We start from the raw sequence: 47,507 nt of genomic DNA, 5'->3' as shown, positions 1-47,507 counted from the left end.
CATGACGGGTTCTGCGGGTTATGATTCAGGAAATCACGCCACAGGACTTCGGCAATGTCAGCCATACCCATCGGGGCACCCGGGTGACCGGATTTGGCTTTCTGTACTGCGTCCATGCTCAGCGCACGAATAGCGTTAGCAAGCTCTTTACGTGAGGACATTTTGACTCCAGATCGGATAATGAAGGCCATGCCCGCAACGACTTGACGACAGCGCGTTTTGGGCTACGCCGGAAAAAAGTGTGAACAATGTAACCTAAGCGGCAAAGCATGTACATGGAGCATCCTTTTGCCGTTTAAGAAATCTCTGGAACACGTTGTGCTACGGCGTAATCCTCTCGCCCGCATTCTCATATAGTATTTATAATTTGCACAGGATACGGCAGGCAGCCATCGCCGTTTTTTCGGATAAATAACCATAAGATTGTGGAAGATAAAAAATGAAAATTCGCTCAGCTCTTCTTGCCCTTGGGATCGCAGCCACGCTTACCGGATGCCAGAACATGGATTCCAACGGCCTGCTTAGCTCCGGCGCGGAGGCTTTCCAGGCTTATTCACTCAGCGACGAGCAGGTGAAAGCCTTAAGCGACAAAGCCTGTCAGGAGATGGATGCGAAAGCGACTATCGCGCCTGCCAGCAGTGAATACAGCAAACGCCTGAGTAAAATCGCCGCCGCGCTGGGGGACAACATCAACGGCCAGCCGGTGAACTACAAGGTGTATCAAACTAAAGACGTTAACGCCTTCGCCATGGCTAACGGCTGCATCCGCGTTTACAGCGGACTGATGGATTTGATGAATGATAATGAAGTCGAAGCGGTTATCGGCCACGAAATGGGTCACGTCGCGCTGGGCCACGTGAAGAAAGGGATGCAGGTAGCGCTGGGCACCAACGCGGTACGCGCGGCGGCGGCCTCCGCGGGCGGCATCGTCGGCAGCCTGTCGCAGTCGCAGCTGGGCGATCTGGGCGAGAAGCTGGTGAACTCGCAGTTCTCCCAGCGTCAGGAATCGGAAGCGGACGACTACTCGTACGATCTGCTGCGCAAGCGCGGCATTAATCCGGCAGGACTTGCCACCAGCTTCGAGAAACTGGCGCAGCTGGAAGCCGGACGCCAAAGCTCCATGTTTGATGACCACCCGGCATCGGAAGCCCGCGCTCAGCATATCCGCGATCGCATGAAGGCCGACGGGATTAAGTAAGCCCCGGCTCCCCAAGTGGCATAACAAACAGAATTGGGGGAGCTTATCGGTATGCCGGGTAGCGGCTCACACCTTACCCGGCAACACAACCTGCACTTATTCTTAGGCCGGTGCAAGCACTGCGCCTCCAGGTCGTTCGAGGAAAACGCACGCTGTGAGCGACCTGATTATTCGCCTTTTTTCGCCGCCTGAATGTAGAGCATTTCCAGCGCCAGCGTCGCCGCCGCCAGGGCGGTGATTTCGGACTGGTCGTAGGCCGGAGCGACTTCCACCACGTCCATGCCGACGATGTTCAGATCCTTCAGGCCGCGCACCAGCTTGATCGCACGATCGGAAGTCAGGCCGCCGATCACCGGCGTACCGGTACCCGGGGCAAACGCCGGATCCAGGCAGTCGATATCAAAGGTCAGGTACACCGGCATATCGCCGACGATCTGTTTCACCTGCGCAATCACATCGTCAACGCTGCGATCGTTAACCTGGCCCGCATCCAGCACCGTGAAGCCGTTGTCTTTATCAAACTCGGTACGGATACCGATCTGCACCGAATGATTCGGATCGATCAGGCCTTCGTTGGGCGCGGTGTAGAACATGGTGCCGTGGTCAAATTCGCAGCCATTGGCGTAGGTATCGGTATGGGCGTCGAAATGCACCAGCGCCATTTTGCCAAAGTGCTTCGCGTGAGCGCGCAGCAGCGGCAGCGTCACAAAGTGGTCGCCGCCAAAAGAGAGCATGCGTTTTCCTGCCGCCAGCAGTTTTTCCGCGTGGGCCTGCAGCTTTTCACTCATTTCACGCGCGTCGCCGAAGGCGTAAACCAGATCGCCGCAGTCCACGACGTTCAGGCGCTCGCGCATGTCAAAATTCCACGGGAAGCGGTTGTGCTCCCACGCAAGGTTCGTCGACACCTGGCGGATCGCCGCCGGGCCATGACGGCCGCCCGCGCGTCCGGAGGTCGCCATATCAAACGGTACGCCGGTGATGACCCAGTCCGCATCGCTGTCGTACGGCATGAAATTCATCGGTAGACGCAGAAAACCAAATGCGTTGGATACCAAGGAGTTATCGTATTGATGACCTAAGGTGCTCATGGGTATGACCTCTTTTACAGTCGTTGTATTGAAATACAAATATAAAAAAACCCTTCCGCGTCGTTAGGCCCGACGAGGAAGGGTTTGAATGAGTTTACTGCTTAGTTGGGCGAATTATCGCCGTAAATGTCTACGCGTTCAAGTGAGTCTGGCAAGTGGTGAACCAGGCCTCTCTCTCCCTCTTCCCTCTCCGCTACGGAGAGGGCATAGATCACTCGTCTTCCAGATAAGTGTAGCCGTATAAACCGGCCTCGAACTCTTCAAGGAACTGCTGCTGCAGGTCAGCGTCGAGATCGGTCTTTTTCACCTGATCGCGGAACTGGGTCAACAGCGTGTTCGGATCGAGCTGCACGTACTGCAGCATATCCGCGACGGTATCCCCTTCATCAGACAGCTCCACTTCGACGCTGCCGTCAGGGAAGACAAACACGTCGACGGCTTCCGTATCGCCGAACAGGTTGTGCATATTGCCGAGGATCTCCTGATAGGCGCCTACCATAAAGAAGCCCAGCATCGGCGGGTTATCCGGATCGTATTCCGGCATCGGCATGGTGGTCGCAATACCGTCGCCATCCACATAGTGGTCAATCGCGCCGTCGGAGTCGCAGGTGATATCCAGCAGCACCGCGCGGCGTTCCGGCACCATATTCAGCCCTTCCAGCGGCATCACCGGGAATAGCTGATCGATACCCCAGGCGTCCGGCATCGACTGGAACAGGGAGAAGTTGACGTAGATCTTATCCGCCATACGCTCCTGCAGTTCGTCGATAATCGGGCGATGCGCGCGGTTGCTGGGATCGAGCTGTTTCTGCACTTCATGGCACATATTGAGATACAGCTGCTCGGCCCAGGCGCGCTCCTGAAGATTAAAGGTGCCGGAGGAGTAGCCGATATGAATATCGTGCAGATCCATCTGGCTGTCGTGCAGCCATTCGCGCAGCGAGCGGCGATTGCCGGTTTCCTGCATCTCCTGCCAGGTTTCCCACATGCTTTGCAGCGGACGCGCGGCGTCTTCCGCGGGCGGGGTCGCCTCGGTATATTCGTTACGCTCAACGCCGATAATATTCGATACCAGCACGGTGTGGTGCGCCGTGACCGCGCGGCCGGATTCGGTGATCACCGTCGGGTGCGGCAGGCCGTTCTCTTCACAGGCATCGCCAATCGCCCAGATGATGTTGTTGGCGTATTCGTTCAGGCCATAGTTCACCGAGCAGTCGGACTGCGAACGGGTCCCTTCATAGTCGACGCCGAGACCGCCGCCAACGTCGAAGCACTGAATATTCACGCCCAGCTTGTGCAGCTCAACGTAGAAACGCGACGATTCACGCACGCCGGTGGCGATATCGCGAATATTGGCCATCTGCGAGCCAAGGTGGAAGTGCAGCAGCTGCAGGCTGTCCAGATGCCCGGCTGAGCGCAGAATTTCAACCAGCTGCAGAACCTGGGTCGCCGCGAGGCCAAATTTGGACTTTTCGCCGCCGGAGGACTGCCACTTACCGGAGCCCTGCGAAGCCAGACGCGCGCGCACGCCGAGACGCGGCACCACGTTCAGCCGCTCGGCCTCTTCCAGCACGATGGCGATTTCGGACATTTTCTCGATGACCAGATAGACCTTGTGGCCCATCTTTTCGCCCACCAGCGCCAGGCGGATATATTCACGGTCTTTATAACCGTTACAGACAATCACGCTGCGGGTCATACCGGCGTGCGCCAGTACCGCCATCAGCTCGGCCTTGGAGCCGGCTTCCAGGCCCAGCGGCTCGCCGGAGTGGATCAGCGATTCAATCACGCGACGATGCTGGTTAACCTTGATCGGATAAACCAGGAAGTAGTCACCGTTATAGCCATAAGATTCGCGCGCGCGTTTAAAGGCGGCGTTAATCGAACGCAGGCGGTGCTGCAAAATCTGCGGGAAGCAGAACAGCGCAGGCAGGCGCTGCCCCTGAGCTTCACGCGCTTTCACCAGCTCGGCAAGGTCAACGCGCGCTTCCGGGACGTCAGGATCCGGGCAGACGCTAATATGGCCCAGTTCGTTAACGTCGTAGTAGTTATTACCCCACCAGGCAATATTGTAAGTACGTAGCATCTTGCTGGCTTCCTGGGAGCTCATCGCAACCTCCTGCATGGAACGTAGTACACCGTGATCGCCTGCTGACGAAGGCGAAGATAAGGACATGTCGTCAGACATAGCGAACCTCAAATTTAGTAACAAGTGTAAAACAGTTGACTACTATCGCAATCCGAAGAAGCGATAACAACCCATAAACAGTCCGAAATCCCAGTAGATAGTGCTGGTCTTGCGGCTGAGCGACCGGTTTCTTATTCATATCATCGTAAAACACGTACCCGAACGGAGTATGACAGTCCGGAGAAACCACGAGAAAACCCTTGCTATCGCAAGAGCGCCCTTGTTCAGTTTTCCAGCAGCCTGCCGGCCCGGGAATCCTGAGAAGCGCCGAGATGGGTAGAACATCGGCTGGTTTGCATGAGAGAGATGCGGATTGAGGAGTAGTGACGCGCGACGGAACGACGCGACGAATCAGGCGAAAAACGTGGGTTCATTATCTGGTATCACCTCCACACTGCCCCGAGTCGGGCCAGCGACAAGCCAAAGCTATAGGTTCCGGACAGCCAGCGAAAACGCCGCTGCGGGACTCTGTCAATAGAGACTGCTTAACCCGGCTGGAAGTGGCGTCACGAGGTGAGTGCTCGTACGCTGTTTTAATGAGCCGCGCGCGGCGTTTTATACCGAGAAGCGGGGTAAAAAGCAAAATAAAAATATGCGCGTTGCCGGGTATTGTCAGGAAAAATTGCCACCGCCCTTTTTCTATAAATGCGACGAATATCAAAAAAGGCTGGAAATGGGGTCAAGAACTGCCCTAAAATAGCCGTCCAGAAGTTAATCCATCTATACTGATTAACACTCAGACTGCTCGTGTCACTACCTGCAAGCTTTGGTAGAGTCATCCGTCAAAGCCATTCTACACAACAGTATGAGCTACCCGAATCGTCCACAGGTGAAATAAAACATGGCAAAACACCTCTTTACGTCAGAGTCCGTATCAGAAGGGCATCCCGACAAAATTGCTGACCAAATCTCCGACGCCGTGCTGGATGCGATCCTCGAACAGGATCCGAAAGCGCGCGTAGCATGTGAAACCTACGTCAAAACCGGTATGGTTCTGGTCGGTGGTGAAATCACCACCAGCGCATGGGTTGATATCGAAGAGATCACCCGCAACACGGTCCGTGAAATTGGCTACGTGCATTCCGATATGGGCTTTGACGCCAACTCCTGCGCGGTGCTGAGCGCCATCGGTAAACAGTCTCCGGACATCAACCAGGGCGTTGACCGCGCCGATCCGCTGGAACAGGGCGCGGGCGACCAGGGCCTGATGTTTGGCTACGCCACTAACGAAACCGACGTGCTGATGCCTGCGCCGATCACCTATGCGCACCGTCTGGTGCAGCGTCAGGCTGAAGTGCGTAAAAACGGCACCCTGCCGTGGCTGCGCCCGGATGCGAAAAGCCAGGTCACCTTCCAGTACGACGACGGCAAAGTTGTTGGTATTGATGCGGTCGTTCTCTCCACACAGCACGCCGAAAGCATCGATCAGAAATCGCTGCAGGAAGCGGTGATGGAAGAGATCATCAAACCGGTTCTGCCGACCGAGTGGCTGAACAGCGCGACCAAATTCTTTATCAACCCAACCGGCCGTTTTGTTATCGGCGGCCCCATGGGCGACTGCGGCCTGACCGGGCGTAAAATCATCGTTGATACCTACGGCGGCATGGCTCGTCACGGCGGCGGCGCGTTTTCCGGTAAAGATCCGTCTAAAGTGGACCGTTCTGCGGCCTACGCGGCGCGCTATGTGGCGAAAAACATCGTTGCCGCCGGCCTGGCCGATCGTTGCGAAATCCAGGTTTCCTACGCCATCGGCGTGGCGGAGCCAACTTCAATCATGGTTGAAACCTTCGGTACCGAAAAAGTGCCTTCTGAGCAGCTGACCCTGCTGGTGCGCGAGTTCTTTGATCTGCGTCCGTATGGCCTGATTCAGATGCTGGATCTGCTGCACCCGATCTACAAAGAGACGGCGGCATACGGCCACTTTGGCCGCGAGCATTTCCCGTGGGAAAAAACCGACAAAGCGGCCCAGCTGCGCGAAGCGTCCGGTCTGAAATAAGACGCCGCTCTCCTCACTTTCAAGGCCAGCCCCGCGCTGGCCTTTTTATTTTACGCCCCTCAGCCGCCCGGCATACCGCCTGCAACATCCCTATTATGGAAGCGATTACATCATATGCAGAGCAAACCTTTTCCGTTATTGCATGCAAAATGTAATAAGACTTCACTTTGTTACACAATATTTCAGTAAAGTCCGATTAGCGCTTTTAATTTCTTGAGCTAAACTTAATTAATATACTGATTTAAATGCGTTTATAGTCATTACGTTTCTTTACTCTAGTGTAACCGATTACACAGCCGTGATTACTATCACATTTTTTTACGACGTATTTACCTACCCTACGCATCGACAAGATCAATAACTCAACCGGAGGGCGTTATGCCTGACAACAAAAAACAAGGGCGTTCCAACAAGACGATGACGTTCTTTGTCTGTTTCCTCGCCGCACTGGCTGGCCTGCTGTTCGGCCTTGATATCGGTGTTATTGCGGGTGCCTTACCCTTTATTGCCAACGAGTTCCAGATAAGCGCCCACACTCAGGAGTGGGTGGTCAGCTCCATGATGTTCGGCGCCGCCGTCGGCGCGGTGGGCAGCGGCTGGCTCTCCTTCAAACTCGGGCGTAAAAAAAGCCTGATGATTGGCGCCATCCTGTTCGTTGCCGGCTCGCTGTTCTCCGCCGCCGCACCGAACGTGGAAGTGCTGCTGCTCTCCCGCGTGCTGCTCGGCCTGGCCGTAGGCGTCGCCTCCTACACCGCCCCGCTGTATCTGTCTGAAATCGCCCCGGAAAAAATCCGCGGCAGCATGATTTCGATGTATCAGCTGATGATTACCATTGGTATTCTCGGCGCCTATCTTTCCGATACGGCATTCAGCTACAGCGGCGCCTGGCGCTGGATGCTCGGGGTGATTATTATCCCAGCGGTGCTGTTGCTGATTGGCGTGGTTTTCCTGCCTGACAGCCCGCGCTGGTTTGCCGCTAAGCGCCGCTTTGTCGACGCCGAACGCGTCCTGCTGCGCCTGCGCGACACCAGCGCTGAAGCGAAACGCGAGCTGGATGAGATCCGCGAAAGCCTGAAGGTAAAACAGTCCGGCTGGTCGCTGTTTAAAGAAAACAGCAACTTCCGCCGTGCGGTATTCCTCGGCGTCCTGCTGCAGGTGATGCAACAGTTCACCGGTATGAACGTCATCATGTACTACGCGCCGAAGATTTTTGAACTGGCGGGCTATACCAACACCACCGAACAGATGTGGGGAACCGTCATCGTGGGTCTGACCAACGTTCTGGCGACCTTTATCGCCATCGGACTGGTTGACCGCTGGGGCCGTAAGCCGACGCTGATCCTCGGCTTTATCGTTATGGCGCTCGGCATGGGCGTGCTGGGCAGCATGATGCATATCGGCATCCACTCCGCCACGGCGCAGTACTTTGCCGTCCTGATGCTGCTGATGTTTATCGTTGGCTTTGCGATGAGCGCCGGCCCGCTGATTTGGGTGCTGTGCTCCGAAATCCAGCCGCTGAAAGGGCGTGATTTCGGTATCACCTGCTCAACGGCCACCAACTGGATTGCCAACATGATCGTCGGCGCGACCTTCCTGACCATGCTGAACTCGCTGGGCAGCGCCAACACCTTCTGGGTCTATGGCGGCCTGAACATCCTGTTCATCTTCCTGACCCTGTGGCTAATCCCGGAAACCAAAAACGTTTCGCTGGAACATATCGAACGTAACCTGATGAAAGGCCGTAAGCTGCGCGAAATCGGCGCGCGCGACTAGACTAACCCGCTTCCTCCCTCCCGGGAGGAAGCTTCTTCTTGCTCTCCTCATCCCGCCGCACTATTCTCTGGCGCTATGAAAACACCCCGAATTCCCATTGCCCTTCAACAGGCCGTTATGCGCAGCCTGCGGGAAAATCTTGCCAAAGCGAACCTCAAGCTGGGACGAAGCTACCCTGAACCGGTGCTGGTTTATCAGCAGCGGGGAACCTCCGCCGGTACCGCCTGGCTGGAGAAAAACGAAATCCGCCTTAACCCGGTGCTGCTGCTGGAAAACCAGCAGGCGTTTATTGATGAAGTCGTGCCGCACGAGCTGGCCCACCTGCTGGTATGGAAGCACTTTGGCCGCGTGGCGCCGCACGGCAAAGAGTGGAAATGGATGATGGAAAGCGTGCTGGGCGTTCCGGCTCTGCGCACCCATCGTTTCGAACTCGATTCAGTGCGTAAAAATACCTTCCCCTACCGCTGCCAGTGCCAGCAGCACCAGCTTACCGTCCGCCGCCATAATCGCGTGATGCGCGGGGAGGCCACCTATCGCTGCGTGCGCTGCGGAGATGTTCTGGTGGCGGAAAAGTAATCTCCGGAAATAACTGGAAATTTTCTGATCTGACTGATTGCGTCTGGCAATCACATTCGATACGTTGCGGGCTCGTTTTGACACGGAGTTAACGATGTCCCGTATTCATATTTTTGCTGCCGCGTTTCTCAGCGCGGCGGTATGCGCCCCGCTTGCAGCGGAAGGAATCAACAGTTTTTCTCAGGCCAAGACCGCTGGGGTCAAGGTCAATGCCGACGCCCCCGGCGATTTCTACTGCGGCTGTAAAATCAACTGGCAGGGAAAAAAGGGGGTTATCGACCTGGAATCTTGTGGCTATAAAGTGCGTAAAAATGAAAATCGCGCCAGCCGGGTCGAGTGGGAGCATGTGGTTCCCGCGTGGCAGTTTGGCCATCAGCGTCAGTGCTGGCAGGACGGCGGGCGCAAAAACTGCGCTAAAGATCCGGAATACCGCAAGATGGAAAGCGACATGCATAACCTGCAGCCAGCGGTCGGCGAGGTCAACGGCGACCGCGCCAACTTTATGTACAGCCAGTGGAACGGCGGCGAAGGCCAGTACGGCCAGTGCGCGATGAAGGTTGATTTTAAAGATAAAGTTGCCGAGCCGCCGGCTCGCGCCCGGGGCGCTATCGCCAGAACCTACTTCTATATGCGCGACCGCTACCAGCTCAATCTTTCCCGCCAGCAAACCCAGCTGTTTACCGCCTGGGATAAGCTGTATCCGGTAACAACCTGGGAGTGCGAACGCGACGCGCGTATTGCCAAAGTTCAGGGCAACCATAATCCTTACGTCCTGCAGGCTTGCCAGGCGCAAAAGAGCTAACCTACACTAGCGGCAATTGTTAATTTGCAGCTTCACTCCTTCCCTTGCCATGGGGGAGGAGAATATCTGCGCAAAGAACGGAATATCAAGCATGCGCATTCCTCGCATCCATCACCCGGAACCGATTACCACGGGTAGCCAGATAGCCCTTTCCGACGACGCGGCCAACCACGTCGGTCGCGTTTTACGCATGGGTAAAGGCCAGACAATTGAGCTTTTTGACGGCAGCAATCAGGTCTTCGAGGCGGTCATTGTCGAGGCAGGTAAGAAAAACGTTCTGGTTGACGTTCAGAGCAGCAAAATGGATAACCGTGAATCCCCGCTGCATATCCATTTAGGCCAGGTGATGTCCCGCGGCGAAAAAATGGAATTCACCATCCAGAAATCGATCGAACTTGGCGTAAGCCTCATAACGCCACTGTTTTCCGAGCGCTGTGGCGTTAAACTGGACGCCGAACGTTTGCAGAAGAAGATCCAGCAGTGGCAAAAAATCGCCATTGCCGCCTGCGAGCAAAGCGGCCGCAACGTGGTGCCGGAGATCCGCCCCGCCATGCAGCTTGAAGCCTGGTGCGCGGAGCAGGACGAGGGTCTGAAGCTTAATTTGCACCCTCGCGCCAACGCCAGCATTAATACGCTGCCGCTGCCGGTCGAACGTATCCGGCTGCTGATTGGCCCGGAAGGCGGGCTTTCGGCAGAAGAGATAGCGATGACCGCTCGCTACCGGTTTACTGATATCCTGTTGGGACCGCGCGTTCTGCGTACAGAGACAACTGCGCTCACTGCCATTACCGCCCTGCAGGTGCGTTTTGGCGACTTAGGTTGAAGCGTTAACGGAGAAGAACAATGATTAAGCTCGGCATCGTGATGGACCCCATCGCAACCATCAACATCAAGAAAGACACCAGCTTCGCCATGTTGCTGGAGGCGCAGCGTCGCGGCTATGAACTCCATTATATGGAGATGAACGATCTGTACTTAATCAACGGCGAAGCCCGCGCCCGTACGCGTAAGCTGAGCGTCGAGCAGAACTACGATAAATGGTACGCGTTCAACGGCGAACAGGATCTGCCTCTGGCGGACCTTGACGTCATTCTGATGCGTAAAGATCCGCCGTTCGATACCGAGTTTATCTACGCGACCTACATCCTCGAACGCGCCGAAGAGCAAGGCACGCTGATCGTCAATAAGCCGCAGAGCCTGCGCGACTGTAACGAAAAGCTGTTTACCGCCTGGTTCTCCGAGCTGACCCCGGAAACGCTGGTCACCCGTAATAAAGCCCAGCTGAAAGCCTTCTGGGAAAAACATGGCGATGTCATTCTCAAACCGCTGGACGGTATGGGCGGCACCTCCATTTTCCGCGTTAAAGAGGGTGACCCCAACCTCGGCGTGATTACCGAAACGCTAACCGAGCTGGGCAGCCGCTACTGCATGGCGCAGAACTATCTGCCGGCCATTAAAGATGGCGATAAGCGAGTGCTGGTGGTTGACGGCGAGCCGGTTCCTTACTGCCTGGCCCGTATCCCGCAGGGCGGCGAAACCCGCGGTAACCTTGCGGCCGGTGGTCGTGGCGAAGCGCGCCCGCTGACCGAAAGCGACTGGGCCATCGCCCGCCGCGTGGGCCCGACGCTGAAGGCCAAAGGCTTAATCTTCGTCGGTCTGGATATCATCGGCGATCGCCTGACGGAGATTAACGTCACCAGCCCCACCTGCGTACGTGAAATCGAAGCCGCCTTCCCGATTTCCATTACCGGGATGCTGATGGATGCCATCGAGAAGCGCCTCAATAAATAAAGCGCTTATTCAGGCTGCAGGCCAGCGCCTGTAGCCTGGAGCCTGCTCAGGAGATTCACGCTCAGGTTCATACCGGCAACGCGCCTTGAGCCTGCAAGATAAAGTGAATCGACACTCCCTTGCTTTACCCGCATACTGGGTGCTGCTTTTTTGAACCAGGAACAGAACCTCTGACAATGAATTTACAGCATCACTTTCTAATTGCCATGCCTGCTCTCCAGGACCCGATGTTCCGTCGCTCCGTAGTCTATATCTGCGAGTATAACGATGACGGTGCCATGGGCATCATCATCAATAAGCCGATGGAAAATCTGCAGGTTGAAGGGATCCTGGAGAAGTTAAAAATCACGCCTGAACCGCGCAATCCCGAGATTCGCCTGGATAAACCGGTGATGGTTGGCGGCCCGCTGGCCGAGGATCGGGGTTTTATACTTCATTCGCCGCCTTCCGACTTTTCTTCCAGCATTCGTATTTCCGATAACACGGTGATCACCACCTCCCGCGACGTGCTCGAAACGCTGGGTACGGATAAACAGCCGGACAACGTGCTGGTTGCGCTGGGCTATGCCTCCTGGGAGAAAGGCCAGCTGGAGCAAGAGATTCTGGATAACGCCTGGCTCACCGCGCCGGCCGATCGGAATATTTTGTTCAGCACGCCGATAGCTGACCGCTGGCGCGATGCTGCGAAGCTCATTGGCATCGATATCGTGACGATGCCAGCCGAAGCGGGGCATGCGTAATGAGCGGCACTTTTTTAGGCTTTGATTTTGGCACCAAAAGCATTGGCGTCGCCGTAGGGCAGCGCATCACAGGCACTGCCCGCCCCCTTCCCGCGTTGAAAGCGCAGGACGGTAAGCCCGACTGGAATATTATCGAAAAGCTGCTGAAAGAGTGGCAGCCCGAAGCCGTGATTGTCGGCCTGCCGCTGAATATGGACGGCACGGAACAGCCCCTCACCGCGCGCGCGCGCAACTTCGCGAATAAAATACACGGCCGATTCGGCGTGCAAATAACCCTGCATGATGAACGTCTGAGCACGGTTGAAGCCAGAGCCGGGCTATTCGAACACGGTGGATTCCGGGCGCTCAATAAAGGCAGCGTGGATTCCGCTTCTGCAGTCATTATTCTGGAAAGCTACTTCGAGCAAAGTTTCTGAACATCAACGATGGCGCCCTACCGCAGCGGCAGGCGCCATCATCCTGATTTCATTTTTAGTGGCGCAAATGCTCATTCGCCCAGCTGACCGCCTGAGTCCGGTTCTTCACGCTTAGCTTACGGAACACGTTGTACAGATGGGTACGCACCGTGTTTTCACTGATAAACAGCGCGCGGGCAATATCCAGATTGGTCGCCCCGCAGCGAAGTTCATTCAGGATTTCACATTCACGCTCGGTCAGCGGTGAATTTTCCGCAGGCGCCGATACATGATCCGCAGCATACATCGCCGGGTGCATCACGCTCAATTCAGCCGTCTGTTCGCCGTTCAGCACAGCCTTAACGCCCTCAATTAAGCGCGATTCATCATCGTCATGACGGAAAACGCCGTACAGCGCTGGCCACTGCGCCATTTCGTAGAGCTCATACTTTTGCGCGCTATTGATAATCAATAAACGGGGGTTATCCGCCTGTAAACGAATAATGTCACGCCATACGCTATTCAACTTTTTATTTGAAACTGCAATATCAAATAATATTACAGAATCTTTCAAAAGACGCTGCGCGAGGGGTTTGTTAATATTTTGCAGAACGACTGACGCAGATAACTTCTCAGCCAGCCAGGTTGCGAATGCTTTGCTTTGAATAGAGGGGTGAGTAATAAAAGTAACCTGGTGAGAAAAAGCCGAATTCTCAGATAAATTAATCACTTAAAACTCTCCTTAGTTGATTCCCGCCTTCATAGCGGTTAAATGAATTAACAAGAATACGATCGCTGGTGTATTTATAAAATCAAACCAAACTTACACCTTGAAACATTATTCCATGGGAATTTTCCTATCCCTGTAAACAGCATAAATCGAATGCCTTAAGAGAGTCAAAAGATTATCAAACTTTTTTCCTGGTTATGGGAGGTTTATGTCAATTCGTTTTTCATAGCGTGCATTATTCGGCTTAATTTTAGGTACTTATTTGTAATATAAAATAATGATACCAAACATTAATAAAACATTATCATAACAAGCCATTGGTATGATGTCTGAATATAAAAGATGCAGCTATAAAAGACCCGCAGCCGTACGTTGCTGAAAGCTTTGCGTAAAAGTTTGCATCCCGAATTGCTGCCCGGTTTGCATCACGCCGGGCAGCTGATGCGTTTTCCCCTCGCGGATCAAATTCGCCACCGCCGGGGTATTAACCAAAAGCTCGTATAGCGCAACTCTTCCGCCAGCAGTATCCGGAAACAATTTTTGTGCCAGCACCGCGCATAAACTTCCCGCCAGCTGGCTACGAACCTGCTCTTTCTCCTGAGCGGGAAAAACATCCACCAGCCTTTCAACCGCCTGTGCCGCACCGCGCGTATGCAGCGTCGCCATAACCAGATGTCCGGTCTCCGCCGCGGTCAATGCCAGGCGGATCGTTTCGCTGTCACGCAGTTCCCCTAGCAGAATGACATCCGGATCCTGACGCAGCGCAGCGCGCAGGGCCGCGGCAAATGAGGGGCAGTGGCGACCGATTTCCCGCTGCTGGATCAGGCAGCGCTCGCTGTGATGAATAAACTCAACCGGATCTTCCAGCGTCAGGATATGGCCATTGAGGCGCTGATTAAGATAGCCCACCATCGCCGCCAGGGTGGTGGATTTCCCGCTACCGGTGGCGCCCGTGACCAGGATAAGCCCGCTCTCCTCATTGAGCAGCTCCGTTAAGGCGGCCGGCGCGCCGAGATCCGCCAGCTGCGGGCAGGTTTCTGCCAGCAGACGCAGGGCCAGCGACAGGCCGCGGTTGTGGACAAATGCGCTGGCGCGCAGGCGCGGGCCGCCGGCCGGAGCCAGCGCGAAATCAACCTGCCCGCAGGCCTGCCACTGGGCGAGCTGCTCGGCGTTGAGCCAATCAGCGAGTATCTTGCCAATATCCGGAGAGGTAAAAGGCGCAGGCTCCAGCTTGCCCTGGCGACGCCAGCGCGGCGTTGAAGCATTGCACAGGTGTAGATCGGAGACGTTATGCTTTACACTAAGGGCCACTATTTCTTCCAGTTCCATAACTCATCCTCGGTATATGAACGATATTGCGCATAACCTGGCACAGGTCCGGGACAAAATCTCAGCCGCTGCCGCACGCTGCGGCCGTGCTCCAGAAGAAGTTACGCTGCTTGCAGTCAGTAAAACGAAACCTGCGAGCGCTATCGAAGAAGCGATGGCCGCAGGCCAGGTCGCGTTTGGCGAAAACTATGTTCAGGAAGGGGTGGAGAAAATCCGCTACTTTCAAGAGACCGGGGCAAGCGGGCTACAGTGGCACTTTATCGGGCCGCTGCAGTCCAATAAAAGCCGCCTGGTGGCCGAGCATTTTGACTGGTGCCATACCGTCGATCGACTCAAAATCGCCGCTCGCCTCAGTGAACAGCGCCCTGCTCACATGCCGCCACTCAACGTGCTGATTCAAATCAACATTAGCGATGAGCAGAGCAAGTCGGGCATTCCCGTTGACGAGCTGGACGCGCTGGCGGCAGAGATCGCGAAACTGCCGAATCTGCAGCTGCGCGGTTTAATGGCCATTCCCGCGCCAGAGTCAGAATATGTAAGGCAGTTTGCCGTCGCCCAACAAATGGCGGTAGCATTTGCGCGGCTAAAAACGCACTACCCTACCGTCGATACGTTGTCGCTGGGAATGTCGGATGATATGGAAGCCGCCATCGCGGCGGGAAGCACTATGGTGCGCATCGGAACCGCAATTTTCGGCGCGCGCGACTACAGCAAAAAATAAGGAATCTGAGGAACGCCATGAAGACGTTGACTTTCCTGCTCTCAACGGTCATTGAGCTTTACACAATGGTCGTGTTGTTACGCGTCTGGATGCAGTGGGCGCGCTGCGACTTTTATAACCCGTTTTCGCAGTTCGTGGTCAAGGCTACGCAGCCTGTCGTTGGGCCGCTGCGCCGCATTATCCCGGCGATGGGGCCGCTCGACAGCGCCTCCCTGCTGGTCGCCTTTATTCTCTGCGTCGTGAAAGCTATCGTGCTGTTTATGGTCGTCACCTTCCAGCCGATTATCTGGATCTCCGCGCTGCTGATCCTCATTAAAACCGTCGGCTCGCTGATTTTCTGGGTTCTCCTGCTCATGGCAATCATGAGCTGGGTAAGCCAGGGACGCAGCCCGGTGGAATATGTCCTGATGCAGTTGGCCGATCCGCTGCTGCGTCCGATCCGCAGACTGCTGCCATCGATGGGCGGCATTGATTTCTCGCCGATGGTGCTGGTTCTGCTGCTGTACGTGATCAACATGGGTATCGCCGAACTGTTGCAGGCTACCGGCAACGTTCTGCTTCCGGGGCTGTGGATGGCGCTATGAGTGCCGTCGAAGCCTGCGCTGATGGGTTGGTCTTACGGCTGTATATTCAGCCTAAGGCCAGCCGCGACAGCATCGTTGGTTTACATGGCGACGAGCTTAAAGTCGCCATTACCGCGCCTCCCGTTGACGGCCAGGCCAACGCCCATCTGGTAAAATTCCTCGCCAAACAGTTTCGCGTAGCGAAAAGCCAGGTGCTTATTGAGAAAGGCGAACTGGGCCGCCACAAACAGATAAAAATCATTCATCCGCAGCAGATCCCCGATGGGGTCGCCGCCCTGAAAGAATAAACAGGATCTCATATGCAAAAAGTTGTTCTCGCCACCGGCAATCCCGGGAAAGTGCGCGAGCTGGCCTCGCTGCTGGCAGATTTTGGCCTCGATATCGTGGCGCAAACCGAACTGGGCGTGGATTCCGCAGAGGAAACCGGCCTGACCTTTATCGAAAACGCCATTCTGAAAGCGCGTCATGCCGCGCAGATTACCGGCCTCCCGGCCATCGCCGATGACTCAGGTCTGGCCGTCGATGCGTTAGGCGGCGCGCCCGGCATCTATTCCGCCCGCTATTCCGGCGAAGACGCGACCGACCAGCGCAATCTCGAAAAGCTGCTCGATGCGCTGCGCGATGTGCCTGACGATCGGCGCCAGGCGCAATTCCACTGCGTGCTGGTCTATCTGCGCCATGCGGAAGATCCCACCCCGCTGGTTTGCCACGGCAGCTGGCCGGGCATCATCGCTCGTGAAGCCGCAGGCAGCGGCGGCTTTGGTTACGACCCGATATTCTTTGTTCCGACGGAAGGTAAAACCGCAGCGGAGCTGAGCCGTGAAGAAAAGAGCGCCATTTCCCACCGCGGACGCGCGCTCAAACTGTTACTGGAAGCCTTACGTAATGGCTAATTTGCCGCCCCTGAGCCTCTATATTCACATCCCGTGGTGCGTGCAAAAATGCCCGTACTGCGATTTCAACTCGCATGCGTTGAAGGGCGAGGTACCGCACGACGACTACGTTCAGCATCTGCTGAACGATCTGCGGGCCGACGCCCACTATGCGCAGGGACGTGAAATCGGGACTATTTTCATCGGCGGCGGTACGCCGAGCCTGCTCTCAGGCCCGGCGATGCAAACCCTGCTCGACGGCGTGCGGGAAGCTCTTCCCCTGGCGGACAACGCGGAAATCACGATGGAAGCCAACCCCGGCACCGTAGAAGCGGATCGTTTTGTCGAGTATCAGCGCGCAGGTATTAATCGCATCTCCATCGGCGTACAGAGCTTTAGCGAACAAAAGCTCCAGCGTCTCGGGCGCATCCACGGGCCGCAGGAAGCCAAACGCGCGGCAAACCTGGCAAGCGGTCTGGGACTGCGCAGCTTTAACCTCGATTTAATGCACGGTCTGCCGGATCAGTCTCTGGAAGAGGCGCTGGACGACCTGCGTCAGGCGATTGCGCTCAATCCGCCGCATCTCTCCTGGTACCAGTTGACCATTGAGCCAAACACCCTGTTTGGCTCGCGTCCGCCGACCCTGCCGGACGACGACGCGCTGTGGGATATTTATGAGCAGGGGCACAGCCTGCTCAGCGCGGCGGGCTATCAACAATATGAAACCTCCGCCTACGCTAAGCCGGGGTATCAGTGCCAGCATAACCTGAACTACTGGCGCTTTGGCGACTACCTGGGCATTGGCTGCGGCGCGCACGGCAAAGTGACCTTCCCGGACGGGCGCATTCTGCGGACGGCGAAAACCCGCCACCCGCGCGGCTATATGGAAGGCCGTTATCTGGAGCGCCAGCATGATGTGGAAGATGCGGATAAGCCGTTCGAGTTCTTTATGAACCGTTTCCGCCTGCTGGAAGCGGCGCCGCGAGATGAATTCAGCCGCTACACCGGGCTTGATGAGCGTACAATCCGTCCGCAAATCGATGCCGCCATTGCTGAGGGCTATCTGACGGAAGATGAGCGCTGCTGGCAGATTACCGAGCACGGTAAGCTCTTTTTGAACTCCCTTCTCGAATTATTCCTCAGCGAATAAACCTCGCTATGCTTATCCCGTTATAACAATAACGGGATAATTAATTATTCGCTTTTCCCGAAATATCAATATCGCTATTTCCGAATCATCTCAATTCAACATTTCCAATAAAAATAAATTCACATTCATTTATTAAAAATAAATATAACCTACCGCACAAAAATACGTATTTGATCGCCTGATTGCGAAAAAGTGTGAGTCAGACAGCTTAAAGATGTACGACAACAAGGATAATATGTCATACAGAAACAAGGAATACCCTTTAAGATATTGACCAATTACCCTAAGTGCATGGAGCCGACTCATGAAAAAACTCTCTTTTTCTCGTTCTCTGGCGTGTGTATCTCTGCTTGCCCTGCTCGCTTCCGGCGCCAGCGCAGCTGAAAAAGTCACGTTAAAACTGGCACATAACCTCGAACGTAGCCACGTTGTCCATCAGGCCTTTGAGGCGATGTCCAAAGAGGTTAACCAACTTTCCAACGGTGATATGAAGATTCGTATATATCCCAGTAGCCAGATGGGCAGCGCGCGCGAAACGATGGAGCTATTACAAAACGGCGCGCTGGATATGACCAAAGGTTCCGCCAGCGATCTGGAATCATTCGATAACGTCTACGCGATATATAATTTACCGTTCCTGTTTAAAGATCAGAATCACTTCAATAAAGTCGTCTTTGGTGACGTGGGCAAGGAAATTATGGAGTCCACGAAAGATAAAGGATTCTTTGCGCTTTCCGCCTATGTTGCCGGGACCCGCAGTTTTTACACCAAAATGCCCATCACTAAACCGGAAGATTTAAAAGGATTGAAGATCCGCGTCCAGGCCAGCCCGACAACCTTAAAAATGGTCGAATTAATGGGCGGTTCGCCAACCCCTATTTCCTTTGGTGAAGTTTATACCGCCATGCAGCAGGGCGTGGTGGACGGCGCGGAGAACAACGTGCCTTCCTGGGTGCAAACGCGCCATATCGAAATCGCGAAAGTGTTCTCAGAAGATGAACATGCCTCCATCCCGGATTTCCTCGTTATCTCCAGTAAAACCTGGGACAAACTGACGCCGGATCAGCAGCAAATCCTGATCAAGGCGGCGAAAGCTTCCGAAGCGTATCAGCAAAAACTGTGGGACAAGATCGACGCCGACACCCGCGCGCAGGCCAAAGCCATGGGCGGCGAAATTATCAAAGTGGATAAAGCGCCGTTCCGCGCCGCCGTGCAGCCGCTGTTTGATGAGTTCAAAAAAGATCCGAAGCAGGCCGCCCTGCTGGCCAAATTTGAAGCTGCCGCCGAATAACACTTAGCGGGCCAGCCGCTGGCCCGCTTTCATCGGGAAAACAATGATGATACTTAACCGCATAAAGCTGGCGGTGGACCGCACGATCGCCGCATTCTCCGTCGCCGTTATGATTGCGCTGGTTGTTTGCGTCGTCTGGCAGGTGTTCAGCCGCTACGTACTCAACCAGCCCAGCACCCTGACCGACGAGCTGGCGCGCTTTTTGATGATCTGGGTCGGGCTACTGGGTGCGGCATATACCGTCGGCGCCCAGCGTCATCTGGCTATCGACTTACTGGCGATGACACTCCCTCCCCGCAGGCAGGCGCTGCTCAGCGTCATCATTAATCTGCTGATCTTTATTTTTGCCGGATCGGTGATTGTGACCGGCGGCGTGAAGCTGATTGAAAAAACGCTGTCGACCTCCCAGGTCTCAGCGGCAATGCAGATCCCCATGGGCTACGTCTATCTGATCCTGCCGTTAACCGGCCTCATTATGATGTTTTACGCAGTATGTTTTGTCAGCAACGGGCTAAAAAACATGAAGCACGCTGAAGCGGGGGCAAATTGATGGACAGCTATATCGCACTGATGCTATTTGGCTCTTTCTTTATTCTGGTTTTTATTGGCGTACCTATCTCCTTCTCCATCGGCATCGCCACCGTCGGTTCAATGCTGCTGATGTTCCCGTGGGATATCGCGGTGATTACCGTTTCTCAGCGCCTCGCGAACGGCCTCGATAACTTCGCCCTGCTGGCGATTCCATTCTTTATCTTTGCCGGTACGCTGATGAACAGCGGCGGGATTGCCATACGCTTAATCAATCTGGCTCAGGTGATGGTCGGACGCGTACCGGGCTCTCTGGGCCACGTCAACGTGCTGGCAAACATGATGTTCGGCTCGATTTCAGGCTCGGCGGTCGCCGCCGCCGCCGCGGTAGGGGGCACGCTGAACCCCATTCAGACGCAGAAAGGCTACGATCCGGCTTTCTCCACGGCGGTGAACGTCTCGTCGTGCATCACGGGCCTGCTTATTCCGCCGTCAAACGTGCTGATCGTCTTTTCCCTGACGGCGGGCGGCGTGTCGGTCGCGTCGCTGTTTATGGCCGGCTATCTGCCGGGCATTCTGATGGGCCTGGCTATTATGGTGGTCTGTGCCGTCATTGCTAAACGTCGCGGCTATCCGGTTTCTGAACGCCCCACCTGCGCCCAGGCGGCAAAAGCGTTTTTCGACGCCCTGCCCAGCCTGCTGCTGGTGATTATTGTGATGGGCGGGATCCTCGGCGGCATTTTTACCGCTACCGAAGCGTCGGCTATCGCCGTGGTCTACACCTTTATCCTGTCGGTGCTCATTTATCGGGAAGTGAAATGGCGCGATCTGCCGAAGCTGATCCTTGAATCGGTGGTGATGACCTCTATCGTGCTGCTGCTGATCGGCTTTTCCGTCGGCATGTCGTGGGCGATGACCAACGCCGACATTCCCTACATGATAAGCGATGCGCTAATGGGGGTGTCAGAAAACCCGGTGGTGATACTGCTGCTGATTAATATCGTGCTGTTAATCGTTGGGATCTTTATGGACATGACCCCGGCGGTGCTGATTTTCACGCCGATATTCCTGCCCATCGCGCAGGATTTAGGGATGGACCCGGTGCATTTCGGCATCATGATGGTCGCCAACCTGTGCATCGGTCTGCTGACGCCGCCGGTAGGCAGCGCGCTGTTCGTTGGCTGCTCCATTTCCGGCGTTAAAATTCAGCAGCTCATCAAACCGCTGCTGCCGTTCTACGCCGCCCTGCTGATCGCGCTGATGATGATTGTCTATATCCCGCAGATCTCGCTGTTTATTCCGCAGCTGCTGGGGCTGATGTGATCGACTGACCATAATCGCTACCTGCGGGCGCAGGTAGCGAAATAAAACTTACTTTAACGACCCCACCAGCGCTTTGCGGCTCTCTTCGAGGGAGACCACGCGGCTGCAGACATCCTTACCAAACTGCTGGAAATCGGCTTCCTGGTTTTTCCATTCATCCTGAATGGCCGTTTGCAGGCCGCCAAGGCTGCCGAGGATCCCCTGCAGCGGGTTACCGCCGCCTTTAAGAACCGCCTTCGCCCCCATCTCGTTGATGCTATCCTGCAGAATGCCGCCCATCGCCTGATTTACCAGCTGCTGGCCGTCGGCGCGCACCTGATCGATGGCTTTATAGTGGAAGGTCAGGCCATCGTTACGATGTTCAATTATGCGGCTCATTTGCGCTTTCAACTGCGCATCAAGCTTGGTCAGGCGGCTATGCATGCTGCTGCTGGCCCCTACCTGTTCGGTAATAATTTTATCCAGCGCGGCGCGGCCTTTTTCTACCCGCGTGCGGGCGCCTTCATCAATCCACGGCAGGCTGCTGCGCAGGCCAGCCTGATAGTCCTGAGCCTGCTCGCGCTGAGCGGCGTTCAGGGAATACGCTTTACCGTTAAAGGTCAGGTTGCCGTCCGGCTTAATCACCAGATCGCCGTTTTCGCCTTTTACCTGCACCTGCTGCGGGCTGAGGATGACATCGTCACGCGGCGTGACGCTACACTGGTAGTCCGCATGCGCGGACAAAGCGGTGACGGAAAGCGCCAATGCCAACAGCGTTTTGCGCATCATTTAACTCCCTTCAGACAAAACGGGCCGGCAGTTGCCGACCCTTGTCAAACTTAGTCCCACCAGATATCAAAAAGTTCGCTGGTGCGTACATCGGCAAGCCCGCGGTCTTCCAGCCATTTACGTACGATGGCCTGGTGTTCCTCGGTGCATTTGCCGATTTCCTGCAGGCAGATCAGGCCTTCCCAGGAAAGATAACCGCTGCCGTCAAAGGCCAGCTTATTAGGCTCAATCACCTCATCAATCAGATCGTTAACGGTCTGGTCGATCTGCTCTTCGCTGGTTCCATCCGCGAAACGCCACGCGACGGAAAAACCCACTTCCTGAAACTCGTCGATATGCATTTTTTTACGCAGACGACGGCTACGATTCGTTGCCATTATTTCACCCTCTCGAACATTAAGTCCCATACGCCGTGGCCAAGACGATGGCCACGCTGTTCAAATTTGGTTACCGGGCGCGATTCCGGGCGCGGCACATAGTCGTTGCTTTCAGACCGGTTACGATACCCTTCAAGCGAGGACATCACTTCCAGCATATGCTCGGCATATTGCTCCCAGTCGGTCGCCATATGGAAGACGCCGCCCAGCTTCAGTTTACTTTTCACCAGTTCGGCAAAAGGCGGCTGAACGATACGGCGCTTATTATGACGCGCTTTGTGCCACGGGTCAGGGAAAAACAGCTGCACCATGCTCAGGGAGTTATCCGGAATCATCGTATGCAGCACTTCCACCGCATCGTGGCACATGACGCGCAGGTTCTGCACGCCCTCTTCTTCGGCGGACGCCAGGCAGGCGCCGACGCCCGGCGAGTGCACTTCAATGCCGAGGAAATTCTGCTGCGGCTTCTCTTTCGCCATCGCCACCAGCGAAGCGCCCATACCGAAACCGATCTCCAGCGTGACCGGCGCCTCACGGCCAAACAGCGCGGCGAAATCGAGCGGCGCATCGTTAAATTCAACGCCCATCACCGGCCAAATATTGTCCAGCGCGTGCTGCTGACCTTTGGTCAGGCGGCCCTGACGACGGACGAAGCTGCGAATACGGCGCAGCGGACGGCCGTTTTCATCGAATTCCGGAGATATGACGTCGTTTTTCATAAAAGTTAAGTCTGCTTGTGAGAGTGTTCGGAAAACGGGCATTATCCAAAGTTACCCGGCGGATGCAAGGGTTTACAGCCTCTCGCCCTTGTGCTGCAATCTGCCACCTTATAATCGCTATCCCGGAGCCGTAGCTTTGACTTTTCCCGCCGCGCAATTTTCAGCCCAGGTGCTGGACTGGTACGACAAATACGGGCGTAAAACCCTGCCCTGGCAAATCGGCAAGACGCCCTACAAAGTATGGCTCTCCGAGGTGATGTTGCAACAAACACAAGTGGCGACGGTCATCCCCTATTTTGAACGCTTTATGGCGCGTTTCCCAACGATTACCGACCTGGCGAACGCGCCCCTCGATGAAGTCCTGCATCTGTGGACCGGCCTGGGCTATTACGCCCGCGCGCGCAATTTACATAAAGCGGCGCAGCAGGTGGACACCCTGCACGACGGCAAATTCCCACAGACCTTCGATGAAGTCGCCGCGCTGCCGGGCGTGGGTCGCTCTACCGCCGGCGCGATTTTATCCCTTTCTCTCGGTCAGCATTATCCGATTCTCGACGGTAACGTGAAGCGCGTGCTCGCGCGCTGCTATGCTGTCAGCGGTTGGCCGGGGAAAAAAGAGGTTGAGAAACGCCTGTGGGAGATCGCCGAGGACGTCACGCCGGCCAAAGGCGTCGAGCGTTTTAACCAGGCCATGATGGACCTCGGGGCGATGGTGTGTACCCGCTCTAAGCCAAAATGCGAGCTCTGTCCGCTGAATAACGGCTGCGTGGCTTACGCAAATCATTCATGGGCTCAATACCCAGGCAAAAAACCGAAACAGACGATCCCCGAGCGTACCGGCTATTTCCTGCTGATGCAGCACGGCGACGAGGTGTTCCTCTCCCAGCGTCCGCCGGTGGGCTTATGGGGCGGTTTGTTCTGCTTCCCGCAGTTTGAGGATGAAGATGCCCTGCGGGCGTGGCTGGCCCAGCGTCAGATTAAGACCGATAATCTGACGCAATTAACCGCGTTCCGCCACACTTTCAGCCATTTCCATCTGGATATTGTGCCGATGTGGCTTACAGTGCACTCATCCGGCGCATGCATGGATGAAGGGGGCGCACTCTGGTATAACTTAGCGCAGCCGCCGTCCGTCGGTCTGGCGGCTCCCGTGGAGCGCTTGTTGCAACAGTTAAAAGCCGGAGCACCGGTTTAGCTTTCTGGCGATTAAAGAGGATTAAGAATGAGCAGAACGATTTTTTGTACTTTCCTGCAGCGTGAAGCCGAGGGCCAGGATTTTCAGCTGTACCCGGGCGAGCTGGGCAAACGCATCTATAACGAAATCTCCAAAGAAGCCTGGGCCCAGTGGCAGCATAAGCAGACGATGCTGATCAACGAGAAAAAACTCAGCATGATGAACCCGGAGCATCGCAAACTGCTGGAGCAGGAGATGGTTCAGTTCCTGTTTGAAGGTAAAGACGTGCACATCGAAGGCTACACGCCGCCAGAAAAACAGTAAGGGCCTGACGGCCCTTTACAACAATAAACACAACACGCACTCCCGGAATGATGAAAAAATACTTAGCGCTAGCGCTGATTGCGCCTTTGCTCGTTTCGTGTTCCAGCTCAACCAAAAAAGGCGCCGAGTACAACGAGGCGTGGGTAAAGGACACCAACGGCTTTGACATTCTGATGGGCCAGTTCGCCCATAACATCGAGAATATTTGGGGTTATAACGAAGTTCTGCTCGCCGGGCCGAAGGACTACGTCAAATACACCGACCAGTATCAGACCCGCAGCCATATCAACTTTGATGCGGGGACGATTACCGTCGAAACCATCGCCGGCACCGACCCGGCCGGGCGCCTGCGCCAGGCGATTATTAAAACCCTGCTGATGGGCGACGACCCGAACTCCATCGACCTCTATTCCGACGTCGATGATATTCAGATTTCAAAAGAGCCGTTCCTGTACGGTCAGGTGGTGGATAACACCGGCGAGTCGATTCGCTGGGAGTGGCGCGCCTCGCGCTTCGCCGACTATCTGCTGCAAACGCGCCTGAAAAGCCGCAGCAACGGTCCGCGCATGATCTACAGCATCACCATCAACCTGGTGCCGAACCATCTCGACAAACGCGCGCATAAATACATTGGCATGGTCCGTCAGGCGTCGCGCAAATATGGCGTTGATGAGTCGCTGATCCTGGCGATTATGCAAACCGAATCTTCCTTTAACCCCTATGCGGTCAGCCACGCCGACGCGCTGGGGCTGATGCAGGTGGTGCAGCACAGCGCCGGGAAGGACGTATTCCGTTCGCAGGGTAAATCAGGCCTGCCGAGCCGCAGCTATCTGTTCGATCCGGTCAATAACATCGACACCGGCACCGCCTATCTGGCGATGTTGAACAACGTCTATTTGTCCGGCATCACCAACCCGACCTCGCGTCGCTATGCGGTCATCACCGCCTATAACGGCGGCGCGGGCAGCGTGCTGCGGGTCTTCTCCAGCGATAAGGTTCAGGCGGCGAATATCATCAACAACATGACGCCGGGAGATGTTTATCAGACCATCACCAGCCGTCACCCCTCCGCCGAGTCGCGTCGTTATCTGTATAAGGTTAACTCTGCGCAGAAAGGCTACCGCCGCAGGTAATCTCCCTCCAGCGCCCTTGTTTCCTCAAGGGCGTATTCCTTCTGCTATACACAATAGAGTTGCGCAACTGTTTTGCGATTTTCTGCGGCAGTTAACAAAAGCATCCATCGCATAAATGATAGAATCCAACCAAAATAACGCCATAAATGTTATTTAAAACACAAAACAATTCTATATCCGTGAGGATCAAAACATGAATCTTAAGCTGCAGCTCAAAGTACTGTCGTTCCTGCAGTTCTGCCTCTGGGGAAGCTGGCTGACCACGCTCGGCTCGTATATGTTCGTCACCCTCAAGTTCGACGGTGCGGCCATCGGAGCGGTCTATAGCTCACTCGGTATCGCCGCGGTGTTTATGCCGACGCTGCTCGGTATCGTTGCCGATAAATGGATCAGCGCCAAGTGGGTTTATGCCATTTGCCATCTGGTCGGCGCGCTGACGCTGTGGCTCGCCGCCCAGGTCACCACGCCGGGGGAAATGTTCCTCGTCATCCTGCTCAACTCGCTGGCCTATATGCCAACGCTGGGGCTGATTAACACCATTTCGTACTACCGCCTACAGTCTGCGGATATGGATATCGTGACCGATTTCCCGCCGATTCGTATCTGGGGCACCATTGGTTTTATCCTCGCCATGTGGGGCGTCAGCTTCTCCGGCTTTGAACTGAGCCATATGCAGCTCTATATCGGCGCGGCGCTCTCCTTGCTGCTGGTGCTCTTCACCCTGACGCTGCCGCATATTCCGGTGGCCAATCAGCAGAAAAACCAGAGCTGGACCGCCATGCTGGGCCTTGATGCCTTCGCGCTGTTTAAAAACAAACGTATGGCGATCTTCTTTATTTTCTCGATGATGCTGGGCGCCGAACTGCAAATCACCAATATGTTCGGCAACACCTTCCTGCACAGCTTTGATAAAGATCCGCTGTTCGCCAGCAGCTTTATCGTGCAGCACGCCTCGGTGATGATGTCGATTTCGCAGATCTCGGAAACCCTGTTCATCCTGACCATCCCGTTCTTCCTCAGCCGCTACGGCATCAAAAACGTGATGCTGATTAGTATCGTGGCGTGGATGCTTCGCTTCGGCCTGTTCGCTTACGGCGACCCGACCCCGTTCGGCACCGTGCTACTGGTGCTGTCGATGATCGTTTATGGCTGCGCCTTCGACTTCTTCAACATCTCGGGTTCGGTGTTTGTGGAAAAAGAGGTTCGCCCGGAAATCCGCGCCAGCGCGCAGGGGATGTTCCTGATGATGACCAACGGCTTCGGCTGCATACTTGGCGGGATGGTAAGCGGTAAAGTGGTGGAGCACTTTACCGTCGAAGGGATCACCGACTGGCAAACCGTATGGCTGATTTTCGCCGGCTATTCGCTGGTTCTGGCTTTTGCCTTTGTGGCGCTGTTTAAGTACAAGCACGTCCGCGTACCAGCCGGGGCGCAGACCGTCGCACATTAAATAAACGGCTTACCCCAGATTTACGAGTAAAAAAACGCGCCCCGGTGTTATCAGCGGGGCGCGTTTTTTATGCTTTCAGCACATAGCCATATAGCCGCTTAATGCCGTCAGGGTCCGTTTCGCTGTAGACCCCCTGGAGCTCCGGCGAGAAGCCCGGCAGCATATTGACGCCTTCCTCCAGCGCCAGAAAATAGCGCAGCACCGCCCCGCCCCAGATTTCGCCAGGCACGACGCACAGCACGCCCGGTGGATACGGCAGCGCGCCCTCCGCCGCAATGCGCCCTTCGGCTTCGCTTAAGCGCACCAGCTCAACGTTACCGCGAATAAACTCGCGGTTGGCGTCCTGCGGGTTCATCACCGCGCGCGGGAAGCTCCTCTTGCGGAACATCTCTTTTTGCAAATCCTTCACGTCAAAGCTGACGTACAGGTTATGCATCTCCTGGCACAGCTCGCGGATGGTGTAATCCCGATAGCGCACCGGATATTTATTAAAAATGGTCGGCAGAACATCGGCCAGCGGGGTGTCGGATTCAATATGCTGCTCAAACTGGGCGAGCATCGCCACCAGCTGCGCCAGCTTCTCGGCGCTCTCTGCGGGCGTCAGCAGGAACAGAATGGAGTTCAGATCGCACTTCTCCGGCACGATGCCGTTTTCGCGCAGGTAGTGTGCCAGAATGGTCGCCGGGATACCAAAATCGGTATATTTTCCGCTCTCCGCATCGATCCCCGGCGTCGTCAGCAGCAATTTACAGGGGTCAACGAAATACTGATCGCTGGCATAGCCTTCGAAGCCGTGCCAGCGCGCGCCCGGCTCAAAGCTAAAGAAGCGCCGTTCGCGGGCGATGGCTTCAGTGGGATGATCCTGCCACGGACGCCCCGCCACCACCGGTGGAATAAACGGCTGGATCATTTTGCAGTTGGCGATAATCGCCTTGCGCGCTTCAATACCCAGCGCCACGCACTCCGCCCACAGGCGGCGTCCGCTCTCTCCTTCGTGAATTTTGGCATTCACGTCCAGAGCGGCGAACAGCGGATAAAACGGGCTGGTCGAGGCGTGCAGCATAAAGGCGTTGTTGAGCCGCTTATGCGGGCAAAAACGTTCCTGTCCGCGCAGGTGGTTATCTTTTTTATGGATCTGCGACGTTTGCGAAAAACCGGCCTGCTGTTTGTGCACCGACTGAGTGACAAAAATGCCCGGGTCGTCCGGCGTCAGGTCCAGCAGCAGCGGCGAACAGTCGGCCATCATCGGGATAAACTGCTCGTAGCCGACCCAGGCCGAGTCAAACAGGATGTAGTCGCACAGACCGCCGATTTTATCGACCACCTGGCGGGCGTTGTACACCGTCCCATCATAAGTACCGAGCTGAATCACCGCCAGGCGGAACGGGCGCGGCGCATCGGCTTTTTCCGGCGCCGTCTCGCGTATCAGTTCGCGCAGGTATTTCTCATCGAAGCAGCGATCGTCGATACCGCCAATAAAACCAAACGGATTGCGCGACGCTTCGAGATAAACCGGCGTTGCCCCGGCCTGAATCAGCGCGCCATGATGATTGGATTTATGGTTGTTACGGTCAAACAGCACCAGATCGCCGCGCGTCAGCAGCGCGTTGGTCACTACTTTGTTCGCCGCAGAGGTGCCGTTAAGGACGAAGTAGGTTTTATCGGCGTTGAAGACCTTCGCAGCGAACTTCTGCGCGTGTTTGGCAGACCCTTCATGAATCAGCAGATCGCCAAGCTTAACGTCGGCATTGCACATGTCGGCGCGAAAGACGTTTTCACCAAAGAAGTCGAAAAACTGCCGTCCCGCCGGATGCTTCTTAAAGAAGGCGCCGTGCTGATGGCCCGGGCACGCGAAGGTGCTGTTATCCATCTCAACGTATTGGGTCAGCGTATCGAAGAACGGCGGCAGCAGATTCTCTTCATAGCCGCAGGCGGCGGCTTCCAGTTCGAGCCACTCCTGCTCTTTGCCGCTAACGATGGCCGTCACGCCTTCTGGTTTTTCGTGGTCAGCGTCACTGAACAGATAAACCGGCAGGTTGAACCCGGTGCGTTTCAGTAACGCAAGGATGCCGCTGCGGCTGTCCGCTACGGTAATGACGACTGCCGCCACATCGGTAAAATCTGTACTGTCCAGGGCCACAACGCGACGGTGGGTGGACAGGCGGGATACCAGCTCGCGGCTGGCGGCAATGTGCATTGATTTCATGAGCGCGAATACCCGTTTCCGGAGAGTAAAAGGCTTCGGCCAGGGCGTCTGGGCTCTGGCCAACGAAATGTCAGGGTCTGACTGGATCCCAGCTCCGACCGCCAGACATCAGTAAAAGCAGACCGCGTCCGATCTTACTGTTGTCCTGCAGTGAGCCTGCGTTACGCTCACCGCATGGTGGGCAGAAGTTGCAGTGTAAGGGTAGCAAGACGAGGCTGCCTGCGCATCTGTACGCAGCGGCAACGGCGATGTAGCGGCGATGTCGTCATCACGGCGGCCTCATTCAGGAGAGGAGAAAATTCGCGCAATCATGTCACCTTTAAATCTACCGCGCAAGATGAATTACGTATGCAGCCATACCACGGATGCGCAAGCCTTTTGGCCCGTTTAGCGTCATAATAATGCAGTCATTAGGGATAATTAACAGGAGTCATGCTGTGGTTACAGGGCCATTTATTAACGCCGGCGCGGTCCTTTTGGGCGGCGTACTCGGCGCACTCTTAAGTCAAAGATTGCCGGAACGGATTCGTACATCAATGACCTCTATTTTTGGCCTCGCGTCGCTGGGCATCGGCATTCTGCTGGTGATCAAATGCGCCAACCTGCCGGTGATGGTGCTTTCAACGCTGGTGGGCGCGCTGCTCGGCGAAGTGTGCAACATGGAGAAAGGCATTAATACGCTGGTCAGTAAGCTCCAGCAGCTGCTTTCGCCCAAAAAGGGGCAGAAAAAGGTCTCAGCGCATGAGTCCTATATTCAAAGCTACGTCGCGATAATCGTGCTGTTCTGCGCCAGCGGAACCGGGATTTTCGGCGCGATGCGCGAAGGAATGACCGGCGACGCCAGCATTCTCATTGCCAAAGCGTTTCTCGACTTCTTTACCGCCACCATCTTCGCCTGCACCCTGGGGCTGGCCGTCTCGGCCATTTGCGTACCGATGCTGGCCATCCAGCTGGCGCTGGCGGCCTGCGCGTCGCTGATTATGCCGTTAACCACGCCGATGATGATGGCGGATTTCACCGCCGTCGGCGGCATGCTGCTGGTCGCGACCGGTCTGCGCATCTGCGGAATTAAAATGTTCGCCGTGGTGAATATGCTGCCGGCCCTGGTGCTGGCGATGCCGATTTCAGTGGCCTGGACGGCGTTTTTCGCCTGAAGATGCGTGCTTTTGACGCAATGTGGTGATAGATTGTTCAGTCTGCTGCGAAACAGATAAATTTCGTTGACGAGGTGCGGTGAATCAGGTTTAATGCGCCCCGTTGCCCGGATAGCTCAGTCGGTAGAGCAGGGGATTGAAAATCCCCGTGTCCTTGGTTCGATTCCGAGTCCGGGCACCACTTATTCAGAGAACCCAGCCTATGGCTGGGTTTTTGCTTTTCTGCGACCGGACTCTCCATCGAACTCCGTTCGATTATTCGCCGCACGGCAGTCTTATTTTGCAAGATATTGGGTGGAAACTCGCTTATCAGAAGTTATACCCAAAACAACATGCTAAATCCGGTCAAAACGACGATACAGGCGACATTCAAAAACAGGCCGGCGCGCATCATCTCCTGCTGCTTGATATGGCCGGTGGCGAAAACGATAGCGTTTGGCGGCGTCGCCACGGGCAGCATAAAAGCGCATGAAGCCGCAATGGCAATCAATACCGACAGAATCACAGGCGACATGCCGAACGCTTCGGCCACTGAGGCAAATACGGGAATAAGCAAAGCGGCGCTGGCCGTATTACTGGCAAACTCGGTCAGAAACACCACGAATGTTGCAATCACCAGGATAATAATAAATATCCCCATATGAGCCACCATCCCGCTAATCTGGTTTGCCAGGAACAAGCTGGTACCCGTCTCTTTCAACACATTACTTAAGCAGATACCACCGCCGAATAATAACAGCACGCCCCAGTCAGCCGTTTTTTCTATATCCTTCCAGTGAACCACCCGGGCGAAATTGACTAATATAATGGCGCCTAAAGCCACAATGGTATCGAAGGATTTAAAACCGCCCAGTAGGTCGTTAATGGGGCCGCTGAAAATCCAGAAGAATACGGTAAGCGCAAAAATAGCCAGGGTGACAACTTTGCCTTTATCCCAATCGACCTGCTCAGTATTCGTTTCGAAGGTCCCCTTAAGTTCCGGCCTGAACACGAGGTAAAGAATCGCAATAGCGACTGGCAGTAAGACGATCATTGCCGGGAAACCGAACTTCATCCAGTCAAAGAAGGAGAGCCCCACCTCGGCGGCGGCAATCGCATTCGGTGGACTGCCGACGATGGTCGCCATTCCGCCAATGCTGGCGCTATAGGCAATACCGAGGAGCACAAACACATAGGTCGAATGGCGGTTTTTGCCATCGACTTTACTCAGGATCCCCAATACCAGCGGCATCATCATTGCGGCCGTCGCCGTATTACTGATCCACATTGACAGCAGCGCCGTCACGCCAAATAGCATAAAGACCGCGAGGCGCATTTTGCCCCTCGCCATCGCTAATACCTTATCGGCAATGACTTTATCCAGCCCCTGCACATGCATTGCCGCCGCCAGAGCAAAGCCGCCGAGGAAAAGGAATATCGTTGAGTTGGCGAAACTGTTTAGCGCCGCCTGGGTATTAAATACCCCCAGAAGCACGGCCATGACGGGAACCATGATTGCCGTAACGGTCACGTGCAGCGCTTCCGTTAACCATAATACGGCGATAAAAGCGAGCATACTCAGCCCCATTACCACCTTCGGCTCATAGGGTAGCGTGTTGTAGAGAACGATAAACAAAACAATATCGAGCAAAATGATGATGCTGTTACGATTAAAAAACCACTCATGGGTATTGGTGGGTAAAGGACTCATGTCGTTTTTATTCATAGTAGCTTCCTTGTAACTGGTTACGACTGAATCATTACATGTATATGTCCTTCAGGTATAAATTATGTTCCTGTTCTGTTAACTGGATCGTACCAGACAATTTCCTTGCTGAATGACACCCAGGTCAGGATATTTCCGGAAAGAGGTTCCTGATAGAGACGATTTATTGAAGCGAGCAGGCCGACTTTATTAGCTTTAATTTCCTTCATCTGAATTTCTGTCTTTGGCTGCTACGCCGGTATACGCGGCGTTGATAGTTTCACCAACACCTAAAATAGCCCCAAAGAACCATCGATTATTTTCGGCAATCCATTTCTGAAATAGAGATAAAGCAGCGCGTAAAAACGGATAATTCGGTGAAAAACCGGGCAAAAGCGCGCTATTCTGGAAATCAACACGCCCAGGCGGCTAACAACCTTTCCCTCCGGACGGCTAAAAAGCATCTTATATTCCTTTTTGCTCTTAGCGGCAGACAAAAGTTCTTTAAAATGCCAATTTTGCAGCCCTACCATTCAAATCATCTCGATACGAATGGGCAAAATGTTATGTCAGTTTTTCATTCCGTTAGCGACCTGATTGGTCATACTCCCCTGCTGCAGCTTCATAAGCTGGATACCGGCCCCTGCAGCCTGTTTCTAAAACTGGAAAATCAAAATCCCGGCGGCTCGATAAAAGACCGCGTCGCGCTATCCATGATTACGCAGGCAGAGCGCGAAGGGAAATTAAAACCCGGCGGCACGATTATCGAAGCCACCGCCGGCAATACCGGCCTCGGTCTGGCGCTGATCGCCGCGCAGAAAAATTATCGCCTGATTCTGGTGGTGCCGGACAAAATGAGCCGCGAGAAGATTTTCCATCTGCGCGCGCTGGGAGCGCAGGTGCAGCTTACCCGCTCGGACGTTAACAAAGGCCATCCCGCCTACTATCAGGACTACGCCCGGCGCCTTGCCGACAAAACGCCAGGCGCCTTTTATATCGACCAGTTTAATAACGAGGCTAACCCGCTGGCGCATGCCACCACCACTGCCCCGGAAATCTTCCAGCAGCTGGATGGCGATATTGACGCGATCGTCGTCGGCGTCGGCTCCGGCGGAACGCTCGGCGGGCTACAGGCCTGGTTTGCAGAGCACTCCCCTGAAACGGAATTTATCCTCGCCGATCCGGCGGGCTCCATTCTGGCGGACCAGGTCGAAACCGGGCGCTACGGCGAAACCGGCTCCTGGCTGGTGGAAGGGATCGGCGAAGACTTTATTCCGCCGCTGGCCCATCTTGAAGGCGTCCGCAGCGCATACCGCGTCACCGATAGCGAAGCTTTCGCCACCGCCCGCCAGCTGCTGCAGGTTGAAGGCATTCTGGCAGGCTCCTCTACCGGAACGCTGCTCACCGCCGCCCTGCGCTACTGCCGGGCGCAGACATCCCCTAAACGCGTGGTGACCTTCGCCTGCGACAGCGGCAATAAATATCTATCAAAGATGTTTAACGATGACTGGATGCGCCAGCAGGGCTTTTTAAGCCGTCCATCGCGCGGCGACCTCAGCGATTTTATCGCTCTGCGCCATGACGAAGGGGCAACCGTCACCGCCGCGCCGGACGATACCCTGGCGGCCATCCTCGCGCGTATGCGCCTCTACGACATCTCGCAGCTGCCGGTGCTGGAAAACGGCCGCGTCGTCGGCATCGTCGACGAATGGGATCTAATTAGCCACGTCCAGGGCGACAGTCAGCGCTTTTCTCTGCCGGTCAGGGAAGCGATGACCCGTAACGTGGAGACCCTGGATAAGCACGCGCCGGAAAGCGCGCTGAAGGCCATTTTCGATCGCGGCCTGGTGGCCGTTATCGCCGACAACGATCGTTTTCTTGGCCTCATTACCCGCAGCGATGTGCTGACCACCTGGCGTAACCGACTCGAACAGTAAGGACTTCTCAATGACAAATTTGCATACCCTGAGCGTACATAGCGGCACATTTACCGATGAACACGGCGCGGTGATGCCGCCTATTTATGCCACCTCCACCTTTGCTCAGCCCGCGCCGGGCCAGCATACCGGGTACGAATATTCGCGCAGCGGCAACCCGACCCGTCACGCGCTGGAGACGGCGATTGTCGACCTGGAAAGCGGCACGCGCGGCTACGCCTTTGCTTCCGGCCTTGCGGCTATCTCAACCGTGCTGGAGCTGCTGGATAAAGACAGCCACCTGGTCGCCGTCGACGACGTCTACGGCGGCACATACCGGCTGATTGAAAACGTTCGCCGCCGCAGCGCCGGCCTGCGGGTGAGCTGGGTGAAGCCCGACGATCTGGCGGCCATCGAAGCGGCCATCCGACCCGACACGCGCATGATCTGGGTTGAAACGCCGACCAACCCGCTGCTTAAGCTGGCCGACCTCAGCGCCATCGCCGCCATTGCGCGGCGGCACAATATTATCAGCGTTACCGACAACACCTTCGCCTCGCCGGCTATCCATCGTCCGCTGGAGCTGGGCTTTGATATCGTGGTGCATTCGGCGACCAAATACCTTAACGGCCACTCCGATGTGGTCGCCGGGCTGGCGGTGGTCGGCGACAACGCCGCGCTGGCGGAAAAGCTGGGCTACCTGCAAAACGCGGTCGGCGGCGTCCTCGACCCGTTCAGCAGCTTCCTGACGCTGCGCGGTATTCGTACCCTGGCGCTGCGTATGGAGCGTCACAGCAGCAATGCGCTGCTGCTTGCCGAGTGGCTGGAGCAGCAGCCGCAGGTCGAAAGGGTCTGGTTCCCGTGGCTGGCCTCGCATCCGCATCATCAGCTGGCGCGCAGGCAGATGGCGCTTCCCGGCGGAATGATCTCCGTGGTGGTCAAAGGCGACGATGGCTACGCCGAGCGGATTATTCGTAAGCTGAAGCTGTTTACCCTCGCAGAGAGCCTCGGCGGCGTGGAAAGCCTGGTGAGCCAGCCGTTTAGCATGACTCACGCGTCGATCCCGCTGGAGCAGCGTTTAGCCAACGGCATTACTCCGCAGCTGATTCGTCTGTCGGTAGGGATTGAGGATCCGCAGGATCTGATCGCCGACTGGCGCCACGCGCTGCGCGACTAAGCAGATTACCCGGCGGCGGCTAACGCCTTGCCGGGCGACAAGATCCCCCATCACATCAGGCCCGCCGCCCGGCAGAGAATTAAGCAGTCTGCCCGTTCTGGCCCTGCCCCTGCAGAAGATGCTCAACAAAGCGCGTCAGCTTCGGCAGCGGCCGCAGATCCTGCCGCCAGAGCAGGTGAATCGGCCTCGGCTGCGGGGTATACGCCTCGAGCACGCGCACCAGTTTGCCGCACTCGAGCGCATCCGCCAGCAGCACTTCCGGCTGCAGCAGCAGCCCGGCGCCGGCGATCGCCGCCGTTCGCAGCGCATAGCCATCATTACAGCGCAGAACAGCGTCGCGCTTCCAGCGTACGCCCTCCTCCGCGCCCGGCAGCTTCCACTCATTGCGCGCGGTCCACACCGTATGCGACAAACAGAGATGATCGGCCAGGTCCGCAGGCGTTGTCGGCGTACCGTGGCGGGCTAAATACCCGGGCGCGGCGCAGATCGTCATCCGGTAGGGCGCGAGATATTTTGCCACCAGATCGTTATTGCGGATCTCGCCGATGCGGATCGCCAGATCGATGCCCTCATCCACCAGATCGACCATCCGGTTGGTCAGATCCAGCTCCACGCGCACGTCGGGCCAGGCCTGCAGAAACGTGGCGGTCAGCGGGGCAATCACGCAGGCGCCAAACGACGTCGGCGCGCTTATCCGCAGCGTGCCCGCGGGCGCGACCCGTAGTCTCTCCACTGAACTTTCGGCGATGGAGACCTGCTCCAGGACGCGTTTCGCCTCGTCAAAATAGACCCGCCCGGCGTCGGTCAGGCTCTGGCGACGGGTATTGCGCTCAAGAAGACGGGTATTAAGCTGCCGCTCGATCAGCGCGATATATTTCCCGACCATCACCGCCGACATCTCGAGCCGCGCTGCGGCACCGGTAAAGCTTCCGCACTCCACGACCGCAATAAAGGTCTCCATCGCCCGCAGCTTATCCATATTACAAACCCCTGGTTAGTAATTATTTAACTTTTAGCCAGTTTATCCGATATTTGTTTTATTAAAGAATAGCCTCTCACCCGAGAGAGGAACCTGCTATGAAAATCATCATTATTGGCGCCAGCGGTACCGTTGGCCGAGCGGTTGCGCAAGAATTAAACCAGCGTCATGAAGTCATTCGCGTCGGCCGCACTCAGGGCGACTATCAGGTCGATATCACCTCACAGCAGAGCGTGCAGAACCTGTTTGCGAAAACCGGTCGGGTAGACGCGATTGTTTCCGCCACCGGCAATCTCTTCTTTGGCCCGCTGGCGACCATGACCGACAGCGATTTCAACCAGGGCTTACAGGATAAACTACTGGGGCAGATTCGCCTGGCGCTGACCGGCCAGCATTATCTGAACGACGGCGGATCTATTACGCTGATTAGCGGGATCGTCGCCCATGAGCCCATCGCTCAGGGCGTCAATGCCACCACCGTCAACGCCGGGCTGGAAGGATTCGTTCGCGCCGCCGCCTGCGAACTGCCGCGCGGAATACGTATTAACCTGATTAGCCCCACCGTATTAACGGAATCGGCGGCAGCCTACGACGGTTTCTTCCCCGGTTTTACCAGCGTCCCCGCCGCCAGCGTGGCTCAGGCCTACCGCCGCAGCGTAGAAGGCGTTCAGAGCGGACGGATCTATAAGGTCGGCTACTGACCGGCGCCGCTGCGGGCCGGAATGACGCTGCCGGCCCGCGACGGCGTTTACATCCTGTTTCATCAACGGCTACACTTATCCTTCAATTTGCCTTTTTGAATGACTCATGTTGAAGAAACTCGCTTTTATTGCCCCGCTTTTGGCGCTTATCGCTCTACTTATCTGGTGGTTCATGCCCCGCTACGCCGAAGAGGACGTCGCGTACTACCGCTCCGTCTTCTGCGTTATTGACCATCAGGACAGCCGTGCGTTTCTCCGCGATATGGAAAATATGATTGAAGGCGGTAATTCGGATTATGCGCTGCATAAGACCCACTACGTGCCCGCTCTGGGCCAACGGATGCTGGACACCTGGCAGCAGTTGACGCCGGAAGAGCAGAAAAGTATCAGCCAGGACCAGCAGCGCTGTCGCCAGCTGATGAGCGAAAAGCAGCGCCCGGATTAAGGCATATTACTGCGCAAAATGACTCGCTGACAATAATAGAAAATAACATTCTGCTGCGACGAGCGGAATGTTAAACATAAACATGGCGAATGAATAACAGTATTTAGCGCGCGAAAAAGTTATATTTAACCGATATCCTGACGTTATTATCACCCTATTTATTTAAAAAAATCGTTCTGGAAATAATTCCGTCACAATCCCCTCCTATATTTCCAAGCCTTAATAAACAGTAAATTATAACCAATAATTATCGAGGCTTATTTTGATTCGCTATATTCCCGTTTCGCTCTCTCTGGTCGCCGTCGGCGTTTCCGGCGTGCTCTACGCTGCGCCGATAAATACGCCCGTACTCGCTACGATGGATAATTTCCGCGATATCGCTGGCACGACGTCTGTTTATACCACCAGCCACGACGGCACCCTGCGCACCGGCGTTTTTTATCGTTCTAATGCTCTGGCATTATCCTCCGCGGACCAGGCAACGCTGAGCACGCTCGGTATCAGCGATGTTTATGATTTGCGCACGGCCAGCGAAATCGCCAGCAGCCCGGACGTGATGCCCGACGGGGCGAGGTATACCCATATTGATATCATCGGCAACACCGCTTCGGGCAGCAACATCACCTCAATAACGTTCAGTAGCGCCGCTGAAGCCAAAGCGATGATGCAGCAGACCAACGTCTCCTTCGTCAGCGATGCCGGGATGCGCACCCGGTTCACCACGCTATTTAACGATCTGGCCAGCGCCGACGGCGCAGCGCTGTTCCATTGTACCGCGGGCAAGGACCGCACCGGCTGGACCGCCGCGATGCTGCTGAGCATTGCCGGCGTCGATGAGGGGACCATTATGGAAAACTACCTCGCCACCAACGACTATACCCGCCAGCGCGTCGAAGCGACCCTGGCGATGATGCCCCCCGCCATGGCGGCAATTTACGAGCCGCTGCTGGGCGTCGATGCCAGCTATCTTCAGGCCGGGCTGGATGAAATCAGCCGCGAGTACGGATCGGTGGATAACTATCTGAAGCAGGGCCTGGGGCTGTCGCAGGAGACGCTCTACGTCCTGCGCGGCAAAATGGTGCAGTACGGCCAGCTGCCGGGACAAAGCGAACTGCGGGGGAATGCGGCGCAGGGCGCTGCGCTGCTTAACGCTCTGCAAAACAGCGAGCTATCGGGCCGCTACACCGACTATAACTATTATCTGCAATCGGCCATTGATGCCGGAACCCTCGGCGGCGTGGAGACTCAGGTCGGCGGGCAGATTTACGCGGACGCCGCCAGCTACCTGCTGCGCAGCGGATCGCGATTAGACAGGGCGTTAACGCCGAATATTGATAGCCGTCAGCTGCGGGATGGGGAAGGAAAACTGTGGCTGACCGGGCTTAGCGGCTATCTTGGCACCGATGGTTCCGCCCGCGCCGCCAGCAGTAATGAGCATACCACCGGCTCGCTGCTGGGCTATACCTGGCGGTTTAACGCGCAGCTTAGCGGCTACGGCACTCTGGGATATAGCTGGGGCTCGCTGGGCAGCGCCAGCGCCGATGCGGATGCCAACACCACTCTGCTGGGGTTTGGCGGTCGCTATGCTTTTGAGGATTTAAATCATGGCCTCTTTGCCGCCGCCGATCTTAACGCAGGCTGGATCGATTATAGCAGTACGCGCCGGCTGAATGGCGGGCTGGGTACGGCCACCGGCGATACCCATGGCCAGCTGGTTGGCGGCACGCTGCGCCTCGGCTACGTCAGTCCGCTCGATTTTGCCAGCGTTGAGTACGCCGTCGGGACCCGCCTGACCCACCTGCGGATGGACGCTTTCCGCGAAAACGGCAGCGAGCTGGCGCTCAACGTCGACCGCGTCAGTGAAAATAACGCCAGCGGTATTGCCAATGTGAGTATCGCATTTCATTCGCAAAACGGTGGCGGCTGGCGCTTCACGCCGGCGATAAATATCGGCTATGAACACAGTTTCAGCGGCCCTTCGGTACGCACTCAGGGACAGGTTTATCACTATGAGGTCGTACAGAACGCGGCCTTCGATAGCCGTGACATGGTCAACGCTGGCGCCAGTTTGAGCATCACGCGCGGTGCGCTGAGCCTGAACCTTGGCGGCCAGGCTGACGTCGCCAGCGGCGGCGACAGCCACGGCTACAGCGGCAGCCTTAGCGTGGGCTACGCTTTTTAAACATCCATAGCAGGCCGCCGCGGGCGGCTTGCTCTTAGCCACGAAATTGCAAAGCGGTTAAACATACACCGCCGAGGATCGGCGCATTTTTCGCCGCCATGGGCAAAACGAAACGCTGGCAGGAAAGGTAAAACAGAAATTATGTTTCAATCCGCTACTGGCAGCGGCAATCATCAATCTGATGCATGATTGTCCTTACCATAAAAAGTAGTTGATCTGGTATCGACAAGCTCTTATTTTGCTTCTCAGTTTTTAAACGAGATGAAACTGATGCCTACTATTACAGCCAGTAGTATGAAAGAAGCAAAAGAGTTAATGAATTGTGGGAAGTACAAAGAAATCGTTCTCAATTTCGATATTGATGCTGACGATTTTTTCACCCTCGCAACATCCCAGTCAGGAACAAAAGTCACCATCACAGACAGAAATAATCGCTCATCGGTCAAAGCAGAAAAATAATAAAAACCCCTGAGGCTCTTCTTATGCTGTTAGCTATTGGTACCGTCGCTGTTGCTTTTCTTTCCACGTTGATGCTGATCTGGCTTGACGATCGCATTACCGACCAGGATTAACGACCGGGGCCGGCGATAAGCCGCAAAACCGCCCGCCTCTGTGTTTCTCTCGCCCGTAGCCATCGGCTGCGGGCGATTCAAAAACCCCGCCAATCCCGTTTTCACATTACGCACTGATGATTTTCACCCGCCGGGCAGGTCATGCATTCGCATAAAAACAGGGGCTTAAAGAAGAAAACGAGAAGGGAGCCCCGCGCCGCCGACGGCGCGGAGCAGGGCGATTACAGCGACTTCGCCAGGCGCTCGACGGCGGTCATCAGACCCTCTGTCGACACCGTCGAGTAGGACAGGCGCAGCGTGCGGGTATCCGGGTTATCGTTATAGAACGCTTCTCCTGGTACGTAGACCACGCCATTTTCCAGCGTTTTCTTCATCCATTCCATGGTATCGAACGGATAACGGAAGCGAGCCCACAGGAACATACCGCCTTTAGGACGGCTGAACGCCAGATGCTCGCCAAGCTGCGATTCCAGCGCGTCGGCCAGCGCCACGCACTTCTTGCGGTAATCTTCGCGGATCAGGGCAATCTGGCTTTCCAGGCGGTTCATGCTCAGGTATTCCGCGGTGATGACCTGCGAGAGCATATTAGTGTGCAGATCCGCCGCCTGTTTAACGATCACCGTCTGCTGCGCCAGCCAGTCCGGCATCACGATCCAGCCAATACGCATCCCCGGCGCGAGGATTTTGGAGAAGGTGGAGGTATAAACCACCTGATCTTCACAGCCCAGCTCAACCGCATACTGATACAGCGGACGCCGAACTTCATCAGTGAAGCTGATTTCACCGTACGGATCGTCTTCGATAATGACGAAGTCGTGCTTTTTCGCCAGCTCAACCAGGCGGCGGCGGCGCGCTTCGCTCAGGGTTTTCCCGCCGGGGTTGCCAAACGTCGGCACCAGATAAACGGCTTTCACACGCGTGGTTTCCAGCAGATCGGCCAGCTGTTCCACCAGCATGCCGTCATCGTCGGTATCCACGCTGAGAATATTGGCCTGCGCCAGCTGGAAGACCTGCAGCGCCGCCAGATAGGTCGGACGCTCAACGACAATCGCATCACCCGGATCGAGCAGGGTGCGGGCGACGATATCCAGCGACTGCTGCGAACCGGAAGTGATATAGACATGACTTGCCGAACAGGCCACGCCGCGCGCCTGACACAGTTCGCTAACGGCCTGACGCAGCGGCGGATAACCTTCGGTCAAACCGTACTGGAACGCATCGTTAAAGCGCCCGTTCATCACCTGCTGCACCGCCAGGTTCAGGCCTTCGGTATCAAAAAGCTCCGGGGCCGGAATACCGCCGCCCAGAGAGATAACGCCGGGCAGCTTACTGTGCTTGAGGAGTTCGCGGACGGCGGAGGGCTTAAGTTCACCCGCGCGGGCGGCGAGTCGCCGATCGTGCATACTATTTTCCTTTTCTGTCTTGTTGTTGTGATGTTTTATCTATTTTTACCGTTCATTCCCCCGGTCGCACTATGCTCACTGGGGCTACGGGTTCGTATGTTCGGTAGCCCGGACAGATGCGCAGCATCGCCTCCGGGTTATTCTTCAGCATCCTGCGGCCTTCCCCCGGGGGCGGCGCGATGCGCCTTGCCCGGGCTACAAATGCCGCAGGTGACGAGAACCGCAGCCCGGATAAGGCGCTCACCGCCGCAATCCGGGGCCAAACTTAACGGCTATCTGTGTCTTTTAGCACGATTAACGGCTCAATATCGCTCTCTTTTTTAACCACCAGAGAATCATCTCCGCGCAGGCAGGTCCCGCCGTAGTTACCGCCGACGGTGAAGGTGCAAACCTGGATGTATTTGCCATCCACTTTTGGCAGGCACCACAGCTGCTGGTAGATATTTTTGCGGTCGAAAAACTGGCCGCTGGTTTTATCCAGCACTTCGTCCTGCGGGCCTATCAGGTCGATATTGTTGCCGCAGCGGCCCGAGATAGGCTTAACCGCATAGCCGCTTTCCGCCAGCTGCTCGTTGACCACAAAATCCGTATCCAGAAGATAGCGATGATTGGGGAACAGCGACCACAGCACCGGCAAAATCGCCTTGTTGCCGGGGATGACCGTCCACAGCGGCTCGAAGACTAATACTTCCGGGCGCAGCAGAACGTCTATCAGGCGCACTTCATTATTCGGGTGTCCGGTACGTATCGGCACCGCCGCGTACTCATCGGCGCTGACTTCCCGCACCTGCTCAATGGCGGTCTCCCATGCCCAGGTTTTCCAGACGCAGTTGACCAGACGACCGTCGGCATCAATCAGCTGCCCGGCGGCATCCCAGCGCAGCTCATCCAGGCCAAACAGAATTTTGCTCTCGAAGCCGGCCTGGGTCAGCGAACGCTGGATAAACTGCGCGTGGTAGTTCTCCTCCAGATCCTTATCCTGCATGATGTGCACGAAAGGACGCGCCCGGCTGTGCTTCCACGCTCCGGCCAGCTCATCCAGCAGATTTTCCGCCGGGTTGTGACCGGTGCCGTAGTAGCCCTGCTTCAGCCACTGCTCGAGGATCAGCCCGCCTTCGGTATGGCAGGACGCGGAATCGGCGTTGTACTCATACACCTTGAGCCCGCGCTCATCCATACAGAAATCCATGCGGCCGGTAATCATATGATGGCGACGGCGCTGCCACGAGAGGCGCAGACGCGGCCAGAGAATTTTCGGAATATCGAACAGCGCCAGCAGGCTGTCATCCTTCATCACCTTGTCGGTAGCGTGCAGGTACATCAGATGCAGCTCATTGGTGGCTTTGATAAGCTCCTGCTCGGCGCTTTCGGTGATGGTGAAATACTGGTAAGGGTCTTTATTGATGACGTGGCCGTTGGCTTCCACGTAGGCTTTTTGCAGTGAATCTTTCTCGTTGAGCCAGTTGCCGCGGTATTGGCCTTTATTCGGCAGACGCGCGCCTTTGATGGCCATCGCCTCACCCGGCAGCACCGGCTGCGGCAGGCTGTGCTCGATATCGGCGGTTTGGATCATCCAGCCGAGGATTTCGGTATCGGCAAAGGTGTCTTTAATCGTGTAGAGGCCGTTTTTCACTTCCAGCGTCAGCTCGCGGGTCCACTGCTGGCCCTGCGGCAGCGGCGAGTGAATGACGTTCTGTTCGGCGATCCTGACCTTATTCCCTATCAGTTGCGTAATCACCGCCACGTGGCCCGTGTGCTTAAACTCGCCGCCTTTCTGCCAGATCAGCAGTGAGCCGGCGAGAGGCGGACGGCGGGAGCCGTTGGCGAACGCCTGCAGCGGCAGAATATTGTCGTTGACCACCTCGCGGAGAAAACGCAGGGAGAAGATTTCGTAGGCCATGCCGACGTCGGTGAAAACAAAACCGTAGGTGAGGAACAGAAAGCGGCGCGCGAACTCCACGCACTGCCATTTGTGCCCCATATACTCATTACCGATATAGCTGCGGAACGTGGCGTCATCCGGATAATCTTGCGGATTTAAGCTACTGTAATTAGAAGAATAAATCGCCACGCCGCCCGGTGCGTAGCCTAATAGTGTACCAAACGGGGCGTCACTGCTTGTGGAACCTTTGCTCATTTAGCCTGACCTCAAATTAATGCAGCCCGGGCAGTTGGCGAAACAAAACTCCCTCTTCTTATCCTGCCGCAGGCACTTACCAGACAGAGGTGGAATGATGATACCACTCATTCGATTCGCTAATCGTGCCCTTAAGGAAAATAAGCCTGCGCCCCCGGGCAAAAGTGATATCGTTATTTGAGATAAAAAAACAATCAGGAGTCGACAATGAGCACACCATCGCATCTGACCGCCCAACCGCTGGTCTGGGGGCATGGCCCCCGCACCTTTGAGGTGTTCCTCGAACCCACCTGTCCTTTCTCCGTGCGGGCATTTAATAAGCTTGATGACCTGCTGGATGAAGTTGGCGCGGATAACGTGACGATCAAAATTCGTCTGCAGTCTCAACCGTGGCATCTGTTTTCCGGCGTCATCGTCCGCTGCGTTCTCGCCGCGTCCACCCTGCCGCACGGCCGCGAGCAGGCGCATAAGGTGCTTAAAGCCGTCGCCGACCACCGTGAAGAGTTTGAGTTTACCGACCACTGCAGCGGGCCGAACATGAACGCCACGCCGCAGCAGATTATCGAGCGTATCGAACGCTATAGCCACGTCTCGCTGGCCGCGGCGTTTGCCCGCCCGGAGCTGCAAAACGAGATCAAATGGCATAGCAAGTACGCGCGCCAGAACGGCATCCACGTGTCGCCGACCTTTATGGTTAACGGCCTGGTGCAGGCGGATCTCGGCAGCGGCGACGACGTCAGCGTATGGGCCGCGCGGATTCTGGCTTAGTACGACTCTCCCGCGCCGGCGCGGTAGCGCCAGCGACACGACATCAACACCTCACTAAAAAGGCAGATCAGCATGTCAGAGAATAACTACCAGCCACCTAAAGTGTGGGAATGGAAGCAAAACAACGGCGGCGCATTCGCCAATATCAACCGTCCCGTCTCCGGCGCAACGCACGATCGGGAGCTGCCGGTGGGCGCGCATCCGCTTCAGCTCTATTCGCTGGGGACGCCCAACGGCCAGAAAGTGACCATTATGCTGGAAGAGCTGCTGGCGTTAGGCGTCAGCGGCGCGGAGTACGACGCCTGGCTGATTCGCATCGGCGAAGGCGATCAGTTCTCCAGCGGCTTTGTCGAGGTTAATCCGAACTCAAAAATCCCCGCGCTCCGCGACCACTCCACCACTCCGCCGACCCGCGTTTTTGAATCCGGCAGCATCCTGCTCTATCTGGCGGAAAAGTTCGGCTTCTTCCTGCCCAAAGATCCGGCAGGCCGCGCCGAAACCCTCAACTGGCTGTTCTGGCTGCAGGGCTCGGCCCCGTTCCTCGGCGGCGGCTTTGGCCACTTCTTCAGCTATGCGCCGGTGAAAATCGAATACGCGATCGACCGCTTTACGATGGAAGCCAAGCGCCAGCTGGACGTGCTGGACAAGCAGCTTGCCCGCGGCCGTTTTGTGGCAGGAGAGGAGTACACCATCGCCGACATGGCCATCTGGCCGTGGTACGGCAACGTGGTGCTGGGGAATGTTTACAACGCCGCCGAGTTCCTGGATGCCGGTAGCTATAAAAACGTGCTGCGCTGGGCGCAGGATGTGGGTAAGCGCCCCGCCGTTCAGCGCGGGCGGATGGTTAACCGCACCTCAGGCCCGCTCAACGAGCAGCTTCACGAGCGCCATGACGCCAGCGACTTCGACACGCAAACCGAAGATAAACGCCAGGCGTAGCGCCCATGCCCGCCGGAGGCTTCCGCCTCCGGTTTTTAGCTTTCCAGCCGATAGCCCGCCATAAAGTAGCGCTGCGCGGTCGAGGAACAGCCCTCTTTGAAGAAGTCCATCACCATATCTCTTTCCAGACCATAGCGACGGGTAAGGATCCCCGCTTCCCAGGCGCTGAGCTGGCGGTCGCCGGTTTTTTCAAACATACGGTGCGAGTAGCCGAGCACAAAACCGCGTTTATAGTCGGCGCAAAAATTCGCCGCATGGGCGGCGGTGTCAGCATGGGATGCCTGTAGCCCCGCCATTAAGCCTTTTCCAAAATGATTTTCCATCGCGCCCTCCCAATCGTTATATATAAAATTATATAGCGATTTTTTGAGCGAGCGGTAGCGCTATTTATGGCGTTTGCGCTAGCGCATATACTTCTCAAACCACGCCAGCGTGCGTTGCCAGGCCAGGTCAGCCGCGGCCCGGTCGTAGCGCGGCGTGGAGTCATTATGAAAGCCGTGGTTAACGCCCTGATAAATATAGGCCTCGTAGACTTTATTATGCGCCTTCAGCGCGTTTTCATAGGCGGGCCAGCCTTCATTAATGCCGCTATCGAGTCCGGCATAATGCAGCAGCAGCGGCGCTTTAATTTTATCGACCTCATTCAGCGGCGGCTGGCGGCCGTAAAACGGCACCGCGCAGGCCAGCTCAGGGATCGCCACCGCCGCCGCGTTGCTGACGCCGCCGCCGTAGCAGAACCCGGTGATACCGACCTTCCCCGTCGCCTGCGGATGCTTCGCCATAAACGCGACCGCCGCAAAGAAATCATTCATCAGCTTCACGGGATCGACTTTCTGCTGTAGCGCGCGGCCTTCATCATCATTACCGGGATAGCCGCCGACGGAGCTCAGGCCATCCGGCGCAAGCGCGATATAGCCCGCTTTCGCCACCCGCCGGGCAACGGCTTCAATATAGGGATTCAGGCCGCGATTCTCATGAACCACCACCACGGCGGGCGCTTTGTCGGCTATTTTCACCGGCGTCACCTGATAAGCCCGCACTTCGCCGTGGCCGTCAGGAGAAGGGTAATGAATATACTCCGGACGGATATCCGGGTCGGTAAACGCCACCTGCTCCGCCAGAGCATAGTCGGGCTTCAGCAGGTTAAACAGCGCCAGCGCGGTCATCCCGCCGACGGTATACTTCCCCGCCAGCTGGAGAAACTCGCGTTTGCTGATTTTGCCGTGGGCATAGTAGTCATAGTATTCGAGCAGCTGCTGCGGAAAATCTTTGGCCGTTAGTCGCGTCATCACCCTGCCTCCGTTATTAAGCGCCCTTTAAGCAAAGCAGAAGCCCGGACATACGCCAGCGGAGAAAAGCAGAAACGGGGAGTAAAAAGCCCAGCGGCCAACACCGCCGGGAGAGGAGGGATCAGTGTTTCACTTTGGTCAGACGATCGAGGTAGCCCATCACAAAGGCCGACAGCACAAAGGTCAGGTGGATGATGACGTACCACATCAGCTTATTGTCCGGGACGTTTTTCGCATCCATAAACACCCGCAGCAGATGAATGGAAGAGATCGCCACGATGGAGGCGGCAACCTTATTTTTCAGCGAAGTGGCGTCCATTTTGCCCAGCCAGCTGAGCTTCTCCTTGCCCTCGTTGATATCCAGCTGGGAAACAAAATTTTCATAGCCGGAGAACATCACCATCACCAGCAGACCGCCCACCAGGGTCATATCCACCAGCGACAGCAGGGTCAGAATCATATCCGACTCACTGACGCTGAAAATATGCGGCAGTATGTGGAAGATCTCCTGAAAAAATTTGATCGTCAGCGCAATCAAACCGAGCGAAAGGCCAAAATAAACCGGCGCCAGCAGCCAGCGCGAGGCGTACATAGCATTTTCCAGAAAGCGTTCCATAAGATCCTGTCAGTTAACATAAACGGCCGCCATTATACCGCAACAGGGCAACGTTATAGCAACAGGCGTCCAACAAGAGAGCGATTCGAGGCGATAAAAAAGGCTGGCGCAAGGCCAGCCTGAGAAGATGGGTGGAGAGAGGTTACTTCGCTTTGACGGTTTCTTCGCCCACCAGGCCAATCTTCAGATAGCCCGCCTGGTGCAGGGTATCCATGACCTTCATCATCGTCTCGTAGTCCACGGTTTTATCCGCGCGGAAGAAGACGGTGGTGTCTTTCTTGCCTTCGGTCAGCGCATCCAGCGAGGCGATCATGCTCTC

The 47,507-nt window shown here is 56.0% G+C and carries 51 protein-coding genes and 1 tRNA gene (1 of these 52 cut by a window edge); 31 read left to right on the top strand and 21 right to left on the bottom strand.

Features of this window, described 5'->3' with window-relative positions; all coding sequences use genetic code 11:
• A partial coding sequence (locus FQK12_RS11680; protein ID WP_185774734.1) for a hypothetical protein occupies window positions 1-161 on the bottom strand: 161 nt, incomplete at its 3' end.
• A gap of 278 nt (window positions 162-439) precedes the next feature.
• Between FQK12_RS11680 and FQK12_RS11675 the strand changes: the two genes are divergently transcribed.
• The gene (locus tag FQK12_RS11675; protein ID WP_014226826.1) at window positions 440-1,198 is read left to right on the top strand and encodes a M48 family metallopeptidase; all 759 of its coding nucleotides are present in this window, start codon (window positions 440-442) and stop codon (window positions 1,196-1,198) included.
• Window positions 1,199-1,365: 167 nt separating this feature from the next.
• On the opposite strand, the gene speB is transcribed toward FQK12_RS11675, so the two are convergent.
• From speB to FQK12_RS27305, 4 genes are all read right to left on the bottom strand, one after another.
• Window positions 1,366-2,286, bottom strand: a complete 921-nt coding sequence (speB, locus tag FQK12_RS11670) for an agmatinase (RefSeq protein WP_004205166.1) — start codon at window positions 2,284-2,286, stop codon at window positions 1,366-1,368.
• A 211-nt stretch (window positions 2,287-2,497) separates the two neighbouring features.
• A complete protein-coding gene (gene speA / locus FQK12_RS11665; protein ID WP_014226827.1) occupies window positions 2,498-4,474 on the bottom strand; it encodes a biosynthetic arginine decarboxylase in 1,977 nt (658 codons plus the stop codon).
• The gene (yqgB, locus tag FQK12_RS11660; protein ID WP_014226828.1) at window positions 4,467-4,613 is read right to left on the bottom strand and encodes an acid stress response protein YqgB; all 147 of its coding nucleotides are present in this window, start codon (window positions 4,611-4,613) and stop codon (window positions 4,467-4,469) included. Before yqgB ends, speA begins: the two co-directional genes overlap by 8 nt.
• A gap of 85 nt (window positions 4,614-4,698) precedes the next feature.
• Window positions 4,699-4,848 carry a hypothetical protein gene (locus FQK12_RS27305; RefSeq protein WP_155774231.1) on the bottom strand — a complete coding sequence of 50 codons (150 nt, stop codon included), beginning with the start codon at window positions 4,846-4,848 and terminating at the stop codon, window positions 4,699-4,701.
• A 467-nt stretch (window positions 4,849-5,315) separates the two neighbouring features.
• Here FQK12_RS27305 and metK point away from each other — a divergent pair, with 467 nt between their 5' ends.
• The 8 genes from metK (at window position 5,316) to ruvX (ending at window position 12,568) form a co-directional block, all read left to right on the top strand.
• Entirely contained in the window at window positions 5,316-6,470 is a 1,155-nt protein-coding gene (gene metK, locus FQK12_RS11655; protein ID WP_014226830.1) for a methionine adenosyltransferase, read from the top strand.
• Window positions 6,471-6,848: 378 nt separating this feature from the next.
• The gene (locus tag FQK12_RS11650; protein WP_004854145.1) at window positions 6,849-8,243 is read left to right on the top strand and encodes a sugar porter family MFS transporter; all 1,395 of its coding nucleotides are present in this window, start codon (window positions 6,849-6,851) and stop codon (window positions 8,241-8,243) included.
• Window positions 8,244-8,318: 75 nt separating this feature from the next.
• Complete coding sequence (locus FQK12_RS11645; protein WP_014226831.1) at window positions 8,319-8,819, top strand: SprT family zinc-dependent metalloprotease; 501 nt, start codon at window positions 8,319-8,321, stop codon at window positions 8,817-8,819.
• A 94-nt stretch (window positions 8,820-8,913) separates the two neighbouring features.
• Window positions 8,914-9,621 carry a deoxyribonuclease I gene (gene endA / locus FQK12_RS11640; RefSeq protein ID WP_014226832.1) on the top strand — a complete coding sequence of 236 codons (708 nt, stop codon included), beginning with the start codon at window positions 8,914-8,916 and terminating at the stop codon, window positions 9,619-9,621.
• Window positions 9,622-9,712: 91 nt separating this feature from the next.
• Window positions 9,713-10,444, top strand: a complete 732-nt coding sequence (rsmE, locus tag FQK12_RS11635; protein WP_014226833.1) for a 16S rRNA (uracil(1498)-N(3))-methyltransferase — start codon at window positions 9,713-9,715, stop codon at window positions 10,442-10,444.
• Window positions 10,445-10,464: 20 nt separating this feature from the next.
• The gene (gshB, locus tag FQK12_RS11630; protein ID WP_014226834.1) at window positions 10,465-11,412 is read left to right on the top strand and encodes a glutathione synthase; all 948 of its coding nucleotides are present in this window, start codon (window positions 10,465-10,467) and stop codon (window positions 11,410-11,412) included.
• A gap of 176 nt (window positions 11,413-11,588) precedes the next feature.
• A complete protein-coding gene (locus FQK12_RS11625) occupies window positions 11,589-12,152 on the top strand; it encodes a YqgE/AlgH family protein (RefSeq protein ID WP_014226835.1) in 564 nt (187 codons plus the stop codon).
• Window positions 12,152-12,568: a Holliday junction resolvase RuvX gene (ruvX, locus tag FQK12_RS11620; protein WP_014226836.1), complete on the top strand. Its 417-nt coding sequence runs from the start codon at window positions 12,152-12,154 to the stop codon at window positions 12,566-12,568. The genes FQK12_RS11625 and ruvX overlap by 1 nt, the downstream gene beginning before the upstream one ends.
• 55 nt (window positions 12,569-12,623) lie before the next feature.
• Here ruvX and FQK12_RS11615 read toward each other — a convergent pair whose 3' ends face one another.
• Entirely contained in the window at window positions 12,624-13,277 is a 654-nt protein-coding gene (locus tag FQK12_RS11615) for a LuxR C-terminal-related transcriptional regulator (RefSeq protein ID WP_014226837.1), read from the bottom strand.
• Window positions 13,278-13,625: 348 nt separating this feature from the next.
• Entirely contained in the window at window positions 13,626-14,606 is a 981-nt protein-coding gene (locus FQK12_RS11610) for a type IV pilus twitching motility protein PilT (RefSeq protein ID WP_014226838.1), read from the bottom strand.
• A 16-nt stretch (window positions 14,607-14,622) separates the two neighbouring features.
• On the opposite strand from FQK12_RS11610, the gene FQK12_RS11605 reads away from it, so the two are divergent.
• The 8 genes from FQK12_RS11605 (at window position 14,623) to FQK12_RS11570 (ending at window position 21,075) form a co-directional block, all read left to right on the top strand.
• Window positions 14,623-15,327 carry a YggS family pyridoxal phosphate-dependent enzyme gene (locus tag FQK12_RS11605; protein WP_014226839.1) on the top strand — a complete coding sequence of 235 codons (705 nt, stop codon included), beginning with the start codon at window positions 14,623-14,625 and terminating at the stop codon, window positions 15,325-15,327.
• 17 nt (window positions 15,328-15,344) lie between these two features.
• Entirely contained in the window at window positions 15,345-15,911 is a 567-nt protein-coding gene (locus FQK12_RS11600; RefSeq protein WP_004105714.1) for a YggT family protein, read from the top strand.
• Window positions 15,908-16,198, top strand: a complete 291-nt coding sequence (gene yggU / locus FQK12_RS11595; protein WP_004854155.1) for a DUF167 family protein YggU — start codon at window positions 15,908-15,910, stop codon at window positions 16,196-16,198. Before FQK12_RS11600 ends, yggU begins: the two co-directional genes overlap by 4 nt.
• Before the next feature lie 12 nt (window positions 16,199-16,210).
• Complete coding sequence (locus FQK12_RS11590; RefSeq protein ID WP_004854157.1) at window positions 16,211-16,804, top strand: XTP/dITP diphosphatase; 594 nt, start codon at window positions 16,211-16,213, stop codon at window positions 16,802-16,804.
• The gene (gene hemW / locus FQK12_RS11585; RefSeq protein ID WP_014226840.1) at window positions 16,797-17,933 is read left to right on the top strand and encodes a radical SAM family heme chaperone HemW; all 1,137 of its coding nucleotides are present in this window, start codon (window positions 16,797-16,799) and stop codon (window positions 17,931-17,933) included. Before FQK12_RS11590 ends, hemW begins: the two co-directional genes overlap by 8 nt.
• A 304-nt stretch (window positions 17,934-18,237) precedes the next feature.
• Window positions 18,238-19,224, top strand: coding sequence for a TRAP transporter substrate-binding protein (locus FQK12_RS11580; RefSeq protein ID WP_014226841.1), 987 nt, complete (start codon window positions 18,238-18,240; stop codon window positions 19,222-19,224).
• Between the two features lie 46 nt (window positions 19,225-19,270).
• Window positions 19,271-19,774, top strand: coding sequence for a TRAP transporter small permease (locus FQK12_RS11575; protein ID WP_014226842.1), 504 nt, complete (start codon window positions 19,271-19,273; stop codon window positions 19,772-19,774).
• Window positions 19,774-21,075, top strand: coding sequence for a TRAP transporter large permease (locus tag FQK12_RS11570; protein WP_004105725.1), 1,302 nt, complete (start codon window positions 19,774-19,776; stop codon window positions 21,073-21,075). Before FQK12_RS11575 ends, FQK12_RS11570 begins: the two co-directional genes overlap by 1 nt.
• A 48-nt stretch (window positions 21,076-21,123) precedes the next feature.
• Here FQK12_RS11570 and FQK12_RS11565 read toward each other — a convergent pair whose 3' ends face one another.
• The 3 genes from FQK12_RS11565 to trmB are packed head-to-tail and all read right to left on the bottom strand — an operon-like array spanning window position 21,124 to window position 22,939.
• On the bottom strand, window positions 21,124-21,843 hold the full coding sequence (locus FQK12_RS11565; RefSeq protein ID WP_009651812.1) for a DUF2884 domain-containing protein: 720 nt from the start codon (window positions 21,841-21,843) through the stop codon (window positions 21,124-21,126).
• Window positions 21,844-21,893: 50 nt separating this feature from the next.
• A complete protein-coding gene (locus FQK12_RS11560; protein ID WP_004854168.1) occupies window positions 21,894-22,220 on the bottom strand; it encodes a YggL family protein in 327 nt (108 codons plus the stop codon).
• A complete protein-coding gene (trmB, locus tag FQK12_RS11555; protein ID WP_004854170.1) occupies window positions 22,220-22,939 on the bottom strand; it encodes a tRNA (guanosine(46)-N7)-methyltransferase TrmB in 720 nt (239 codons plus the stop codon). Before trmB ends, FQK12_RS11560 begins: the two co-directional genes overlap by 1 nt.
• Window positions 22,940-23,075: 136 nt before the next feature.
• Here trmB and mutY point away from each other — a divergent pair, with 136 nt between their 5' ends.
• The 4 genes from mutY (at window position 23,076) to FQK12_RS11535 (ending at window position 27,020) form a co-directional block, all read left to right on the top strand.
• The gene (gene mutY / locus FQK12_RS11550) at window positions 23,076-24,134 is read left to right on the top strand and encodes an A/G-specific adenine glycosylase (RefSeq protein ID WP_014226843.1); all 1,059 of its coding nucleotides are present in this window, start codon (window positions 23,076-23,078) and stop codon (window positions 24,132-24,134) included.
• 27 nt (window positions 24,135-24,161) lie between these two features.
• Window positions 24,162-24,437, top strand: a complete 276-nt coding sequence (locus tag FQK12_RS11545) for an oxidative damage protection protein (protein ID WP_004854175.1) — start codon at window positions 24,162-24,164, stop codon at window positions 24,435-24,437.
• A gap of 50 nt (window positions 24,438-24,487) precedes the next feature.
• Complete coding sequence (gene mltC, locus FQK12_RS11540) at window positions 24,488-25,570, top strand: membrane-bound lytic murein transglycosylase MltC (RefSeq protein WP_014226844.1); 1,083 nt, start codon at window positions 24,488-24,490, stop codon at window positions 25,568-25,570.
• A 193-nt stretch (window positions 25,571-25,763) separates the two neighbouring features.
• A complete protein-coding gene (locus FQK12_RS11535; RefSeq protein WP_014226845.1) occupies window positions 25,764-27,020 on the top strand; it encodes a nucleoside permease in 1,257 nt (418 codons plus the stop codon).
• A 67-nt stretch (window positions 27,021-27,087) separates the two neighbouring features.
• Here the strand turns inward: FQK12_RS11535 and FQK12_RS11530 are convergent, their stop codons facing one another.
• Window positions 27,088-29,226: an ornithine decarboxylase gene (locus tag FQK12_RS11530; protein WP_014226846.1), complete on the bottom strand. Its 2,139-nt coding sequence runs from the start codon at window positions 29,224-29,226 to the stop codon at window positions 27,088-27,090.
• Window positions 29,227-29,663: 437 nt separating this feature from the next.
• Between FQK12_RS11530 and FQK12_RS11525 the strand changes: the two genes are divergently transcribed.
• Window positions 29,664-30,380, top strand: a complete 717-nt coding sequence (locus FQK12_RS11525) for a DUF554 domain-containing protein (protein WP_004135818.1) — start codon at window positions 29,664-29,666, stop codon at window positions 30,378-30,380.
• A 105-nt stretch (window positions 30,381-30,485) separates the two neighbouring features.
• Window positions 30,486-30,561: transfer RNA gene (locus tag FQK12_RS11520), tRNA-Phe, on the top strand.
• 135 nt (window positions 30,562-30,696) lie between these two features.
• Here the strand turns inward: FQK12_RS11520 and FQK12_RS11515 are convergent.
• Together FQK12_RS11515 and FQK12_RS11510 are read right to left on the bottom strand one after the other, a co-directional pair.
• Window positions 30,697-32,085 (bottom strand): SLC13 family permease, encoded by a 1,389-nt coding sequence (locus FQK12_RS11515; RefSeq protein WP_032720259.1) that lies wholly within the window; start codon window positions 32,083-32,085, stop codon window positions 30,697-30,699.
• A 269-nt stretch (window positions 32,086-32,354) separates the two neighbouring features.
• Window positions 32,355-32,597, bottom strand: coding sequence for a hypothetical protein (locus tag FQK12_RS11510; protein ID WP_014226848.1), 243 nt, complete (start codon window positions 32,595-32,597; stop codon window positions 32,355-32,357).
• A gap of 33 nt (window positions 32,598-32,630) precedes the next feature.
• Here FQK12_RS11510 and FQK12_RS11505 point away from each other — a divergent pair, with 33 nt between their 5' ends.
• Complete coding sequence (locus FQK12_RS11505; protein WP_014226849.1) at window positions 32,631-34,001, top strand: pyridoxal-phosphate dependent enzyme; 1,371 nt, start codon at window positions 32,631-32,633, stop codon at window positions 33,999-34,001.
• Window positions 34,002-34,011: 10 nt separating this feature from the next.
• Window positions 34,012-35,157 (top strand): trans-sulfuration enzyme family protein, encoded by a 1,146-nt coding sequence (locus FQK12_RS11500; protein WP_014226850.1) that lies wholly within the window; start codon window positions 34,012-34,014, stop codon window positions 35,155-35,157.
• Between the two features lie 79 nt (window positions 35,158-35,236).
• Here the strand turns inward: FQK12_RS11500 and FQK12_RS11495 are convergent, their stop codons facing one another.
• Window positions 35,237-36,136, bottom strand: a complete 900-nt coding sequence (locus FQK12_RS11495) for a LysR family transcriptional regulator (RefSeq protein ID WP_014226851.1) — start codon at window positions 36,134-36,136, stop codon at window positions 35,237-35,239.
• A gap of 98 nt (window positions 36,137-36,234) precedes the next feature.
• Between FQK12_RS11495 and FQK12_RS11490 the strand changes: the two genes are divergently transcribed.
• From FQK12_RS11490 to FQK12_RS11475, 4 genes are all read left to right on the top strand, one after another.
• Entirely contained in the window at window positions 36,235-36,837 is a 603-nt protein-coding gene (locus tag FQK12_RS11490; protein ID WP_014226852.1) for a short chain dehydrogenase, read from the top strand.
• A 106-nt stretch (window positions 36,838-36,943) separates the two neighbouring features.
• Complete coding sequence (locus FQK12_RS11485) at window positions 36,944-37,282, top strand: hypothetical protein (RefSeq protein ID WP_014226853.1); 339 nt, start codon at window positions 36,944-36,946, stop codon at window positions 37,280-37,282.
• A gap of 262 nt (window positions 37,283-37,544) precedes the next feature.
• Window positions 37,545-39,464, top strand: coding sequence for a tyrosine-protein phosphatase (locus tag FQK12_RS11480; RefSeq protein WP_014226854.1), 1,920 nt, complete (start codon window positions 37,545-37,547; stop codon window positions 39,462-39,464).
• Between the two features lie 270 nt (window positions 39,465-39,734).
• Entirely contained in the window at window positions 39,735-39,923 is a 189-nt protein-coding gene (locus tag FQK12_RS11475) for a hypothetical protein (RefSeq protein ID WP_014226855.1), read from the top strand.
• Window positions 39,924-40,257: 334 nt separating this feature from the next.
• On the opposite strand, the gene FQK12_RS11470 is transcribed toward FQK12_RS11475, so the two are convergent.
• The 3 genes from FQK12_RS11470 to FQK12_RS27880 all read right to left on the bottom strand — a co-directional run bounded on the left by FQK12_RS11470 (window position 40,258) and on the right by FQK12_RS27880 (window position 43,796).
• The gene (locus FQK12_RS11470; protein ID WP_014226856.1) at window positions 40,258-41,439 is read right to left on the bottom strand and encodes a PLP-dependent aminotransferase family protein; all 1,182 of its coding nucleotides are present in this window, start codon (window positions 41,437-41,439) and stop codon (window positions 40,258-40,260) included.
• A 265-nt stretch (window positions 41,440-41,704) separates the two neighbouring features.
• Window positions 41,705-43,576, bottom strand: a complete 1,872-nt coding sequence (gene gss, locus FQK12_RS11465; RefSeq protein ID WP_014226857.1) for a bifunctional glutathionylspermidine amidase/synthase — start codon at window positions 43,574-43,576, stop codon at window positions 41,705-41,707.
• Window positions 43,577-43,652: 76 nt separating this feature from the next.
• Window positions 43,653-43,796 carry a hypothetical protein gene (locus FQK12_RS27880; protein ID WP_305955792.1) on the bottom strand — a complete coding sequence of 48 codons (144 nt, stop codon included), beginning with the start codon at window positions 43,794-43,796 and terminating at the stop codon, window positions 43,653-43,655.
• Between FQK12_RS27880 and FQK12_RS11460 the strand changes: the two genes are divergently transcribed.
• Both FQK12_RS11460 and yghU read left to right on the top strand, forming a co-directional pair.
• Window positions 43,784-44,344: a DsbA family protein gene (locus FQK12_RS11460; RefSeq protein ID WP_014226858.1), complete on the top strand. Its 561-nt coding sequence runs from the start codon at window positions 43,784-43,786 to the stop codon at window positions 44,342-44,344. The two genes, FQK12_RS27880 and FQK12_RS11460, sit on opposite strands and share 13 nt — an antisense overlap.
• 72 nt (window positions 44,345-44,416) lie before the next feature.
• Window positions 44,417-45,283 carry a glutathione-dependent disulfide-bond oxidoreductase gene (gene yghU / locus FQK12_RS11455; protein WP_014226859.1) on the top strand — a complete coding sequence of 289 codons (867 nt, stop codon included), beginning with the start codon at window positions 44,417-44,419 and terminating at the stop codon, window positions 45,281-45,283.
• 35 nt (window positions 45,284-45,318) lie between these two features.
• On the opposite strand, the gene FQK12_RS11450 is transcribed toward yghU, so the two are convergent.
• From FQK12_RS11450 to exbD, 4 genes are all read right to left on the bottom strand, one after another.
• Window positions 45,319-45,606, bottom strand: a complete 288-nt coding sequence (locus FQK12_RS11450) for a DUF2623 family protein (RefSeq protein ID WP_014226860.1) — start codon at window positions 45,604-45,606, stop codon at window positions 45,319-45,321.
• Window positions 45,607-45,684: 78 nt separating this feature from the next.
• Window positions 45,685-46,572, bottom strand: a complete 888-nt coding sequence (gene yghX / locus FQK12_RS11445; protein ID WP_014226861.1) for a YghX family hydrolase — start codon at window positions 46,570-46,572, stop codon at window positions 45,685-45,687.
• Window positions 46,573-46,693: 121 nt separating this feature from the next.
• The gene (locus tag FQK12_RS11440; RefSeq protein ID WP_004105804.1) at window positions 46,694-47,188 is read right to left on the bottom strand and encodes a TIGR00645 family protein; all 495 of its coding nucleotides are present in this window, start codon (window positions 47,186-47,188) and stop codon (window positions 46,694-46,696) included.
• A gap of 142 nt (window positions 47,189-47,330) precedes the next feature.
• Window positions 47,331-47,507: the end of a TonB system transport protein ExbD gene (exbD, locus tag FQK12_RS11435; RefSeq protein ID WP_014226862.1), read on the bottom strand. The gene runs 249 nt beyond the window's last position; only the last 177 of its 426 coding nucleotides appear in the window; its start codon lies beyond the right edge, outside the window — the gene reads right to left on this strand; it ends in the stop codon at window positions 47,331-47,333.

It is taken from the genome of Klebsiella sp. ME-303 (assembly GCF_007910085.1).
In the GTDB taxonomy this organism is placed as follows: domain Bacteria; phylum Pseudomonadota; class Gammaproteobacteria; order Enterobacterales; family Enterobacteriaceae; genus Klebsiella; species Klebsiella michiganensis.
The sequence above is the reverse complement of the archived record's forward strand: the minus strand, read 5'-3'. Positions and strand labels throughout refer to the sequence as shown.

Coding starts and splice junctions, on each gene's coding strand:
- gshB (WP_014226834.1), top strand. CDS start 10,465: ATGATTAAGCTCGGCATCGTGATGGACCCCATCGCAACCATCAACATC.
- speB (WP_004205166.1), bottom strand. CDS start 2,286: ATGAGCACCTTAGGTCATCAATACGATAACTCCTTGGTATCCAACGCA.
- FQK12_RS11565 (WP_009651812.1), bottom strand. CDS start 21,843: ATGATGCGCAAAACGCTGTTGGCATTGGCGCTTTCCGTCACCGCTTTG.
- FQK12_RS11605 (WP_014226839.1), top strand. CDS start 14,623: ATGAACGATATTGCGCATAACCTGGCACAGGTCCGGGACAAAATCTCA.
- FQK12_RS11575 (WP_014226842.1), top strand. CDS start 19,271: ATGATACTTAACCGCATAAAGCTGGCGGTGGACCGCACGATCGCCGCA.
- FQK12_RS11450 (WP_014226860.1), bottom strand. CDS start 45,606: ATGGAAAATCATTTTGGAAAAGGCTTAATGGCGGGGCTACAGGCATCC.
- yghU (WP_014226859.1), top strand. CDS start 44,417: ATGTCAGAGAATAACTACCAGCCACCTAAAGTGTGGGAATGGAAGCAA.
- FQK12_RS11515 (WP_032720259.1), bottom strand. CDS start 32,085: ATGAATAAAAACGACATGAGTCCTTTACCCACCAATACCCATGAGTGG.
- hemW (WP_014226840.1), top strand. CDS start 16,797: ATGGCTAATTTGCCGCCCCTGAGCCTCTATATTCACATCCCGTGGTGC.
- FQK12_RS11485 (WP_014226853.1), top strand. CDS start 36,944: ATGTTGAAGAAACTCGCTTTTATTGCCCCGCTTTTGGCGCTTATCGCT.
- FQK12_RS11470 (WP_014226856.1), bottom strand. CDS start 41,439: ATGCACGATCGGCGACTCGCCGCCCGCGCGGGTGAACTTAAGCCCTCC.
- FQK12_RS11495 (WP_014226851.1), bottom strand. CDS start 36,136: ATGGATAAGCTGCGGGCGATGGAGACCTTTATTGCGGTCGTGGAGTGC.
- FQK12_RS11460 (WP_014226858.1), top strand. CDS start 43,784: ATGAGCACACCATCGCATCTGACCGCCCAACCGCTGGTCTGGGGGCAT.
- ruvX (WP_014226836.1), top strand. CDS start 12,152: ATGAGCGGCACTTTTTTAGGCTTTGATTTTGGCACCAAAAGCATTGGC.
- FQK12_RS11510 (WP_014226848.1), bottom strand. CDS start 32,597: ATGGTAGGGCTGCAAAATTGGCATTTTAAAGAACTTTTGTCTGCCGCT.
- FQK12_RS11535 (WP_014226845.1), top strand. CDS start 25,764: ATGAATCTTAAGCTGCAGCTCAAAGTACTGTCGTTCCTGCAGTTCTGC.
- FQK12_RS11600 (WP_004105714.1), top strand. CDS start 15,345: ATGAAGACGTTGACTTTCCTGCTCTCAACGGTCATTGAGCTTTACACA.
- mltC (WP_014226844.1), top strand. CDS start 24,488: ATGAAAAAATACTTAGCGCTAGCGCTGATTGCGCCTTTGCTCGTTTCG.
- FQK12_RS11440 (WP_004105804.1), bottom strand. CDS start 47,188: ATGGAACGCTTTCTGGAAAATGCTATGTACGCCTCGCGCTGGCTGCTG.
- endA (WP_014226832.1), top strand. CDS start 8,914: ATGTCCCGTATTCATATTTTTGCTGCCGCGTTTCTCAGCGCGGCGGTA.
- FQK12_RS11560 (WP_004854168.1), bottom strand. CDS start 22,220: ATGGCAACGAATCGTAGCCGTCGTCTGCGTAAAAAAATGCATATCGAC.
- trmB (WP_004854170.1), bottom strand. CDS start 22,939: ATGAAAAACGACGTCATATCTCCGGAATTCGATGAAAACGGCCGTCCG.
- FQK12_RS11650 (WP_004854145.1), top strand. CDS start 6,849: ATGCCTGACAACAAAAAACAAGGGCGTTCCAACAAGACGATGACGTTC.
- FQK12_RS27880 (WP_305955792.1), bottom strand. CDS start 43,796: ATGGTGTGCTCATTGTCGACTCCTGATTGTTTTTTTATCTCAAATAAC.
- rsmE (WP_014226833.1), top strand. CDS start 9,713: ATGCGCATTCCTCGCATCCATCACCCGGAACCGATTACCACGGGTAGC.
- FQK12_RS11570 (WP_004105725.1), top strand. CDS start 19,774: ATGGACAGCTATATCGCACTGATGCTATTTGGCTCTTTCTTTATTCTG.
- speA (WP_014226827.1), bottom strand. CDS start 4,474: ATGTCTGACGACATGTCCTTATCTTCGCCTTCGTCAGCAGGCGATCAC.
- FQK12_RS11490 (WP_014226852.1), top strand. CDS start 36,235: ATGAAAATCATCATTATTGGCGCCAGCGGTACCGTTGGCCGAGCGGTT.
- FQK12_RS11545 (WP_004854175.1), top strand. CDS start 24,162: ATGAGCAGAACGATTTTTTGTACTTTCCTGCAGCGTGAAGCCGAGGGC.
- FQK12_RS11530 (WP_014226846.1), bottom strand. CDS start 29,226: ATGAAATCAATGCACATTGCCGCCAGCCGCGAGCTGGTATCCCGCCTG.
- FQK12_RS11675 (WP_014226826.1), top strand. CDS start 440: ATGAAAATTCGCTCAGCTCTTCTTGCCCTTGGGATCGCAGCCACGCTT.
- FQK12_RS11610 (WP_014226838.1), bottom strand. CDS start 14,606: ATGGAACTGGAAGAAATAGTGGCCCTTAGTGTAAAGCATAACGTCTCC.
- FQK12_RS11590 (WP_004854157.1), top strand. CDS start 16,211: ATGCAAAAAGTTGTTCTCGCCACCGGCAATCCCGGGAAAGTGCGCGAG.
- metK (WP_014226830.1), top strand. CDS start 5,316: ATGGCAAAACACCTCTTTACGTCAGAGTCCGTATCAGAAGGGCATCCC.
- FQK12_RS11625 (WP_014226835.1), top strand. CDS start 11,589: ATGAATTTACAGCATCACTTTCTAATTGCCATGCCTGCTCTCCAGGAC.
- FQK12_RS11505 (WP_014226849.1), top strand. CDS start 32,631: ATGTCAGTTTTTCATTCCGTTAGCGACCTGATTGGTCATACTCCCCTG.
- FQK12_RS11580 (WP_014226841.1), top strand. CDS start 18,238: ATGAAAAAACTCTCTTTTTCTCGTTCTCTGGCGTGTGTATCTCTGCTT.
- gss (WP_014226857.1), bottom strand. CDS start 43,576: ATGAGCAAAGGTTCCACAAGCAGTGACGCCCCGTTTGGTACACTATTA.
- yggU (WP_004854155.1), top strand. CDS start 15,908: ATGAGTGCCGTCGAAGCCTGCGCTGATGGGTTGGTCTTACGGCTGTAT.
- FQK12_RS11500 (WP_014226850.1), top strand. CDS start 34,012: ATGACAAATTTGCATACCCTGAGCGTACATAGCGGCACATTTACCGAT.
- FQK12_RS27305 (WP_155774231.1), bottom strand. CDS start 4,848: ATGAACCCACGTTTTTCGCCTGATTCGTCGCGTCGTTCCGTCGCGCGT.
- yqgB (WP_014226828.1), bottom strand. CDS start 4,613: ATGAATAAGAAACCGGTCGCTCAGCCGCAAGACCAGCACTATCTACTG.
- FQK12_RS11645 (WP_014226831.1), top strand. CDS start 8,319: ATGAAAACACCCCGAATTCCCATTGCCCTTCAACAGGCCGTTATGCGC.
- yghX (WP_014226861.1), bottom strand. CDS start 46,572: ATGACGCGACTAACGGCCAAAGATTTTCCGCAGCAGCTGCTCGAATAC.
- FQK12_RS11475 (WP_014226855.1), top strand. CDS start 39,735: ATGCCTACTATTACAGCCAGTAGTATGAAAGAAGCAAAAGAGTTAATG.